Source organism: Paenibacillus sp. JQZ6Y-1 (assembly GCF_040719145.1).
GTDB classification, from domain to species: Bacteria; Bacillota; Bacilli; order Paenibacillales; family Paenibacillaceae; genus Saccharibacillus; species Saccharibacillus kandeliae.
This window is the reverse complement of sequence record NZ_JBFDUZ010000004.1, coordinates 57,672-115,342: the sequence shown is the minus strand read 5'-3', so window position 1 is coordinate 115,342 and position 57,671 is coordinate 57,672. Positions and strand designations below refer to the sequence as shown.

The 57,671-nt window shown below is 49.7% G+C and carries 49 protein-coding genes (1 of these 49 only partly in view); 16 read left to right on the top strand and 33 right to left on the bottom strand.

The features are described from left to right. Positions 1 to 45: 45 nt before the first annotated feature. The 3 genes from ABXR35_RS18915 to padC form a co-directional block, all read right to left on the bottom strand. Positions 46 to 1,998: an ABC transporter substrate-binding protein gene (locus ABXR35_RS18915; protein WP_367063601.1), complete on the bottom strand. Its 1,953-nt coding sequence runs from the start codon at positions 1,996 to 1,998 to the stop codon at positions 46 to 48. A gap of 232 nt (positions 1,999 to 2,230) precedes the next feature. Then, positions 2,231 to 3,430 carry a phosphotransferase gene (locus ABXR35_RS18910; protein ID WP_367063600.1) on the bottom strand — a complete coding sequence of 400 codons (1,200 nt, stop codon included), beginning with the start codon at positions 3,428 to 3,430 and terminating at the stop codon, positions 2,231 to 2,233. Positions 3,431 to 3,696: 266 nt separating this feature from the next. Beyond that, entirely contained in the window at positions 3,697 to 4,194 is a 498-nt protein-coding gene (gene padC / locus ABXR35_RS18905; protein WP_367063599.1) for a phenolic acid decarboxylase, read from the bottom strand. Between the two features lie 185 nt (positions 4,195 to 4,379). Between padC and ABXR35_RS18900 the strand changes: the two genes are divergently transcribed. Next, positions 4,380 to 4,943, top strand: a complete 564-nt coding sequence (locus tag ABXR35_RS18900) for a PadR family transcriptional regulator (protein ID WP_367063598.1) — start codon at positions 4,380 to 4,382, stop codon at positions 4,941 to 4,943. A gap of 198 nt (positions 4,944 to 5,141) precedes the next feature. On the opposite strand, the gene ABXR35_RS18895 is transcribed toward ABXR35_RS18900, so the two are convergent. Together ABXR35_RS18895 and ABXR35_RS18890 are read right to left on the bottom strand one after the other, a co-directional pair. Continuing rightward, entirely contained in the window at positions 5,142 to 5,990 is an 849-nt protein-coding gene (locus ABXR35_RS18895) for an aldo/keto reductase (RefSeq protein WP_367063597.1), read from the bottom strand. Between the two features lie 225 nt (positions 5,991 to 6,215). Beyond that, the gene (locus ABXR35_RS18890) at positions 6,216 to 6,731 is read right to left on the bottom strand and encodes a DUF2179 domain-containing protein (protein WP_367063596.1); all 516 of its coding nucleotides are present in this window, start codon (positions 6,729 to 6,731) and stop codon (positions 6,216 to 6,218) included. A gap of 220 nt (positions 6,732 to 6,951) precedes the next feature. Between ABXR35_RS18890 and ABXR35_RS18885 the strand changes: the two genes are divergently transcribed. Next, a complete protein-coding gene (locus tag ABXR35_RS18885; protein WP_367063595.1) occupies positions 6,952 to 7,293 on the top strand; it encodes a sigma-70 RNA polymerase sigma factor region 4 domain-containing protein in 342 nt (113 codons plus the stop codon). Further along, positions 7,245 to 7,478, top strand: coding sequence for a hypothetical protein (locus ABXR35_RS18880; protein WP_367063594.1), 234 nt, complete (start codon positions 7,245 to 7,247; stop codon positions 7,476 to 7,478). The genes ABXR35_RS18885 and ABXR35_RS18880 overlap by 49 nt, the downstream gene beginning before the upstream one ends. On the opposite strand, the gene ABXR35_RS18875 is transcribed toward ABXR35_RS18880, so the two are convergent. The 6 genes from ABXR35_RS18875 to ABXR35_RS18850 form a co-directional block, all read right to left on the bottom strand. Further along, positions 7,469 to 7,894 carry a MaoC family dehydratase gene (locus tag ABXR35_RS18875; RefSeq protein WP_367063593.1) on the bottom strand — a complete coding sequence of 142 codons (426 nt, stop codon included), beginning with the start codon at positions 7,892 to 7,894 and terminating at the stop codon, positions 7,469 to 7,471. The two genes, ABXR35_RS18880 and ABXR35_RS18875, sit on opposite strands and share 10 nt — an antisense overlap. A 179-nt stretch (positions 7,895 to 8,073) precedes the next feature. Further along, entirely contained in the window at positions 8,074 to 9,747 is a 1,674-nt protein-coding gene (locus ABXR35_RS18870) for an FAD-dependent oxidoreductase (protein ID WP_367063592.1), read from the bottom strand. A 37-nt stretch (positions 9,748 to 9,784) separates the two neighbouring features. Beyond that, positions 9,785 to 11,458, bottom strand: a complete 1,674-nt coding sequence (locus ABXR35_RS18865) for a DUF4127 family protein (RefSeq protein WP_367063591.1) — start codon at positions 11,456 to 11,458, stop codon at positions 9,785 to 9,787. A 495-nt stretch (positions 11,459 to 11,953) separates the two neighbouring features. After that, positions 11,954 to 12,781 carry a carbohydrate ABC transporter permease gene (locus ABXR35_RS18860; RefSeq protein WP_436669394.1) on the bottom strand — a complete coding sequence of 276 codons (828 nt, stop codon included), beginning with the start codon at positions 12,779 to 12,781 and terminating at the stop codon, positions 11,954 to 11,956. Between the two features lie 50 nt (positions 12,782 to 12,831). Further along, positions 12,832 to 13,716 carry a carbohydrate ABC transporter permease gene (locus ABXR35_RS18855; RefSeq protein WP_367063589.1) on the bottom strand — a complete coding sequence of 295 codons (885 nt, stop codon included), beginning with the start codon at positions 13,714 to 13,716 and terminating at the stop codon, positions 12,832 to 12,834. Positions 13,717 to 13,876: 160 nt separating this feature from the next. Beyond that, entirely contained in the window at positions 13,877 to 15,211 is a 1,335-nt protein-coding gene (locus ABXR35_RS18850; RefSeq protein WP_367063588.1) for an ABC transporter substrate-binding protein, read from the bottom strand. A 149-nt stretch (positions 15,212 to 15,360) separates the two neighbouring features. Here ABXR35_RS18850 and ABXR35_RS18845 point away from each other — a divergent pair, with 149 nt between their 5' ends. From ABXR35_RS18845 to ABXR35_RS18835, 3 genes are all read left to right on the top strand, one after another. Continuing rightward, entirely contained in the window at positions 15,361 to 15,849 is a 489-nt protein-coding gene (locus ABXR35_RS18845; RefSeq protein WP_367063587.1) for a hypothetical protein, read from the top strand. A gap of 64 nt (positions 15,850 to 15,913) precedes the next feature. Next, entirely contained in the window at positions 15,914 to 16,720 is an 807-nt protein-coding gene (locus ABXR35_RS18840) for an HNH endonuclease (protein WP_367063586.1), read from the top strand. Between the two features lie 102 nt (positions 16,721 to 16,822). Next, positions 16,823 to 17,050: a hypothetical protein gene (locus tag ABXR35_RS18835; protein WP_367063585.1), complete on the top strand. Its 228-nt coding sequence runs from the start codon at positions 16,823 to 16,825 to the stop codon at positions 17,048 to 17,050. Between the two features lie 114 nt (positions 17,051 to 17,164). Here ABXR35_RS18835 and ABXR35_RS18830 read toward each other — a convergent pair whose 3' ends face one another. Further along, a complete protein-coding gene (locus ABXR35_RS18830) occupies positions 17,165 to 19,093 on the bottom strand; it encodes a TPM domain-containing protein (RefSeq protein ID WP_367063584.1) in 1,929 nt (642 codons plus the stop codon). Positions 19,094 to 19,355: 262 nt separating this feature from the next. On the opposite strand from ABXR35_RS18830, the gene ABXR35_RS18825 reads away from it, so the two are divergent. After that, positions 19,356 to 20,024 (top strand): MOSC domain-containing protein, encoded by a 669-nt coding sequence (locus tag ABXR35_RS18825; RefSeq protein WP_367063583.1) that lies wholly within the window; start codon positions 19,356 to 19,358, stop codon positions 20,022 to 20,024. Positions 20,025 to 20,291: 267 nt separating this feature from the next. Here the strand turns inward: ABXR35_RS18825 and ABXR35_RS18820 are convergent, their stop codons facing one another. From ABXR35_RS18820 to ABXR35_RS18765, 12 genes are all read right to left on the bottom strand, one after another. Next, positions 20,292 to 22,085 carry a prenyltransferase/squalene oxidase repeat-containing protein gene (locus tag ABXR35_RS18820; RefSeq protein ID WP_367063582.1) on the bottom strand — a complete coding sequence of 598 codons (1,794 nt, stop codon included), beginning with the start codon at positions 22,083 to 22,085 and terminating at the stop codon, positions 20,292 to 20,294. A gap of 3 nt (positions 22,086 to 22,088) precedes the next feature. Further along, positions 22,089 to 23,060, bottom strand: coding sequence for a sugar phosphate isomerase/epimerase family protein (locus ABXR35_RS18815; protein WP_367063581.1), 972 nt, complete (start codon positions 23,058 to 23,060; stop codon positions 22,089 to 22,091). Positions 23,061 to 23,157: 97 nt separating this feature from the next. Further along, a complete protein-coding gene (locus tag ABXR35_RS18810; protein ID WP_367063580.1) occupies positions 23,158 to 24,078 on the bottom strand; it encodes a carbohydrate ABC transporter permease in 921 nt (306 codons plus the stop codon). Continuing rightward, the gene (locus ABXR35_RS18805) at positions 24,078 to 24,929 is read right to left on the bottom strand and encodes an ABC transporter permease (protein ID WP_436669393.1); all 852 of its coding nucleotides are present in this window, start codon (positions 24,927 to 24,929) and stop codon (positions 24,078 to 24,080) included. Before ABXR35_RS18805 ends, ABXR35_RS18810 begins: the two co-directional genes overlap by 1 nt. A 333-nt stretch (positions 24,930 to 25,262) precedes the next feature. Beyond that, positions 25,263 to 26,879, bottom strand: a complete 1,617-nt coding sequence (locus ABXR35_RS18800) for an extracellular solute-binding protein (RefSeq protein WP_367063578.1) — start codon at positions 26,877 to 26,879, stop codon at positions 25,263 to 25,265. A gap of 346 nt (positions 26,880 to 27,225) precedes the next feature. Further along, the gene (locus tag ABXR35_RS18795) at positions 27,226 to 28,803 is read right to left on the bottom strand and encodes an extracellular solute-binding protein (protein WP_367063577.1); all 1,578 of its coding nucleotides are present in this window, start codon (positions 28,801 to 28,803) and stop codon (positions 27,226 to 27,228) included. A gap of 360 nt (positions 28,804 to 29,163) precedes the next feature. Then, positions 29,164 to 31,449: a helix-turn-helix domain-containing protein gene (locus ABXR35_RS18790; protein ID WP_367063576.1), complete on the bottom strand. Its 2,286-nt coding sequence runs from the start codon at positions 31,447 to 31,449 to the stop codon at positions 29,164 to 29,166. A gap of 336 nt (positions 31,450 to 31,785) precedes the next feature. Next, complete coding sequence (locus ABXR35_RS18785) at positions 31,786 to 33,015, bottom strand: MFS transporter (protein WP_367063575.1); 1,230 nt, start codon at positions 33,013 to 33,015, stop codon at positions 31,786 to 31,788. A 329-nt stretch (positions 33,016 to 33,344) separates the two neighbouring features. Continuing rightward, positions 33,345 to 34,382 carry an ROK family protein gene (locus ABXR35_RS18780; protein WP_367063574.1) on the bottom strand — a complete coding sequence of 346 codons (1,038 nt, stop codon included), beginning with the start codon at positions 34,380 to 34,382 and terminating at the stop codon, positions 33,345 to 33,347. Positions 34,383 to 34,392: 10 nt separating this feature from the next. Further along, positions 34,393 to 35,619, bottom strand: coding sequence for an ROK family transcriptional regulator (locus ABXR35_RS18775; protein WP_367063573.1), 1,227 nt, complete (start codon positions 35,617 to 35,619; stop codon positions 34,393 to 34,395). Between the two features lie 297 nt (positions 35,620 to 35,916). Then, a complete protein-coding gene (locus ABXR35_RS18770) occupies positions 35,917 to 36,933 on the bottom strand; it encodes a PTS sugar transporter subunit IIC (protein WP_367063572.1) in 1,017 nt (338 codons plus the stop codon). A gap of 347 nt (positions 36,934 to 37,280) precedes the next feature. Continuing rightward, the gene (locus tag ABXR35_RS18765) at positions 37,281 to 37,730 is read right to left on the bottom strand and encodes a FlxA-like family protein (RefSeq protein WP_367063571.1); all 450 of its coding nucleotides are present in this window, start codon (positions 37,728 to 37,730) and stop codon (positions 37,281 to 37,283) included. A gap of 608 nt (positions 37,731 to 38,338) precedes the next feature. Here ABXR35_RS18765 and ABXR35_RS18760 point away from each other — a divergent pair. Then, positions 38,339 to 38,851 carry a cupin domain-containing protein gene (locus ABXR35_RS18760; RefSeq protein WP_367063570.1) on the top strand — a complete coding sequence of 171 codons (513 nt, stop codon included), beginning with the start codon at positions 38,339 to 38,341 and terminating at the stop codon, positions 38,849 to 38,851. A gap of 111 nt (positions 38,852 to 38,962) precedes the next feature. On the opposite strand, the gene ABXR35_RS18755 is transcribed toward ABXR35_RS18760, so the two are convergent. Continuing rightward, on the bottom strand, positions 38,963 to 41,023 hold the full coding sequence (locus tag ABXR35_RS18755; RefSeq protein ID WP_367063569.1) for a methyl-accepting chemotaxis protein: 2,061 nt from the start codon (positions 41,021 to 41,023) through the stop codon (positions 38,963 to 38,965). 391 nt (positions 41,024 to 41,414) lie between these two features. On the opposite strand from ABXR35_RS18755, the gene ABXR35_RS18750 reads away from it, so the two are divergent. After that, a complete protein-coding gene (locus ABXR35_RS18750; RefSeq protein ID WP_367063838.1) occupies positions 41,415 to 41,588 on the top strand; it encodes a hypothetical protein in 174 nt (57 codons plus the stop codon). A 204-nt stretch (positions 41,589 to 41,792) separates the two neighbouring features. Here the strand turns inward: ABXR35_RS18750 and ABXR35_RS18745 are convergent, their stop codons facing one another. The 3 genes from ABXR35_RS18745 to ABXR35_RS18735 all read right to left on the bottom strand — a co-directional run bounded on the left by ABXR35_RS18745 (position 41,793) and on the right by ABXR35_RS18735 (position 44,922). Continuing rightward, complete coding sequence (locus tag ABXR35_RS18745; RefSeq protein WP_367063568.1) at positions 41,793 to 42,707, bottom strand: serine/threonine protein kinase; 915 nt, start codon at positions 42,705 to 42,707, stop codon at positions 41,793 to 41,795. A 38-nt stretch (positions 42,708 to 42,745) separates the two neighbouring features. Then, complete coding sequence (locus ABXR35_RS18740; protein WP_436669389.1) at positions 42,746 to 43,792, bottom strand: GTPase; 1,047 nt, start codon at positions 43,790 to 43,792, stop codon at positions 42,746 to 42,748. A 101-nt stretch (positions 43,793 to 43,893) separates the two neighbouring features. Next, entirely contained in the window at positions 43,894 to 44,922 is a 1,029-nt protein-coding gene (locus tag ABXR35_RS18735; RefSeq protein WP_367063566.1) for a zinc-binding alcohol dehydrogenase family protein, read from the bottom strand. 336 nt (positions 44,923 to 45,258) lie between these two features. Between ABXR35_RS18735 and ABXR35_RS18730 the strand changes: the two genes are divergently transcribed. The 4 genes from ABXR35_RS18730 to ABXR35_RS18715 all read left to right on the top strand — a co-directional run bounded on the left by ABXR35_RS18730 (position 45,259) and on the right by ABXR35_RS18715 (position 49,500). Beyond that, the gene (locus ABXR35_RS18730; protein ID WP_367063565.1) at positions 45,259 to 46,122 is read left to right on the top strand and encodes a sugar phosphate isomerase/epimerase family protein; all 864 of its coding nucleotides are present in this window, start codon (positions 45,259 to 45,261) and stop codon (positions 46,120 to 46,122) included. After that, the gene (locus ABXR35_RS18725; protein ID WP_367063564.1) at positions 46,119 to 47,306 is read left to right on the top strand and encodes a Gfo/Idh/MocA family protein; all 1,188 of its coding nucleotides are present in this window, start codon (positions 46,119 to 46,121) and stop codon (positions 47,304 to 47,306) included. The genes ABXR35_RS18730 and ABXR35_RS18725 overlap by 4 nt, the downstream gene beginning before the upstream one ends. A 32-nt stretch (positions 47,307 to 47,338) precedes the next feature. After that, the gene (locus tag ABXR35_RS18720) at positions 47,339 to 48,487 is read left to right on the top strand and encodes a Gfo/Idh/MocA family protein (protein WP_367063563.1); all 1,149 of its coding nucleotides are present in this window, start codon (positions 47,339 to 47,341) and stop codon (positions 48,485 to 48,487) included. Between the two features lie 167 nt (positions 48,488 to 48,654). Beyond that, positions 48,655 to 49,500 carry a helix-turn-helix transcriptional regulator gene (locus ABXR35_RS18715; RefSeq protein ID WP_367063562.1) on the top strand — a complete coding sequence of 282 codons (846 nt, stop codon included), beginning with the start codon at positions 48,655 to 48,657 and terminating at the stop codon, positions 49,498 to 49,500. A gap of 312 nt (positions 49,501 to 49,812) precedes the next feature. Here the strand turns inward: ABXR35_RS18715 and ABXR35_RS18710 are convergent, their stop codons facing one another. Both ABXR35_RS18710 and ABXR35_RS18705 read right to left on the bottom strand, forming a co-directional pair. Continuing rightward, positions 49,813 to 51,747: an S-layer homology domain-containing protein gene (locus tag ABXR35_RS18710; RefSeq protein WP_367063561.1), complete on the bottom strand. Its 1,935-nt coding sequence runs from the start codon at positions 51,745 to 51,747 to the stop codon at positions 49,813 to 49,815. Positions 51,748 to 51,841: 94 nt separating this feature from the next. After that, positions 51,842 to 52,348: a hypothetical protein gene (locus tag ABXR35_RS18705; protein ID WP_367063560.1), complete on the bottom strand. Its 507-nt coding sequence runs from the start codon at positions 52,346 to 52,348 to the stop codon at positions 51,842 to 51,844. 303 nt (positions 52,349 to 52,651) lie between these two features. Between ABXR35_RS18705 and ABXR35_RS18700 the strand changes: the two genes are divergently transcribed. Continuing rightward, positions 52,652 to 53,602, top strand: coding sequence for an NADP-dependent oxidoreductase (locus ABXR35_RS18700; RefSeq protein WP_367063559.1), 951 nt, complete (start codon positions 52,652 to 52,654; stop codon positions 53,600 to 53,602). 210 nt (positions 53,603 to 53,812) lie between these two features. Beyond that, positions 53,813 to 54,166, top strand: coding sequence for a hypothetical protein (locus tag ABXR35_RS18695; RefSeq protein ID WP_367063558.1), 354 nt, complete (start codon positions 53,813 to 53,815; stop codon positions 54,164 to 54,166). A 176-nt stretch (positions 54,167 to 54,342) separates the two neighbouring features. Here ABXR35_RS18695 and ABXR35_RS18690 read toward each other — a convergent pair whose 3' ends face one another. The 3 genes from ABXR35_RS18690 to ABXR35_RS18680 form a co-directional block, all read right to left on the bottom strand. Next, on the bottom strand, positions 54,343 to 55,206 hold the full coding sequence (locus ABXR35_RS18690) for an SDR family oxidoreductase (RefSeq protein ID WP_367063557.1): 864 nt from the start codon (positions 55,204 to 55,206) through the stop codon (positions 54,343 to 54,345). 135 nt (positions 55,207 to 55,341) lie between these two features. After that, positions 55,342 to 55,764 (bottom strand): Rrf2 family transcriptional regulator, encoded by a 423-nt coding sequence (locus ABXR35_RS18685; protein ID WP_367063556.1) that lies wholly within the window; start codon positions 55,762 to 55,764, stop codon positions 55,342 to 55,344. 453 nt (positions 55,765 to 56,217) lie between these two features. Then, positions 56,218 to 56,886, bottom strand: a complete 669-nt coding sequence (locus ABXR35_RS18680) for a pyroglutamyl-peptidase I (protein ID WP_367063555.1) — start codon at positions 56,884 to 56,886, stop codon at positions 56,218 to 56,220. 331 nt (positions 56,887 to 57,217) lie between these two features. Between ABXR35_RS18680 and ABXR35_RS18675 the strand changes: the two genes are divergently transcribed. Beyond that, positions 57,218 to 57,671 carry the 5' portion of a glutathione peroxidase gene (locus tag ABXR35_RS18675; protein ID WP_367063554.1) on the top strand. Its footprint extends 41 nt past the window's final position, so the window shows 454 of its 495 coding nt (coding positions 1–454); it begins with the start codon at positions 57,218 to 57,220; the stop codon falls past the right edge of the window.

Below are 57,671 nucleotides of genomic sequence, written 5' to 3'. Positions count from 1 at the left end.
GAGAGAAAAAGGGCAAACCGATCATGCTAGTTTTCCGCTTTTATCCTATTCCCTTACGTTCAACGAGTCCTCTTCGCGAAACCATAGTTTGCTAAAATCAACCCAACCGCGTTCATTGATCTGGACACCGCGCAGCGAAGGGTGAAATACCATCGCCGCCGTCCGTTCTGTCAAAAAGACGCAGCTGTACGTTTGACGCAGCTCGGCATGTACATCATGCAGCCAATCGTCAGCGGAAAAAGAACAGGAATCGTCGCTCTGCATAGGCTGTACATCATAGGGCTGCTTTTGCTGCTGAACCGGTCGACCGTCATCCATTCGGATAGGGTCGTACTCCGACAACAAGCGGTCAGTCCATGTCCGTAGCCGTATGAGTGGCTCATCAGGCAGGAAACGGCGAATCAGACTGTTGCTGGATTGGAGATATTCCAGCTGACGATGCAGCCCACCGCTCACAACGGCTTCAAATAGCAGTATATCCGCCGTTTCCCATATCGACGCACTGTTCAGCTCCAACCACGGCACCACATGCACCGATATATGGATGCCGATAGCAGCATATGATTCGCGCAACCAGTGCGCTGCTATCTCATGCCGCTGGAAAGTGTAAAGATGTAGTTCTCTACCGTCATATGTAGATTGCTGTACCTGTTGAAGGGCACGCTGCAAATCGAAATCCACACTAACGGTGTCTGTATTGAAGAAATGCTCGTCTTCGTTTGTAATATCATTTTGCAGAGATGCCGAAGAATGGAAGATGTCACGCACCATTAGTCCCATTGCTGGCATCCCATACGTATCGCCAAGCGTCCTCATCATGTCCAGACGATCTACACCATAAAACAGTGCCTGCCGCAGCGCCTCATCCTCTGCCAATATGCCATGTCTTCGATTCAGCATCAGCATGGAGACACCAGTTGGCATCTCCTGACGCGGCAAATGCTCAAACACTTTCGTATCAAACTCTCCCGTCAACACCGTCAGCACACCCGGACGATAACCGGACGCTGCCGACATTTCCTGCTGCGGTACGATCAGAATCTCAATCTCGTCCAGCAAAGCACCTTGACCATAATACGAGGCAAAGCGTTCCAGCACACATTTGCCCGCTGTACGTTCCGTCATTCGATACGAGCCAGTTCCCATCGGTAGGGTGGCAATAGGATTCGTCGCCGCTGGCATAATGGACGCACCACTATGACTAAGCAGCAGCGGCAGCAATCCATTCGGCTGCATCAGCTCAATCACCACCTGATGTGAATGGATGGCATGCACCTCTTTTACCGTTTGCATCAACCAGTGATGCGCATACGTTCCGTTCATCAGCCGCTTCAAGCTGACAACCACATCATTCGCCGTCAACAGCCGTTCATCATGAAAACGTATATGCTTATACAGGTAAAAGGTCCATTTCATCCCGTCCGCACTACATTCCCAATCATATGCAATGCCCGGCTGCACCGAATCGGTCAGCACATCGTATTCCACCAGCCGACTGTAGAGCTGGTACACCAGCTGCGTATCAAAGGCAAATCCCGCATCCGCCGGGTCCAAACAGACAATGGGACGATAAATTGGCAATCGCAACGTTTCCCTACGCAACGCCGCCCCATCTTGACCGTTCCGATCACTCTGGTATCCAAAATAACTGCCTAGCCAGTCCATGAAAACAGGCTGTACCTCCACCGGAATTCCCGGCTGATGCAGCCAGTCAAAGGCTCCCGGCACATCCCCATGCTGTACCCGTTCCTTCGCTTCATCCAGCACCACCTGCGCTAGCGGACGGCAAAAGGTCAGCACCGACGTATGCCCACGCCCGCGACCGGATACAAATACAATCCAGCCTGCTTCCGTCAAACGAGAGGTGATCAGACGCGCATTGCGCGAAGTACAGCAAAGTGCCTCGGCAAGTTCTGCCATCGTGACATGAAACGCTTCATCCTGACCGCGCTCACGCCAGCACAGTCTCAAACGTACATACTCCTCAGCCAGCCGCATCCTCTTCCACCTCCGATTTTGTTGATCTAGGACAGATTGGCAGGAACGATCTACTGTCCAGACAGATGAATGAATACCCGTGAGCATGATGCAATTCCGTATCTGCTTCATCTACTGCTTGTGGATGGCAGGGCACGAGTGGATCATCGTTCTATCATCTACATCTGTATCTCACGGGTATGTTCTGCACATCCATCCATCGCACTTCGCTTTTCATGCAAAAGAAATCAGCCTACGATTCATCCACTGTATGCTTACGAACCGACAGCCATCTCTCCACACATTGCTTCAAATGCTGCTCTGTCTCTGTCTGCTGGGCAAGCAGCTGCGCTCGCGGCCAAATGGGTGGTTCGTGTAGCAGATCATTTTGGATCAAGAGCAGCATCCATAACGAATACACAATGGCATACACCAGATAATCGTGCTCAAATGACGCAAAGGACATATACTGCTGCGCCAGCCCCATACTATCCTGCTCTCGTTCAGAAGATTCGGACGATGCACGCAGCGCTCGTTCAGTCAGCCAATAACGTTCCAGCAATGAATGACGCAGCGCCGCATTCATCACACGCGGAAACAACGGATGCGACAGATCAATCAAATGATACAAATCCCAGAACCTCGAACCTAGATGACTATGTTCCCAATCCAGCAAAATCAGCTGACCCTGCGGATTAACGCCATAATTACCTGCATGCAGATCGCCGTGCAGCAGCACAGGTGACTGAGATGCTAGACACTGTACCATTTCCGCTATATCGTGCTGCAGGATCGGTAGCCATTGATCCGTTACCTGCTGGGAATCCGGTTCCGTTGCATGAGTATCGAAAAGATCAAATCCTTGCGACGAACGTATTGCTGGCAGTTGCAGCAATATCTGCTGTGCCTGCTGCCAGCGCGATAAGATGGATGCCGCAACATCGGACAACGGCGGCTTTTGCCCGACTTGTGGAAATGCTATCAAATGTCCAACATCTACTCTATGCCAGTACGCCATTTGCTCCACTATCTGTAGCAGCTGCTCATCGGCATGCACATGATTTAGCACACCGATGTCCTCCATTACAATCCAGCATGACGGATGAATGATATACTGTGGCATACCTGCTGTATCATTTTCTGCGTTGGTTGCCCATTGATGCAGCTTTGCCTGTTCCTCTGCTGGCGCGGCGCAGACAAGCAGCTGCGGATACTGAGGTGACGTAGATAACGTTTCTAGCAGTGGCATCACTTGCAGATATGCCCTGATTTCACGAAAGGTATGTTCGCCCTGCGGGAGCGGCTTGTAAATATAGCTGCTACCATCCTCTAGCCAAAAGCGCTGTACCGAATGTCCATGCAATCCGGTGTATACAATCTCTATATGTACTGCCAGCTGCGGATTCAATTGCCCATCGCGCCCGACAAGTGATGTCCAATCTACCATGTTCATAAAACCTCCTCCTACCCACCTGTCAAAACGCCCGTGTCCGTGTTAATTGTGCGTTCAGCAATACATCATCTAGCTATACTTCATGTTCAAAACATTGCCGTTCTAACGATATGTATTACTATATCACGCCCAAACAGCCCTGCACCAAATACAACCTCACACGTAGCACATACGTGTCACTATATACAAATAGGCGCTGCCGCTTCCTTTTTACAGGAAAGCAGGCAGCGCCTTAATTATTCAACTATACTAGATTAGATATAATATTAAGACTGTTTCAGCGGACGACCTGCGCGAATATCGTCGGTCATACCAGCATATGGAGCCAGTGCGATGACTTCTTCATTGTCCACGCCTGCATTTTCGATAAAGGTAATATCGGCAAATTCAGGAACGACGTATTTAGGATACGTTTCGTATTTCAAGCGGGATTGCTCCATCAGATCGATATGATCATTTTGGTAACAAACTGTGATTTCTGGATGTTCATGCACCCATTTCGGGAAGAAAATAATGCCGTGCATCCGTTTCTCGTCCGGCATAAAATTCAGCGATACATCTGTACCTGTCGGTTCAGTCCAAGATACTTTATACACGCCTTGCGTCAGTTTGACCAGATCGACTTCCTGATCACGTACCCAGCGTCCAGCTACCATACCAGAGTGAATCCGGTAATCGATCGTATGATCGTTTTTGATATAGATCTCATATTCCCAGCCGTTTTCATACGTATAAATCATATGACTGCCTACAAAATTGTCCATTGTACAGCACCTGCTTTCTGGAATTGGTGTTGCTTGAGGAAGGAGTAAACGAAATCTTTTGAAGGTCACTCGCTATTCCTCAACATGCAAACATGTAAATATCAACATGTTTATCTTAACACTTTAATATGATATGGTCAAATGTAACGAATGTACATGAAAATTCACTAAAGGAGCTACTATCCATGCGCGTATTAAAATATGCCATTCTCGGTCTGCTATATCGTCAGGAATATAGCGGCTACGATATAACTACACAATTCAAAAAGGAAATAGGGCAGTTTTGGAGTGCCAAGCACAGCCAGATTTACCCAGAGTTGCGCAAGCTGGTGGAGGAGGATCTAGTCCATTTCCGTACCCAAATTCAAGGCGAAAAGCTGGAAAAGAAAATGTACACCCTCACAGATAGCGGGCGGCAGGAGTTGCTGGCGTGGGCAGCGTCGCCGGAGCCTTTGCCGGAAACGGAAAAGGATGCGTTTATGCTGAAGATGTATTTTATCCATACGCTATCGCGAGAGGAAGCAGCAGCCTTGTTTGGCGATCAACTGCGGCAACGTCGGGAGAAGCTGACGAATTTGCAGCAGGAGTATGAACAGCTGTTGCCGATATTCGGTACAGGAGATACAAAGGAGCATACGATGACCTTTGACCACCCGTATCTGGGGCATTATCTGGTGCTGACCAAGGCAATGGCGCGTGAGCAGAGCTACGTACAATGGCTGGAGCGTCACATGCAGTTGTTTGCATAAAGGTACTGGATAACGAGCGAAATGAAACCAAGTCTGTTTCACAGCAACGGTGTGATGGCGTACTTGCGACAATGGTCTAGCTTTATCAGCAGGTTTTTTTCATAGCAGAAAAGGCACCCTCATTAGGATGCCTTTTCTGTGTGTTTATATAGCTATTACGGTATATTCAGCACCTATATTCTCGATGCTACATTCCGATCAAAACTCTTCATATTCCGCCGGGTCCTGATCCCATAGACGCTTGTTATCCTTGCTAAATGCCGAGATGGTTTGCATCTGCTCGTCAGTCAGCTCAAAGTCGAAGATGTCCAGATTCTCCTGCTGGTGCTCGCGCGATCCAGCTTTGGGAATCGGAACGGCGCCTAGCTGTGTATGCCAGCGCAGAATGACTTGCGTTGGCGTTTTGCCATGAGCGTCGGCGATTGCCTTCACTCCGGCATCCTCCAGCACACCCTCACCGCGTCCGCGACCAAGCGGGCTCCACGATTCGGTAATGATGCCATGCTTGTCGTTGGCAGCACGCTGCTGAGTCTGTTCAAAATACGGATGTAGCTCTACCTGATTGAGCACTGGCGCAACGCCCGTTTCCTTGATTATGCGCTCCAAATGCTCGGGTAGGAAGTTGCTGACACCGATGGAGCGTACATAGCCGCGTTTTTGCGCTTCGATCATCGCTTGCCATGCCTCCACGTATCGATCCTGCTTCGGATTGGGCCAATGAATGATATATAGGTCAAAATAGTCCAACCCCGTGCGCAGCAGCGATTCTTCAATCGTTACCAGTGCTTTGTCGTACGCATGATGCCGTCCGGGCAGCTTGGAGCAGATACGTAGCTGGTCGCGCGGCACTGAGCTTTCCCGTACAGCACGTCCGACTGCGCCTTCATTCTCATAGTTAAACGCCGAGTCAATCAGTCGATACCCGACTTCAATCCCCTGCTTGATAGATTCGACACCGTTATAACCGTTAAGCGAGTAAGTACCCAGCCCAATCGCTGGAATGTCCAGTCCGTCGTTCAATGTCTTGGTTGGAACCTGACTTGGCATATGATAAATCCTCCTTATTATAATGAATGACGATAGGTCCTACCCTAGCACTTTAAACATATAGGTATACGAAAGAAACCCATCTTTTTACATTCAAGATGGGTTTCGAGTATGGATCAATCACTATATAACTGTAATCAAACTAGCATAGCAGGCAATCCCGCAATGGAGCTACCTTGTTATACGACGATAATACAAGCCCGTATTCGCCGTCAGCACGTCCATTCAACGCTTGATCGCCTTCGTCCAAAATCCGCCGTGAAACTCGCGCGGCTCTACCATAATCACAAACGCCTTCGGATCAATCTCCAAAATGTTCTTGTACAGATTCTCACGGTTTTTGCGTTTGGCAAGAATCTCCATCATGATGCGTTCGCCATCGCGACCGTGACCGATCCAGGCGGTGACGCCGTAGCCTTTGTCGCGCAGTACTTCGGCGAGACGGTAGTTAGGCGCGTCGCTAATTACCTTGACGGTAATATAACCAAGGGCAATTTTCTCCTCAATCCACGAACCAAGCAGAATCCCCATACCATAACCAACCGCGTACACAACCAGACTCACAATCTGATCCAAGTAGCTGAGCACCATATTCAAGCCCAGTACATAAATGACGACCTCCACTGTGCCGATACTGGCAGCCACATACTTCTGACCTTTGAGCGTCAGAATGGTACGCAGCGTATACGCCGTTACATACACTATTTGAATCGCAAAAATAAACAGCAAAATCGTAAACATGTCACCAAAACACCTTTCCGGGCCATTCCCCTCAGCTTGCTTGCGTGCAGCAGCGCACGCTCGCACAAAACCACCGTCAGAGCAGCAAGATTCCGCCAAAAATCATCTCATTTTCAGCTATGGAACCGATGGACTGCCTGCGCCACAGTCCTCTTTTAATAGTAAAATAAGAACATAAGTTCCCTTATATGGAAATTATATCACAAAGGAGTTGAACATCATGTCCGTTACTCAACCGTTAAGTGAACAGTACAGGCAGCGGCTACGGCAGGCGTCCTGGCGGATGCAGTACCGCGCCAAAACCAGATTATATCATGAAACATTACATTTGAATGAGCAAATCCAACCATTTTCCACAAAAATGGATGAAATGGAGTCTATTATTGTGCAGGAATGGATTCATAGCCTGCCTTGGGATAACGCAAGACACATTATGATCGGTCTGTATATCGACGGTCAAAATGAGCAAGAACTGGCAGAACAGCTGCACATCAGTCAACAGGCGGTGAACCGATGGAAACGCAAAAGCTTGCAATTCCTCTCCCAGACGAACAATTTGTAACCCTGCTAGAACAGGCGCGCCGTCCAGATGGACAGCAAGCGATGTTGGAGCTACTCAACTATTATGAGCCAGAGATGCGCCAGCTCAGCCGTTATATGCACATGGCGCCGGAGGATGCGATGCAGTCGCTGCGGCTGGAACTGATTGAGCTGCTCAAGGAACAACCGCCGAATACTTACGCCTGAACCAGCGCGGATAATTCTGCGGCGAAAACCTGTTCTTCTCGTTCATTAGAGGTAGAGAGCAGCACCGTCACAATGCCGGTTTCTCTGCGTCTAGGCTGGACGTCGAGTACTTTGACAACTGTATGCAGTACATCGCCGGGAAAGACGGGACGAATGAATTTGATATTGTTCATGGCGGTTCCAGCGATTACATCTTCGCCGTAGCTGCCTGTTTCTACCCACAACTTAAACGATACCGCCAGCGTTTGGATGCCGGAGGCGATAATGCCACCGAATCGTCCGGCGCTGGCTTTTTCCTTGTCCAAGTGCATATATTGCGGATCGTATTCCGAAGCAAAAGCATGGATATTGTCATCCGTTATCGTTAATGTACCGGTCTCAAATGTCTGACCGATATAAAATTCGTTCAACTTCATCTCTCGCACCTCTTACGTATCATATAGCGGGCTATAGAAACCCGAACCCGGTTAAGTATGCGTGTTTTGTGCTGTTCTCGTCAACGCTTTGTTGCATACCACTGCCGTTTCATTTCTGTATAGCAAAGGCCCCCTGCATGCAGGAGGCTTATGCTTGTACTCTTTTGCAGCTATTCCGATTAGGATTGTGGCGGTTGAAGCACTTCTTCTTCTACTTCTTTTGGCCAATGCAGCTGTACGCCACGATCGGTTAGCAACTCTTGGTAACGGCTGACATGCTCGCTGGAAGCGTACACCTCCTGTGGTGTCAATTCATTAGCGATTGCATACGCCGCCAGATAACCTGCCGCTTCACCAATATTCCATTCGACCGGATGCAGGCGGTAGCAGCCCCCAGCAATCTGGGTCATGCTGATATTTTTGCAGGCAGGCAGTAGATTTTTGACGCGTACCGGAATCAGCGAGCCGAGTGGAATCTCGAATGGATAATTCGGAATGTAAAAGGTACGATGCGTCTTCACGGTCGGATGCAGGTCAAGCGAATAGCTGCCGATCCCGACGCTATCTTCATACCGCTTAATGCCCTGCTCTCCGCGTAACTCCTTGCTCACATCATGCTCTGTGATCGTATACATGCCCTTAATACGGCGCGATTCACGGATATATGGCGATTTGGCAAGCCCATCCGTTGTACCGAGAATATCGCCGCGCAAACGAATACCCGGATAGCCCTTGCCGCCGTCCAGACGGGGCGCTTCGGTTTGCAGCCAGTAGACAAGAGATAAGGTCAGTTGACGCGCGCTTTCCAGATTCGGTAGGCGCTCTTGCAGTGGTACACCCGTAACCGGACCCGCGTAATAGTCGTTCATCGCCCAGTTGAGCAGGCTGACCTCAGCGCTTAGCTTTTCCGTCCAGATCGCTGGGTCGACGATGCGGCGATAATCCCACAATGATGTCACGCCCTGCTCATTCGGGAACAAGGTGAATTCCTTGAGCTTGCTCGTATCGTTGGCATCTGTCGCGTACCAGCTCAGAATCGGATACTCGGAGAAGGATGGCTTGTACGCTTTCCAGTAGTCGTATTGCTCTGGCTTGTCGATCGTAAAGTCGCCACCTTCGATATAATCGACTGCCGCTACATGAGTGATCGACTGCATATCTAGAGGCTCAGCTTCATCCAGCGCATGCGGTTCATCCGTTTGTGACTTGGACTCGGCGCCACTCACATATTCAGTGCCGCTCAGTTCCAGCAAATCACCCTCATCTGTACCATCCAGATAGTAGGAGCCGATCAGTGTGGAATAGCGGGAATCACAATCTCCGGTATGACGCACCGTTACGGATACAATCTCATCATGCTGTGTGACAGCCTCTACTGGTTCGGTATGATATAACACTTCAATGCGTCCCGTATTGATATACACCGCTAGCATATCCTCTAGCACCTGTAGCGCAATCTTCGGTTCATGCGCCAATCGACTCACCCAGCCGTTGCCGGGGTTCAGGATCGGGTTCTCCAGCGCTTCTTCAGTCAGTGGATAGTTGAGACGATAATATTCGCGCACCCGTTCACGGAATTCGATAAACGTACCCGGTGCGCCGATGCCTTTTTCAATCCAGCGGTGTTCATCCGGTGGTACCGCCTGCGAGGTCAGCTGTCCGCCAATCCAGTCGGTCGGTTCGGTCAAAATAACCTTCAAGCCCTGACGTGCAGCTGCCAGTGCGCCTAGCGTACCGCCAAGACTCGCACCGATCACGATCACATCGGCTTGTAGAGTGCGATAGCCGGTTGGCGGCTGATTCGTCGTTTGTACAATTGGTTTTGGTGAATGGGAATGATGATGTTGGTTCATCGTATGGTGCTCCTTTCGGCTAATCATATAATAGTAGTTATTGAAGTCGGACAGATAGCCCAACTTCAAACATGCGGTTCCACGGCATATAGCAGTCCCGTATTTCGATCGTATGCCCTTCCTGAGTCAGATAACGGGCGATGAATTGCTCCAATCCGCTACGAACCATCTCAGAGACAAGTCCGCGCGGTCCATCTAGGCGGAATTTATCAAGCCCTAGCTCCTGAATTGGACCATTGCTTAATGCTTTGCGGACGACAGAATCATATCCAAAGTCCTCTACATACCGCAGCGCCAGAAAATGGTCATGACGACGACTGGCGCCATATTGCGCATACAGCATCGATTGCGCAATGACAGTTCCCAGTGTATTGGAGCTAGTATTCCAGCCTGCGTATCCGGCGAGACGGTACAGGATGGCTTTTTGCCGCAGTAGATCCAGCAATTCCAGATCACCGCCATTGGCATAGGCAATATCCGCAATGGCAACGACCGGACGGTGCGGTAATGCTCCATATTCCGCTTCATCTGCTGTTTCATTTCCTGTCTCATCTGTAAAAGAAGCTTCACTTCCCGTCTGCCTTGCGTCTTCAGCAGAACGATATTCAGACAGGACATCCGCTTCTGCATCATGCTCCTGTCGATTCAGCAAGTATGCTGCATATTCCACCAGTTCTACTACGGTACGCTCGGTATCATAGTTGGCGGATGGTGTACCCTGATTGACGGCTTCGCCCATCTTCTCGCCCGGTGTATTCACCAGCAGCACGATATCTGCTTCCGCCGAGCTGTCGGCAACCATCCCACCCGCAGCGATGATCTGGTATTTCAACGTTTCGTATAATCGCCGATCTTCATACGCAGGAATGATATGCGGACCTTCTACTGAACCAAAGCGTGGATACATAAGTGGCACGGCATTGTTCAGCGTATTCACCATCCGTGCAATTAGTGTACATCCGACCTCGTCTGCCCCCGGATACATATACACTCTCGTACCCAACTGACGCTCACGAATACCGGCACGCACCAGCTGCTGATCGCGCGCGGTATAACCATATGGCGCCGAATCGTCCTGTGGGAAAATGAGAAAATCAATCGTACCGTCCGCCACATATTCGAGCGCCAAGCGGTTCGCTTCCCGATTGATCGCACGGCGACCGAGATAGTCGTCCAGCACCTCCTGTGGCAAACGGCTGTTAATGTCATCCAACTCCACTTGTTCATCTGCCGTCAGCGTTTGTACCTCGGATAGATGCTCCAAATATCCTTTGCGGAAAATCTCGCGTCCCCAGTCGGCGTAATAATCCGGCTCCTCATCTGACGACGAATACTGCGGGCAACGCATAATCAGCTGAAAGGCGTAGATGATCAGCTTCGGGTTATTCTCTTTTAATGTGCGAAGATGACGCAGACGTTCGGCGATCTCTTCGCTGCTCCATTCGTGCAACCTCGAAGGAACGATGCCGCCATACAGCAGCGTATCCAGCGACAATACCGCTCCGCTAGCATGTCTCGTTTCCATTTCGGTCCATGTCCACAGTCGGGCCGTGTCGGCAGGCTGCTTTTTCTGACCCATCCATTCAATCGGTGGGCGCAGTGGCTCGTAATCTGTCGACCGAGCAAGCCGATACGGAAAGTTGAAATTGCACGGCCGCTCATCTAGCGGCATGATCACGATTTGTTCCTTGTTACCAATGGTTGTATTCATGATTACGCAGGCTCCTTTGGACGTATGTAATGTTCGCAAACAACAGGGTGTAAGGACATACACTCTACTGCCTGTAAACACACGTACAGGGATGGTAGACAACTTCGACATTCATACAAATTTACCCATAGTTAAAAACATCTGTATTTCCATCCAAACATATTACGAGACAAAAGTAAAATTCCGACCTGCTGCCTTCTACTTCCAACTATCTCATTTAGGAATGTCGGCAGCAGTTTTCACTTTGACATCCAGCACTTGATCGCCCCTCACTGTATATGTAAAAATAAATGGCATATTTACAACCACGATCTTAAAAATATCATCCTCACCCATATCCCCAATCTGTCATACCAATCGATTCCTACTTATCTAGTACTGCATCCAAGCAATGAATACATCCAGATCGCTGCCTATACGATAACTCCATGCTCGCTATAACCATGCAATAACTACTCTACAAACACGCAACAAAAAAAGGGACAGGCGAGTCGCCTATCCCTTTACTGCTCCTGCTAGACCCTCCATATAATATCGCTGGGTGAAAAGGAACACGACGATGATCGGAATAACCGAGATGATCGTGCCTGCCGCAATCCAGCCAAAATTATACGAAAACTGTCCGTTCAAATACGTCAGTGCTGCGGCGAGTGGATATTTCTCCGGGTCGTCCAGTACGACGATAGGCCAGAGGAAATTGTTCCAGAACGCCATCACTTCCAGCAGCATAATTACTGCGATCCCCGGCTTCACCAGCGGCAAGACCAGTTGCCACCAGATGCGCAGCTCAGACGCGCCGTCCATTTTACCGGAATCCCGAATCTCTGGTGGAATGCCGAGAAAGGTCTGTCTCATCAGGAAAATATTAAATACCGATACCGCCGCAGGCAGCACCACACCGAGATACGTATTCCCCAGATGCAGCCACTGAATGGTCAAATAATGCACAATCATCGCAGTTGCCGACGGAATAATCATCGTCGCAATCAGAATCGCAAACACCGTATCTCTGCCGCGAAAGCGGAACAGCGCCAGCGGATACGCCGTCATGCACGACAGTACAATATTACAGACAACCCCTATCACGGTAATGATCACGGTATTCATAATGTAACGCGGGAAATTCATATAGTTCCATACCTGCGCGTAATTAGCGAAATCGATAAACGTCGGCAAGATCGCTGGCGGATTGGAAAAGACATTGCGCCCCGGCATCAGCGATACGCTGAGCAGCCATAGAAACGGGCCTGTCATAAATAGCGCCAGTATGATCAGCAGCAGGTACGTAATCGTGTAATGTAGTGTCTTTTTCACCCGTCGCATCGTGGCAGCGGATGATACGGCATGGTCACGGGAATGCTCCATCGCATTATTCATGAGTACGTCTGCACACCGCCTCTCCGGTTCAGACGGAACACAAAGATGCTAAGTGCGCCAACAATGACGCTCACGATCAGCCCAAGGGCGGACGCATAACCAAAGTTAAACTGCTCCAGACCCTTTTGATAAATATACAGACTCGACGTCAGCGTTGCATTGCCCGGCCCGCCGCTCGTCAGTACGAACATCTCGTCAAAGACCCGAATCGCGCCCATGAGCGAGATCAGCGTACAGAACAGAATATGCGGACGCAGCAGCGGAATCGTAATCCGCAAAATACTTTGCCAGCGGCTCGCCCCGTCGATCATCGCTGCTTCATACAGCTCCGATGGGATGCCTTGTAGTCCGGCGAGGTACAGCACCATGTAGTAGCCAAGCCCTTTCCACATCGTAATGAACATGAGCGCATACAGCGCCGTGCTGCTAGTGGATAGCCAGCCAATTTGCTCCTGAATCACACCGAGCTGCATCAGAATATAGTTGATCACGCCGTTGCTGCTGAACAGCCAGCTCCACATCAGCGCGACCGCTACCATCGAGGTAACGACCGGAATATAGTAGGCGGCGCGAAACGCCTTGATCAGCGGCAAACGGGTATTCACCAGAATCGCCATCAGGATGGAAAGAATCTGGATACATGGCACGATCAGCACATACACAAGCGAATTCCAAAGGGACGTCAAAAAGCTTTTGTCATGTACAGCAGTGACATAATTCTTCACGCCGACATAGTGAGTTTCTCCAATGACCGAATAATCGGTCAGGGACAGCGGAATACCGTATAAAATCGGCCATAGCACAAATACGGCCACAATCAGCAGACCGGGAGCCATAAAAGCCCACGCGGCAAACGTCTCGGTTCTCATCCATCTCATCATGCTCGTTCACCGCCTTTAAAGGGTCAGGTACGTTCTCATTTATAGATGTGACTGTTGACTTGGGTATCGTTGCGACAGCAGGTGTACCATACAACATGGCGCCTGATTGGGCATAGCGCCCGATGCGCATCATACAGCTTCGCAATCGGGCGCTATGGAATTACTGCTTCAGAATTTGATTCACTTCCTGCTCGGCGGTTGCCAGCCCCTGCTGCGGGTCTTTGCCGTTCAGGAAAATTTCCTGCAATTGCACCGCAATTGCGGAGTTGATATCGCTAGCATTCGGCACGCCGACCATATAATCGACCGCCTTGTCCAGACTTTCGGCAGAAGCGACCTTCGCCTGCGACTCCAGCGTATTATCATTCTGGGTAAAATACGCGTCCTTGATCGATTCCTTCGTGCTTGGCAGCGTATTTGCCGCTTTGGAGAAGGAAGTTTGATTGTCCGCATCAGTCAGGAATTTGGCAAATTCCGCTGCCTGCTCCGGTGCGCCCGATTTGGCAGGCACTACCAGATTCATCGTATTGGACAATCGCACATCGGCTTTGCCTGTTGGCAGTGGCACAGCGATGGTATTTTTGTACACATCCGGCGCAGCCGTTTTAATAAAGTTGATAAAGGTTGGTCCTGCGATCTCAAACGCCGTCTGTTCACTGGAGAAGTACTGGATTTGCTTGTCAAAATTGGCATCCTCGCCAACCAGTACTCCCTCCTGAATCAACTGCTGCATATTGCGAATCATCGTCAATGCAGCCGGTGTATTGAAGGCAGCCGCCGTTTTGTCATCATTCAGAATGGAAATACCTTCTACCGGGAACAGCCGCGCAGCAAAAGTGAGTGCATAGCCGCTAGCACCGGTTTTGGCTTTGATCTGACGGGACCATTCGTTCAGCTCATCGCGCGTTTTCGGTGGATTAGCAGGATCAAGTCCCGCCTGCTTCACCAGACGCGTGTTCATATAGAGCACTTCCGTACCGGTATACCACGGCAGCGCATAGGGCTTGTTATCGAGCACCGTCGAATTGAAGATGCCGTCAAAATACGAAGACCGCTCGTCATCACTCAAATATGGTGTCAGATCAGCAAGCGCACCCTTGGACGCCATCTGATTGGCAAATTCGGTATTCAGATTAACCACATCCGGTACGTTGCCACTGGCAATTCCGGTTAATAACTTATTGGAGATCGCATCATATGGATAATCGCTCCATTCGACCGTGACGCCGGGGTGGTTTTTTTGGTATTCTGATATCAGGTTATTAAAATAATCGTTGAATGTCGGTTGCAGGGCAATCGTCCAGAATTTAATCGTTACCCGTCCATCTTCTTCTTTATTACTCCCGGCATCCGATCCACACGAACTGAGCACAGAAGATAATAATGCAGCCAGCAGACACAGTACCGTCAATCGTCTGACTTTTTTATTCACAGGCTTCATTCCTTTCTTGGTATCATCCGGCTTCTTCTGCTCCACCGTTTCCGTACTCTTCATCCTATGTAGCACGAAGTAAAACTTTTCGCCCTTGTCTCGCATTATATCAAATTCAAATGTAACAAAAAAGGGATGAGCAGGAATTAAAAGGGAATCCTGATACAGTACACAGCAACCTTGTTTAATTATCAGCAAAGAAGGTGAGTTAGATGCAAACTGCATGGATTTTGTTAGGAGTCGGGATTATTGCCGTTTTATTCGTACTGGTATGGATTATGCTGATGCTTGCTTCTGGGCAGCGCAGACCACCTAATAATAATACACCGCGTCCGCGTGTCGATCATGATACGAGCCAAGAGACACCTCAGGATGCACCCAATGTCGTTCATCTCGCCTCCTTCCGTCAGCGCCGCAACGGGAAGGGCAAGGAACTAAAGCGCAATAATTCCCAGCCAGAATCGATTTTGAAAAAAGAAAATGTGGCGGAACTGCACAAAAAAGCAGTGCCTGCTACCGTTCGACCATTGCCGCTGTCCAAATCCGGCGATATATCGAGCAAACCGCGTCTGCAAAAATGCTCATACTGCAAAAAGGAAGTGCATCGACTAACCTTTTATGCGACCGATGAAGGCGGATTGGTTGGCGTCTGTAAGGACTGCGAGCCAATTGCCAAGCGTCAGGATCTACTGCCGCTATAATAACGAGCCGAAGCGGACAATCATGATCCATCGTACGTATTTTACAATGAAACAGGTGAGAACGATGCAGCATATACACCAGGAATCACCAGCAGCGACTCACAGCGAGCTGCCGGTAACAGAGCCAGCACAGACTGCTGCACAGGAGACAGCAGATAGCAAAGCTTGTTCCCGCTGCGGCGTTGTGTATCCGCTCTCGCATTATTTAAAGCGAACCGGACGCAAATCAGGACGCTCCCGTCGGCGCGGAACATGCCGCGAATGCCGGAAACAAATCAAAGTCGCTGGGCAGTCTATGCCGAGCACCGCGCAATCAACAGCTGGGCAACGTCCACAGCATCCGTCTGCATCGGAAGTGACACTTCTGCATTCCACTGCCTCTGCGGTTGCGCATGAGACAGATGATCATAGCGCAGCACCGAGGACGGGCATTGTAACGGCGCGTCCCGTGCGCAGCTTACCGTCTATCGAGCATAAAGATATTCGCGGACACGGACTGGATCTTGCCATTCTGCGTCCGACGCGACGCGGCATTGTGCATATGCGCGGGCGGACAGATAAAGGACGTCGCTGGCATCAGGAAACCGATTTGGATACAGCTACTACGCTTGTACGCGAATATGCCGCTGTTGTCGTGAATCGACATACGATCCGTCGTTTGTACAGCAATCGTTCGTTCCGTAAATACATTCTGGAACGTGACCAGTATACCTGCTACTTCTGCGGCGGTCCGGGTGATACCATTGACCATCTGCTACCGCGCGCACGTGGCGGGCATACGACACCGCTGAATTGCGTATGCGCCTGCAATCTGTGCAACCAGACGAAGGCGGATCATGATCTGCACCATTTTATCCAGCCGATGGAATAAGAGGAACGTCTATAGAACTGGTAAATTCCGGTTTTTCCTATTGAAGCCGCTTTCTCCATGCTTTATGATAAGAGCATCATATGCAGAGCGTTGGAGGTTATGATGAACAAATATCAATTTATCTGGTGTGAAGGCGTGCTCGGCTACGGCGGTCTAACTTCACTGGGGGTAATGGCGATGCACTATATGGATCATACCTTTGTCTTGACGCTGCACGGAATCTGGAATGAAGTCTCTCGAACCGTGCCTTTGTTTATGCTGTGCGGATATTTGCTCGGTGAAATGATCTGGCGCTGGAAATCCGCCCGCTCTGAAACGGAAAAACAATAAGGCTCGTTCTGCGCATGGCATCTACGTGATGGTGCCATTGCACATCAAAAAGCAGTCTGTCCGCCATACATGTGGCGAGACCGACTGCTTTTTTTGACCTGTGCATGCCTATTCTTATTCGCGATGACGAGGGCGAGGAATCACAATAGATCCATCCGTCAATTCCGCTTGCGTACGACGCTGCTGCTGCAATTGCTGTAAAAATTCATCCAGTCGCTCCTCCGCCTGATGAAGCGCTTCCTCCGCAGCTGACAAATCCAGCGGTGTCTCCATCAGGTAACGATGTGCCTTCTCCAGCGCTTCAAAGCTGTCCTCTTGCACCGGACCCGTTAACCGAATCTCACTCTCCGTCTGTACATCCGTCAGTTGACGCACACCATCTCGATGCTGTGCGCTAATCGCTTCCCAGCGCTCCATATCAAGCTTTTTACGCAAATCGAGTTCATCAAGATACCCCGTCAATTCTAGACGCAGCGTATGTACCTGATCCACCGATTCGCGAATGTTCAGACTGTATTCGTAAGCTGCTCGGTATTGCGGCGGCTCCTCTTCCAGTGCGGCAGCAATGCTGGGAAGGAAGGAAGCGATTTGCTTCAGCAATTCCTGTATATGTTCATACCGCTGCTGCTGTCTCGCGATATGCCCATCTGCGTACACACCTTGCAAACGCTGCAATTCCCGCTCATGCCATTCCGGCAGCAATTCATACTCTTCTAGAATGCGCCCCGCTTCATCAACTGTATGAACGGCTTCATTCCGAAAACGAATACACTCATGTACCAGCTGGCGACTGTCCTTGATTAAACGCCCTACATTTTGTCGCAGAGCGAGTACCCGTGTATGGTCACCACGCGCTTGCAAATGCTGTAGCTGCCGCTCCTCCATCCGTGCCTGCTCTAGCAGTAGAAATGGATTTTCCGCGCGTACATTTAATTGCTCACGCTCCACCAGCTCATGCAGCTCCGCGGTCACTTGATCAATCGAATGCAGCGGTGTCGATTCCGGCAATGTCGGAGCAGTCGAAGCGTGCAGTGGTCTTGTGACACCAGCGATCATCTCGTACCGTTCTTGCAGCTGCTCTGTCTCACTGCTCCAAGCGGAAGACTCATTTTCCAGCCGATTCAATTCGCGCCCCGCGCTAGTTAGCGACCAGATCGAGATGGACAACGATTGAACCGTTTGACGCCACTGCTGCACCTGTTGCAGCTGCTGTTCGCCGTCGCGCTGAATTTGCTCTAGCAATACCGTCTGATCGCGGCTAACTCTTTCGCGTTCCAGCAAGGTAAATAGTTCGGAATCAAGCAGCTCATGCAGTTTTTTGTCTAGCTTATTCAGTCGCTGACGTAGCATGCTGCGGCGTCTGCGCAGCTTGCGAGTACGCAGTAGGAACAAAACCCATACAATGGCTGCCGCCAGCAGCAAGACAGTGATTGTACCCAGCACCAGCTGCTTTAACATCTTGCCTGTCGTCTGATGATCCGCTGAGTTATCCATTGCCGCTGCGCCTGTAATGTCAGCGGGATCGGTCGTGGCACTCTCTTCATTAGAAATATCCTGTAAGCCGTTCAAGTATTGACTGACAGCGATAACGCCACCAGCAATATCGCCATTTTTGGCATAAGGAACAAATTGCGTATCGGTCACGCCTTCGACGGTGCGTGCATTGCTGGCAGCGATACGTTCTGCCAATTCTTCATTTTGAAAGACCAGATGCACATAGTTCGGGTTGCGAGTGATCAGCAATAATAGCTGATTGCCGCCCATGCCTTCTTCATCGTACACCTCATTGGCAAATCGGCTTCCCTCCGTCTGGGTATAGCCGTTTACGGTCATCACCTGCAATGTATAATGATGACCGCTCAGTGCCTTGTTGATTCGTTCTGTATCTTTCTCAGTAAACATATCCGTATAATCGGTCACATGTCCGTTTCGGTAATTATGACTTTCAGAAGCATGCGTCATGATGGGTAGCAGGCTGTTGCCTAGCATCAGCAGCCAGACAATCAACAGCAGTTGCCACCGCCATATGAATTTCGTTTTCATCCTGTTCCCCTTTAATCCAAGGTGCAGTGCTACAATCCTTTACAGTATGCCGTAATGTCATCATCTGTACAACGTATTATGATACAATTATCGGCAGGAAAGAAAGCAGAAATTAACAATAACAGGCAGCAATTTGTAGAATATTGTGCAAAATAGATTGGATATGCTGGTTTTTCTAGGTACAATGGCTCCAACATACAGGCGTGATGGTCAGAGGACGTCAGACCATCTGCCGCATCTTTTACAGAAAAGAGGGATCACGATGAGTACATCTACGACGACAACCGCAGCAAGATTACTATCACTGAACACCGGTATGCCGGTACATATCGAATGGAACGGCAAGTCCGTGTACACGGGTTATATCAAAACACCGGTGCAAAAGCCGCTTGCTATTAGCGAGAATGGGATTGAAGAGGACGGTCAAGGCGATCTGAAAAATCACGGCGGACCGGATAAAGCGGCTTGTGTTTACTCTGCCCAGCATTACCCGTGGTGGAGCAAAGAAATGGATCGTCCATTTGAAGCGGGAGCGTTTGGAGAGAATTTTACGGTGAGCGGATTGCTGGAACAGGATGTGTGTATCGGCGACGTATATACCATCGGTACCGCCACCGTACAGGTGAGTCAGCCACGGCAGCCTTGCTTCAAGCTAGCCGCGCATCTGGAACGGCAGCAGATGATCGTTCGCGTACGGGAAACGGGTTATTCCGGCTTTTATTTCCGCGTACTGGAGGCGGGCGAAGTGACCGCTGGAGATGAAATGACATGGGTACGCCGTGAGGGCAATGGCACCACCATCGCCGAATGCAATCGGCTGTTGTATCACGAGAAGGGCGATACGCCTGCATTGCGCAAAGCGCTAGAGGAGCCTGCATTGGCAGCTTCCTTGCGCAAACATTGGAGCAAACGACTCCAATCCGAAGCATAACGCTGGTACGCTAACATAGGTCTGTATGGGCTGGTAGCGGTTGTATGCCCTAGCATATTCGCCTGCATTTCTAATAAAAAAAGCTTGTGGTGCTGGTTACACCACAAGCTGGACTTAATGACGATCAGCGGACATCACCGCTACCGCTTCACGTATAGGCTATCGCCTACTGTATAGCTGCAAGCCAACCGCGGGATAAGGTAAGATTGTTACCTTATCCCGCGGTTTTTCTTGTTTTGGCGATGGTTGTTTTGGATCGGCTCCGTCTTATTTACCAAACTGCTGCAGCACCTGCTGCTCTCGCTCCGCCTGTGCACAAGGCGACAACCGCAAACTGATCTTATGCTCAAATGGCGTCATCAGATTCACCAGCAATGTACGACAGTTCGATGGATAGCTCGCTTCGCGTACTGAGGATGCCCAGTGCTCATACGCGCCGCCAGTTAGCACCATCCAGTCATTTCCCTGCTGAACACGAATCAAGCCACTTTTCCACAGTTCTACGCCGTCTGACACCTTGCTTAGCTCGCCATCCTCTGCTAGCAGCTGCGATTCACTGTCAAAAATCAACGATAGCTGCGTCATCACTTCCTCCGGTTCGCTGCACCGAATATACAAATCCATACCATTGACCTGCTCCACCATCTCTACTTCCACACGATACGCTTGCGTATGCGTGCTTTCACGTTGTCCGTGAGGTAACAAATACCAAGGGCTTGCTTCGCCGTCCACATCTGTATGATCCGGCACATGCTGCGCCGCAATTGGTCCTCGGTAGCCTTTGTGATACAGCGCCGTCATCATATATCCACGTTCCGTTTCGACCAGCGTCTGCATCGGCACAAACCCCGGACCAAAATACGATGCTAGCTGCACGCCTAGCAAGCGTACACTCCCATGCCGCAGCGCCAGCAGTGACGACGTTTCGGTCATCATCGTCAGGCTCGTATTGCCATGACGCATCCGCAGCACAGGCGCGCCAAAATCCAGATGTGGACGACTGTATTGAATCGCTCGATATTCGTCGGCATCGGCACGATCAATATACTGCTGTCGTTCAAAGGTTCCATTGATCATCCGCCGATAATGCTGCGGCAGCTCACCCGGCTTCACCCGCTGCTCATTCCCCGCATATAACTGCATGCCGATCAATGGATTATTTGCACAACTGGACGGTTCATGAAACGCCGCTGCTGCCAATTGCGCCATTGCCGCGAACTGTGCATTGTTATCCAGATTCGCCATCAGCACATATGACAGCAAATAACTGTCCATCGTAAACGTCTGTCCAAAATCCTGCCTTCCCGAATAATCGGTCACTACCTCGCCGGATGGATGAATCAGATACATCATCATATCCAGATTGCGACGTACTGATTCTAGCAATTCTGGCATATGCAGCAGCCGCGACGCATGAATGAGCATCACATCGCTGACCGCGTTATAAATGCCATTGCTGCGCTCTGTCCATTCGCCGTCTGGTGTCATATCCAGCCCTTCCGACAGCCACATCTGCGCCCGCTGCACCAATCGTTCATCCCCAAAGATTTCATACAAAAATCCAAGCGCCGCGCAGAGCACCCAGCGATGATTCGGCGTATGACAGCCGCCGGTAAGCATCACTGGCATAGAGCGCTCTAGAAACTGACGCATGCTGACCAGCACTCGCTCAGCATCTGTCCAGTTCTCGCGTGATAACAGCAAATACAGCTGCGCATACCCGACAATAACAAACGCCGTATCCGGTGGCGAATGGAAATTCGTCCACCCCGGCGAGATCGAGCCATCCTCATGCTGGAAACGCAGCATATATTCCGCCGCTAATCCCAACCGCTCCAATACCAATGGATCGCGATAATAGACTGATTCTGGCTGCACAAGCGCCGCTGTCCAAACCGACATCCAAACGGGCGTACCAGCATGGTGATTAGGCCAAGCAATGCCGTTCGCCGGATCGATCACACCGCCGTAATACCGACTTTGCTCATCCAGTACCTGACCATGCAGTCCACGCTCTACCCACGACTCGTTGAGATTGATCAGCTTTTGCAGGATATCCATAGGTTAGACTCCTTTCGCAAGACTTGCCTGACGCTGCTGGATTTTGTCGGTCAGCAGACGATGGCTGGCATGTATCTCGTCCGGCTGACAGGCTGCCTTCAGCTCATATACCTTGATCGGTGCCTGCTGAATAATATCCAGAAAGCGGTCAAAGTACTCCATATCCTTGCTATGCACATACGGGCACCAATGATCCGATAAACCCAGCGTTTCGTGGATATGTACACCAATAATATCGTCCTTCATCGCATTCGCTTCCTCGGCATTGTGATACAATCCCATTCGATCCATCATCATGCCGTGCCCAATATCGTACCAGAGATAGACGGGTGCGCCCTTCATACGCGCACGGACTTTTTTCGCTTCGTTCAGTGTGGGCATTTGATAACAGCGCGACCTCGTTTCGATCCCGAAGGCAATATCATACCCCCGCGATACTGTAATGTCGCACACCTCTTCCAGACTGTGCTGAATACGCTGCAAATAATGCTCTGACAGCTGTTCTCGCCGCTCTAGCATCTCATTCCACAGCTTCTGATAAGCTGGTGAATCCTTGCCCTGCTCATGATAGATGCCTTTCAGTTCCTCGTCGATATTATAGGAAAAAGGAACCTCGCCCGGATGCACCACCACCGCTTTGGCACCATAGCGATGCGCATATTCTGCCGAACCGACCAGCAGTTCCACTGCACGCTTGCGCTTATCTTCATCATCGAATCCGAGCAGCACCGAATCCGTGCCGTAATCCGGGTCAGGGGTATGTGGAAACGTATTATGCACGCTGGATACGCCTATCTCCCCTTTCTCGATCAATGGCTCAATCGTCTTCAGCATCTCCGTCGTCACATTATAATTCAGTTCGACATAGCGGAAGCCCAGCTCACTAATCTCGCGGATCATGCCTGCTCCGTCATTTGGATAACGCTTGATGTTCCAGCAGGTAGAAAAGGAATACTCGCCTTTGGATGAATACATGCGTCACGCCTTCTTTCTCTCTGTAGTTTGAATGCTGCTTCACCACTAAAGCAGCAAATGCGGCCTCCGCAGGGAAAGCCGCACCGTTTGCTCATCGTTATCCTTTGACTGCGCCGAGCATCACGCCGCTAACGAAGAAGCGTTGCAGCCACGGATACACAATCAGAATCGGCACCGTTGCAAAGATTACGCTCGCCGCTTTCAGACTTTCCGGCATCATCTGCGCCGCACCGACTACCTCATTACGCATCAGTTCGGTCGCCATATTGTTCTGAATGAGCTGATACAGCTTCAATTGCAGCGGATACAGCTCAGGGCTGTTAATATACATCAACGTATCCATGAATCCGTTCCAGCGACCAACCGCATAGAACAGACTCAACGTTGCCAGTACTGGCAGTGACAGTGGCAGAATGATACGCACCAGCGTCAGGAAATGGCTGCTGCCATCAATCTCTGCTGCTTCTTCCAAACTGTCGGGAATGCCTTTAAAAAAGGAAATCATAATAATCAGATAAAACGGGCTGATCAATCCCGGTAAAATCAGCGCCCACATCGTATCCAGCAAATGCAGATTGCGCACCAGAATATATTCTGGGATAATACCGCCGCTAAAGAACATCGTAATGATGATCACGACCATAAAGAAGCCGCGACCTTTCAGATTCGATTTGGCTAATGGGAAGGCTGCTGCAATCGTCATTGCCATACACATCACTGTGAACACAACGGTCAGCAGAACGGTAAAGCCGAGCGAGCGGATCATCGACGGATCACTGAACACCTTCGTGTAGGCTTCAATCGTGAACTCTCTTGGAAATAGGGTAACCTCTCCCGACATGATCGGACGCGCCGAGCTGAATGAGATCGCCAATACGTGGATAAACGGGAAAATACAAATCAAGACCGATACCGCCAGCAGCGTAATATTCACAATATCAAACGCACGGTCGCTACGGCTGATTGCTGGCTTGATCTTGATACGATCGGTTTCGTTCACGCGAGCTGCTTCTGCCATTACAAAATCCCCTCCCCGGTCGTTTTCTTAGCTGCGAGGTTGGCACCCAGTACGAAGATCAGTCCAACTACCGCTTGGAACAGACCAACAACGGTTGCCAGCGTGTACTGCCCGGATTCCAAACCGATCCGGTACACAAAGGTACTGAGTACATCCGAATATTCCTGCACGGCTACGTTACCGATAACGAATGGACGTTCAAATCCAATCGTGACCATATTGCCCAGATTGATGATCAACAGGGTGATGATCGTCGGACGCAGACCCGGCAGTGTAATGTGCCAAATGCGCTTCATCCGTCCTGCACCATCCACCTCAGCAGCTTCGTACAGCTCCTTGTTGATGCCCGTCAATGCTGCCAGATACAGAATCGTTCCCCAGCCAGCACTTTGCCATACGCCGGTCAGTAAGTACGTGATCAGCCAGTAATTCGGATCGGTCAAAAACGGAATCGGCTGAAATCCGAATGATACCCACAGATTGTTAATAAATCCCGATTGCGTACCAAACACCTGATACACAATGCCCCCGATAATAACCCAAGAGATAAAATGCGGAATATAGAGAATGGTCTGCGACAGTTTCTTGAACCACACCGCCTTCACTTCATACAGCATAATCGCTAGAATGAGCGGTGCCGGAAACGAAACGATCAGGTCCAGAATGTTCAACATCAAGGTATTGCGAAGGGTACGGTAAAAGTCCTGATTTTGAAATACTTCGCGGAAGGCATCCCAGCCAATCCATTCACTGCCGTTAATTCCTTGGAAAAAGTTGAAATCCTTAAACGCAATCTGTACGCCGTACATCGGTCCGTATTTGAAGATAGCAAAGTAAGCCAGCGGCAGCATGAGCAGGAAATACAGCTGCCAATATCTGCGGAGGTAAGTGGACGTTTTCACTGTCGTACTCCCCTTTCGGTTGGTGTAATCGCAAAACCATATCAAGTGGCACAGCATCCCTATACAGAGATTGGAGTACAGCTGATGCTGCCGACTTCAGAAGTACGCCTACACGTATCTGTTCACGAAGTCGGCAGTACAGCCGCCAATACACTGATTGTCATTCATGACTGGGACTAAGAATTGCCTTCTGTCGGAGATTCGGAATAGTGGCTTGGTATCCATCATTCCCGTGAACACCACAAGGGCAATTGTTGAGAAATGATAGATCCCTGCGCCGTCTTACTTGGTTGCGCCGCCTTCTTGGAACACTTTGGTACGCTCATCTAGAATCGCTTGACCACCGCTGCTCATGTAATCTTTCATCAGCGAGTCATACGTGCTGTCAAACTGCGCTTCCGGTGCCATCGTCGCTTTGACGATCAGCTGGGCGTATTTGTCCTGCAAGGCGCTACCGTATTTTGCTTCCGCCTCAATAGGCTTGTTGAAGTTCACCGGTGGAATCGTATCGGTATTGGAGATTTCGACCGATTTGCGCATATCCGCTTGATATTCTTCTGGCACCTGCATAATGTAGGCATCGTTGTTTTGCTCTTCTGTACCGACGATTTTGCCGTTCGCGATAATCGCCATATCACCATAGTTGTACAGACGATTCAGCGCTTCCTCGGACGCATCTTCCTTCGCTACCGGAATACCGTCTTTGAGCGTGTAGTTTTCGCCTTCTACGCCATTTTGCATATCGAACAGGTTTTTGTCAGATGCCATCCAGTCGAGATATTTGATCGCCTCCACCGCTTTGCTGCTTGATTTTGGGATCATAATATACAGACCGTTGGATGCGTATTCTGGTTTAGCACGCTTGCCTTCGTTGTTCGTAAACACATCCGTTGGCGTGAGCTTGGCATCCTTCACGTTGGTTTGCAGGTTTTTGTACGTACCGTTATAGCTGAAATACAGCTCGCCCGCATCCTCGGTGTAGAAGCCGACTTTGCCGTTTTGTACATCCTGCCACAATTGCTTTTTGTCTTCATCCAGACCGAAGTCTTTGCTAATAAGCCCTTCGTTATACAGCTTATTCATATACTTCAGACCGTCCTTGAAGCCGGGCAGCAAGGTTGGATAATCGCTGGAACCGAGCTTTTGGGTCAGGGTATATTTTTGCTCGTCAGTAAGCGGCTGTTGCACAAAGGACCAGAGCAGCGGCTCATATTGCGCTGGTGCAATCGTCATACCGAATGGAATCAGACTGTTGCCGACTTTGCCAGGGTCTTTATCCTTGAATGCTTTCAGTGTGGTGTATAGCTCGTCTGTCGTTTGTGGAACTGGCAGCTTCAATGCGTCCAGCCAGTCCTGACGAATATAGGAAGCGTATTTGCCAAGCACAGAGCGTTTGCCCGGAATGGCATATTGTTTGCCTTCAATTTGACCGTAGGAGAGTGTATCATCGCCAAGGAACTTTTTCAGATTGGGACCGTATTGGTTCAGCAAATCGGTCAGGTCAGTCAATCCGCCTTGTTCGGCGTAACGGTTAAATGTGCCTTGATCATACGTAAATACGATATCCGGTACATCGCCGCCGCTTGCCATCAGTACATTCAGCTTTTGTAACTCTTCCGAACGCGGGACAGGGACGTATTGCACTTCAATATTGTTTTTGCCGCCGAAACGTTCGTTAACAAGCTTGGTCATATAGTTGTTACTGATCGTAGAGCCTGCTGGCGAGTTGCCGCGGTCGAACACTTCCACTTTCAATACAGATTTACCGTCTGCGGTCGTCGCACCCGCTTCGCTGCTTGAACTGGAACAGCCCGCTAATATTGCTGTACCTGCCAATACCGTCGCCATCATCGTACCGGATAATGCTTTAACCCAACGTTTGTGTGAATACCATTTCATTTCCCCAACCCCTTTGTTCGCTTTTCTCCCTGTCGTATTGGTATGAGCAGGTCATTATTATTTTTGTTAACTTTCCTGCCATTTATCATTTTCGGGATGCCCCAATTATGGCATTAGATCACGAAATCACTCAATAAACTTGTTTCAGAAGATAAACAGATAGGCTAAAACCCTTACCCATCAAGGTTTTCAAGCTATGAAAATATAATCACTCTTCATGTTATATTCGAGTAATGTTTATTGTCTATCTGCTATTTTACGCTTCATGATGGATCAGTTTAACGACAGAAATGACATCAGAAATGGAAGAAATGAAATGGTGATAGGTTACAGCTAGATTGCTTTGTTATTTGGCGACTTTGCCTTCTTGGAATACTTTGGTGCGCTCATCCAGAATCGCTTGACCACCGCTGCTCATGTAATCCTTCACGAGCGAATCATAGGTCGCATCAAACTGATCTGGTGCTACCATCGTCGCTTTGACGACCAACTGATCGAATTTATCCTGCAATGCGCTGCCATATTTGGCTTCTGCTTCAATCGGTACGCTAAAATTCACTGGCGGGAAGGTATCGGTATTGGAGATGTCAACCGACTTCGCCATGTCCTTCTGGTATTTCTCTGGCATTTGCATAATATACGCTTCGTTGTTTTGTTCTTCGGTGCCGACGATTTTGCCGTTGGCGATAATTGCCATATCGCCGTAATTGTAGATGCGGTTCATCACATCTTCAGACGCATCCGGCTTCACGACTGGAATGCCGTCCTTGAGCGTATAGTTTTCGCCTTCTACGCCGTTTTGCATATCGAACAGGTTTTTGTCGGACGCCATCCAATTCAAGTATTTAATTGCTTCTACCGCTTTGGTGCTGGATTTTGGAATCATAATATACAAACCGTTGGACGCATATTCTGGCTTGATATGTTTGCCTTCGTTATTCGTAAATACATCAGTTGGTGTCAGCACGGCATTTTTATCATTCGCTTGCAGGTTTTCGTAAGTGCCACCTGCATAATACGGGTTTCCTGCATCCTCAGTGTAGAAGCCGACTTTGCCATTTTGTATATCCTGTCCTAGCTGCTTTTTGTCCTCATCCAGACTGAAATCCTTGCTGATCAGCCCTTCGTTATACAGCTTGTTCATGAATTGCAGACCTTCCTTGAAGCCGGGAAGCAGTACTGGATAATCACGGGAGCCAAGCTTTTGCAGCAGGGTATATTTTTGCTCGTCAGTTAGTGGCTGCTGGATAAACGACCAGATCAGCGGCTCATATTGCGCCGGAGCGATCGTCATGCCAAATGGAATCACACTGGCTCCGACACCGCCGGGGTCTTTGTCCTTGAACGCCTTCAGTGTAGTGTACAGCTCATCTGTTGTCTGCGGCATAGGCATCTTCAGCTTGTCTAGCCAATCCTGACGAATATAGGAAGCATATTTGCCTAGGACGGAGCGCTTACCCGGAATGGCAAACTGCTTGCCTTCCAGTTGTCCGTAAGCGAGTGTATCTTCACCTAGGAACTTTTTCAGTTCGGGACCATATTGGTTGAGCAGATCAGTCACATCGGTCAGTCCGCCTTGTTCGGCATACCGGTTAAAGGTTCCTTGATCGTAAGTAAACACGATATCCGGCACATCGCCGCCGCTCGCCATCAATACATTCAGCTTTTGCAGCTCTTCAGAACGGGGAATCGGGACATACTGTACATCGATATTGTTTTTGGCACCAAAGCGTTCATTGACAAGCTTGGTCAAATAGTTGCTGTTAATCGTAGAACCGGCAGGCGAATTACCGCGGTCAAACACTTCCACCTTCAATACAGATTTGCCATCTGCCGTTGTTGCACCTGCATCACTGCTGGAGCTGGAACAGCCCGCCAGTAATGTTGTACCTGTCAGTGCCACAGCCATCATGAACCCGGACATACGCTTGAACAACCTTTTCTTTGAATACGCTTTCAATTTACTCAACCCCTTTGTCAGCTTGTGTCCCTTGTGCCGTGTATGTACCGCATATAATCCTTGCGGGTAGAAATGGTTCCAATTAGGGATGCCCCAATTATGGCATTTCACTTTTAAAATGCTCAATAAACTTGATTCCATCCATAAACCTTTTAGTAAACGCTTACATTGGAATGTAAGAACGGAGTGAGATCATGATTTGTACTATATTCGCGACATAAACGATTTTCCGATTGCCTGTCATCCCTTGCTATGACTGACTTTAGAAGCGATTACCTTTGACTTTTCGGCAAAAAGAAAACAAGCAGCCCGACATGGGGCTGCTCATTTTCGCTGTTCTCCTGATGGCAGTAGCGAGCTGCCGGGCTTCATTTTCAGCTTACGATAATCTCCCGGCGTAACGCCGATAATCCGCTTAAATACCCTGCCAAACGTAATCGAATTCGCATAACCGACCTGAATCGCGATATTCTGGATCGTATCGTCGGTTGATGATAACAGCTCCTCTGCCCGCTGCAAACGTAGCTGAACAAGCAGATCAATAAATTTAATATCCAGCTCTGCCTTGAACAGATGGCTCACATACTTGGGCGTAACGTCAAAGCGCTCGCTCAGATGATTGAGCGACAGATCTGGATTAGCAAAATTCTCTTCCATGTACACCTTCATCTCACCGATCAAGGCGCGATGATTGGTAGAATCGCCTGCCTGCTGATACATCTCTGCCACTTGATCCAAATATTGCAGCAACGACGCTTGAATCTCCTCCACCGTCTCTGCTTCGGCGATTGCCTCCATCACCCCGTCTGCTTCCTCACCGGATAACAGCACATCGAGTGGCTCAGACATGCCTTCCAGCTCACGACCGAGCATTTGCAGCAGCGATAGCACAAGGGAACGAATGCTATCGTCTTTTAAAATATCCTCTTCCAACCGACCCAGTAGCTGCTTGAGCCGTTCACGCCATTCAGGCTGACGCAGCCGATACTCCTTGATCCAATCCGAGATCGCCTGCAAATACCGATAGCTGTCCGGCTCCCCGCCTTCCGGTAGATCACTGTACATGACGACTCCATCGCGTCCCAGCGTCATCGAATATTTCATCGATTCTACTGCTGTCTCATAGGCGAGATACAGATCGGCAGCACAGCGCACGGTAATCCCTGTGCCAAAGCTCATCGTCAGATGCAGATTATGCTCGACCCATTCGCGACTGCCCGCCGCTAGCGAGAACAATAGCCGCATCCAGCGCCGCTCATCGCCCGTACCCGCGATGATAATGCCCGCTCGGCGTACGCTAATCCATTCGCACCAGCCAGACACCCCGTCCTGCTGCGCCAGTTCCTGAAACACATTCGTCAGCGCTAGCTTGAGCGTATTGTGCTCTTGGGTATTGCCCTTTTCACGAAACGCATCGTAATCCTGAATCTCGGCGACGATAAAGGCATACTTCAATTCGCCCTCCTGCTCTGGTCGTCCGTGCAGATCAGGGAAAATCCGCAGCTGCTCCAGCTCCTGCTGCAATTGCTCTGGCGGCTCGCCCTCAATCCAGTTCATAAACAACCGCCGGCGGCGAATCAACAGATTCTCATGATGCTGACGCTCGTAATCGACCGTTTGCTTCATCAGACTTTCCAATGCTTCGTCGATCAGCGCCATCTCATCCTTGCGCGCTGTTTCGTTGCCGGATAATTGCAGCGATTCAATCCGCTTCATCATCACCTGAATCGGCTTGTAATTTTTGCGCGTAATATAAATGATATAGGCAATGGATACCGCCACGACCAGCACGCCGATCAGCACCCAGATATAGGAGATGACCGATACCCAAGCAAACAATTGCCCAGCACGCAGCCCACTATCCAAATTCCAATTCAAGCGATCCGAATGCAACTGCGTCAGCGGCTCGTCATGCTCCGCTTCATCCTGCTCGGTTAACGCTGGTGGATACACCTGCTGTCCAGCAGCATCCGTAATCGTTAAAAACGATACCTGCGGATTGACCATCGACGCCGCGAGCTGCTGCATGCCATATACACTCACATTGATCACGATCATACCTTGATCGCCAAATGGCAGCGGCAATCGCTTGTGCATGCTGATCACCTGCCGACTGGGATCACTGCCCATCTCGGCAAACGAACGCATCGCCGACCAGCTCTGCTGCTCCGGCTCGGTCAGCGCCTGTTTGACGAATGGCTCATCCCGAAATCCACTCAGCGGCTGCAACCCTTGCACCGTTAGCACGCTCTGATCCGAATCGCGGTAAATGTAGATCGACTCCAGCAGATCGTTATTGTCCATCAATTGACGCAAACGCTCAACCGTCTGGTACGTCACTGCTGTACCACCCGAATCGCGATCAGACAGAAATTCATCATACACCGCCGATGTTTCCACATCGCGTAGCACATCCATCTCTATTCCTTGCACCGACCGATCCATCGTATCCATCATATAGCTGGTAGAGATACGATCTGCCCGCGCTGTTTCTTGTCGGGAAATCTCATTGATTACGATAAACGACAGAAAAATCAGCATCGAAATCGTCAATAGAAAAATCGGAAAATACGATAAAAGAAGACGACGATACCAGTTTTTTGACAGCAATGGGCTTCCCCCTCCCGTACGCATGATCTGTCCCGCTGCATATGCCCGTCGTATGCTTTGCCGTGCTTGTTATAACATGCCAGACTGACATCTCATATCATCATTCATCCACTTGATCCTTATACAAGCATAATCCCACCGAATGATGTAAGAATTCCTCTGTTTTTATCCTTTTATCATCCCGAATGTAGGATTACCTAACTTCGGTAAACTGCTTACACTAACTTTTATTTTACACTTTTCTGCGTAAACTGTAGAGGGGATAAAGGGATTATCTTTTTAAATCGACAAATTTTTTCATGATAGAGAGAGGGAAAGTTCCAGATCATGACTGTTTTACGTGGAAATAGGTTGCCGACTGCGAAGCGCTACATAGCCGAGCAATACAGCTCCAAGGAACGCACTAATCACACATGATAGATTCATTGCCGCTGCGCCGCCTGATTCCAACAGGTAACCATTTAGCAAATTACCAGCGATACCAGCCAAACCGACAAACACCATATTAAAAATACTTTGTCCTGTCGCCTGCATATGCTTGGCAGTAATGCGTGATACATACTCAACCGCCGAAATGTAGAAAAAGCCGAATGACAAGCCATTCAGAAGCTGCACAGCAATCATTACCCATGGTATAGGGAACAAATACTGAATACCCCAGCGCAAAATATAGGCAAATGCCGCTACTAGCAGCATGCGCTCATGCCCGAAACGCCGAATGACACGCGCCGCAATCAGCATCGCTGGAATATTCGCTGCTGAGGCAATGAACAGTCCCACCCCCGCCATTTCCAGCGTACCGCCTGCTTCTTGAAAGGACAGCACAAAATACGAGTTAAACGCCGTCAGCGTCTGATTCACCAGCAAACAACCGCCGAGAAAGCATAAAAACATCTTATTTCCCAGCAGCGTCCGAATGCCCGCCGACAGGGATTGCGATAGCACCCGACTCTCATCTGAACGGCGTGGCAGCCAGAACGTTAACGCCGCCGCCAGCAGATTGAACACCAGAAACGGAATCCAGATCAGCGACACATCCAGCCGACTGATATACAACCCACCTAGATAACTACCTGCCGCTGTACCCAAACTACCAAGAAAGCGAATCGCTCCATACGTCGTATGCGCCTTTTGCGCCGCTACCAACGCATACGAATCCGACATCGGTGCCTGCGTCGCCGCAAATACCATAGATAAGGTGTAGATAACCGTCAGCACCAGAAAATACGGACTCTGGTAAAAGATCGACAATACCGCTGGCACTGCCACACTGAGCATCAGCACCAAGCGCATCTGCTGAAATCGGTCAACTAGCATGCCCCATATCGGCTGAATCAGAATCGAGATCAGTGTTCCAATCGACATCAGCAATCCTACCTGCGCACTGCCCATTCCACCATGCACCAGCATGGACGACAAATACGGGTTGAACATGCCACCCGCTAAGCCCGCCAGCAAATAAAACCCACGAATACGCAGCAATGTCTGCCGCGCCTCGGTATCTACCACCGGACGCTCCGCAGCCTGCTTGCGCACGCCCGCCTTCTCACCAAACAACGAACCCATTCACATTTGCTCCTTTATCCAATGGAGTGCCTGCTTCAATCGGCAGGCTTTTTTGTCTGTTTGTTTGTCTATTTTTCCTTTATTTTCAGCTATTCCACTGTTTTAGCTGTTTTAGCTGTTTTAGCTGTTTTAGCTGTTTTTCAGCTATGGTATTCTCTCTGATTCGGATACGCATTGTATTTTTGTACACAGTAGGTTTCTTATCCGATGCAAAGGGGGTTACAGAAGTTCAATTGACGTTTACCAAATCAAATAGCTCCCAGCAAGGAATCTTATTTAGCATCTACAGCTTGGCTGCGAGATTTACTTAAAATCCACTTTGGTGTCAATCAGATGTTTTCTAACGCTCTAGCTGTCATCACGCCGTACACCGCACCAAGCGCTCCGGCTTCGTTGCCAAGCTGTGCCGGGACGATCGGACAATCAATCGGTACTAGACTCTGCGTCCGTCGCTGTAATTCCGCCATATAATAGGCAGATTCCGACACACCGCCGCCGACAACAATACATTGCGGATTCAGCAGGGAAATAATATTCGCTAGCCCCGCTGCCATATAATCCAGTGGCAGATTCATGATCGCCGCCGCTTCCGCATCACCCGCAGCAGCCAGTTCCAGTACATGTACTGCTTGTACCTGCTCTACTTGTCCGTTCGCCGCCTGCAAGATAGCATCGTTTTTTTGTAAAGATAATCCATCTTCTCTCAACCAACGCCGTGCGTGTTCACCGATGCCCGTGCCTGACGCCAGCGATTCAAAGCGCCCAAATTCGGTGCTGCTTGCCTGCTGTACATCTATTCCTCCCGCTTGGTGATCGACAACAAAGTATGAAATCTCCCCCGCTGTATAATCCGCTCCATGATACAGCTGACCATTGATAATAACGGCGCCGCCAATGCCCGTACCAACCGTTACCATGACAAGATGACGACGCCCCGCACCAGCACCAAGCCAGCGTTCACCAAGTGCAGCCACATTCACATCATTGTCGAGATACAGCGCACCGTCATAATGCAGAGCGATCAACTGCTTGAGGTTGACGCCATCCAGCGGCAGGGCAGGTACATGACGAATCGTGCCTTCTTCTGGGTTCACTGCACCCGGCAATCCGATACCGATGCCACCTAGCTGTTGTCGAGTCAATCCCTGCTCTTGCAATACTTCATCCAGCACGGCAAATAGCCATGCTACAAAATCCGCAGGCTCCGCCGTTTGCACCGTCGGTCGTTTGCTCCTTGCAGCAATCTGCCCGTCGCGGCGGGCAAGTACGATTAATGTCTTGGTTCCACCAATATCAATGCCTGCATACCAATCAGAGGAAAGAGGTGATGCTGGTGGGATCGTGATTCCATTCTGCTGTTGCTGCATAATTTGCCTCCTAGTTGTGTAGGGATACGGGTGTGCCGACAGCCAGCACATCCTCTCGAATATGGACAAATGCACGCTGTACACCCGCCCGTGCTGCTCCGCGCATAACCGCGCTGTCGCTAAGAGCGGAAGACTTCAGCTGCGGCATTGCTGGTACAAGGGGTTGCAGCGATTGTTGTAGCTGCGGAAGGAACAACTCCGCTTGACTGCCAATCGGTCCGCCGAACACAATCATCTCCGGTGATAACAACGCCGTCATTTGGCTAAGCGGCAGTACCAACCGTTCCACATATTGCTGCATAATCGACTGCGCGCCGGGCTGCCCCTGTGCCGCTGCATCCAGCAAATGCTGTACATGCCAGCCGTCCATTTCAGAATCTGGATGCTGTGCTGTATAATCTGACATCAGCTCGCGTAGCCCTTCACTGCCAATCTGCTGCTCCAGCCTGCGAGGCTGTGCAGGTGCTTCAGCCGACAGCGATGTCGCCGATTGTCCGATTTCGCCCGCGGCTCCATGAAGCCCACGGTACAGCTTGTCGTCGATCATCAGCCCCGCCCCGACGCCTTCACCGAGATACAAATAGGCAAAATGGGCAGCTGTTCTCGCCACGCCATATTGCTTTTCCGCAGCAGCAGCCAGATTCACATCATTGTCGAGCAGCACCTCCATGCCGAGTTGTTGGGACAAGGATGCGGACGATAGCAAAGACATATACCGATTCAGCTGAGGTAATAACGTCTGAATCTTACCTGTTACCGGATCGACAACCGCTGGAATACCCGCACTGGCAAAACGAATCTGCTCCGGCAAGATGCCCAACTCCTTTGCCCCTTGATGTAAACGGGACAATAGCATTGCCGCCAACTGCTGCTCATCTGGCTGGTCGCTACACTCCGACCAGTACACTGGCTCGCCCGCTACCACATGACCAGACAGATCAGCGATGCCTGTCGCAATACCTTCTGGTCCAATATCCAGCACAAATAGATAAAATACCGTTGCATTAAATTCCAGCACCTGCCCTTTGCGCCCCTGCTGGTTGCTGTCCAGCCCCGTTTCCCGTACTAGCTGCCGATCCAGCAAATGCTGTACTGCTGCCGATACAGTGGGCTTGCTAATTCCGGTACGGCGACTAATCTCCGCTCGCGATAGACCCGGATATTGTACGATCAGCTCCAAGATCAGATACTCATTAAAATGACGAATCATCTGCGGATTACCGATAGATGTTGGCATAGGTCCTCCTTTTCGTTTTCGTTTTCGTTTTCGTTTTCGTTTTCGTTTTCGTTTTCGTTTTCGTTTTCGTTTTCGTTTTCAATCGAATCAATCGCCAAAAACAGCACCAAAACCAATGGTTGTTTGCTGCATAGAAAGTGTAGGATGATTGTATGTTTTATATTAGTAAACTTTGTTTACTAATTGGGTTGGATTTAGTATACGCCCGCTCTTAGGCGCTGTCTATGGTTATTTCTCATCAATAACCTATAAAAATGACAAAAAAAGCAGGCTTTCGATGGAAAGCCTGCTTTCTCTTTAACGTACTTCCATATGCAGATCGCCCGGCTTCGTCCAGCCGATCTTTTTCAGTACGCCATACAGCGCCAGTGTAATAACCGCTGGCAATACCATCCCGGTCAGCACATATACTGTAAACGCGCCTGCACCTTGAATCGCCAAAATATTCAGCGGGGCAATCAGCGAGTTCAGACCAAGCCCCGCCAATTCGTACGATGCCTGAAAATGGAACAGCAGCGTCGCAATCGGTGCGCAGATGATCGCAGAGATAAAGGTCGGAATGACCAGCCGTGGATTTTTGACCAGATTCGGGAACTGCACTTTCGGCGTGACCAAAAACTGAGCGATAAAGCCGCCCGCGTCATTTTGCCGTACCGACATCAGGGTAAATCCGACAAACTGCACCGTACAGCCGATCAACGCCGCCGCACTGGATACCGGATCTAGCTTGAGTGCAATCGCGATGGCTGCCGACGATGCCGGAGACATAAGCAAAATACTCCATACCAGTGAAATCGCCATCGGTGCCAGCAGCGGATGCCCTTGTACCGAGGTCGTAATCGCTGCACTGATCGTCGTCAGCATCGGAGTGACCACTGCCGCCAAACCAGCACCAACCAGTCCACCAACCAAGACAGCACCGAGCGGAATCGCCATCATGTCCAGCTTGGTGCGTCCGGTAATTCGTTTACCGACGTATGTAGCTGCCGCAGCTGCTAGCACGGCGCTGATCGGCTGACCCGTTACAAGCGTCATGCCACCATCCGAATTTATATGTAGAGCTGCGCCGCCGATTGTACTTGCCGCCATGGCGCTAAACAAGACGAGCGAGTTGCCGCCCAGCTGGTACGCAATCCCCGCGCCCAATGCCGGTGCCAATAACAGCTTGGTCACTGTGCCGATCGACACTAGCGTATCCCAGCCCAAAAACTTGCCAAACGTTTCAAATAACAACCCGATCCCCAGCGTGACGAGAACCGCGTTTGCCATGCCTGCTGATGCTTTGTACATGCGACTGATGAAATACTCCTTCATTGTACCGTTTCCCCTTTATGCCAGATCTACATGATGCCATTCCTTCTATTCCGTTCCAACGATGAAATCAAGGAAAAACATTTGCGTTCTGTAATCCTACATCAGCGATTTAACGCTGTAAACTATTGTTTTTCAGAAATTGCAGCAAATACACAGAATTTTCGCAATTTTATGGTCATTCACAATTCCGACCAGAAAACCAGAACAAACAAAAAAGCCGTCCCCAAGGCGAGACGGCTGGTGCGGCTTATCAATCAAGCCTGCTTCATGCTGCATATTCCATTGGCATGCCGGTTGCAGATGATCAAGTGCTTCCTCTTCATTCGGCTAGTCAGACGGATGTGCGATTAGACGCTTGCGTTAAACAGGCTTCCGATGCCCATTTTGGCAAAGCTGCGTTCTCTGGCTTCTTGCTGTTCTTGCTCTTTCGACCTTTTGGCTTCACTGTTTTGCATTTTTTTCATCGCATCCAGTGTTGCTTCTTCGGTCGACTTCGGCTCATCCGTTGCGCTGGTTTGCTCGGTGGATGTGCTGTCTGTTGTGCCGTCGGACGAGCTGTTGCTAGAACCGGAACTTGCTTTTGCCTGTGCGATCTGGCGTTCAATCTGTTGAATCTGCTGCTGAATTTGCTTGATTTGCTGCTCTGTATCCGAACTTGTTTTGTCTGTGCCGGATTGAAGCTTGGTCAATTGAGTCTGCAGCGTTGCTTTTTGTTTTTCCAGCGCGGCCGTGTTGCTGGAAGATTGAGTCGACGTATACGCCGACGCTGTTGTTGACGAGGTGGATGAAATGTTCATGGGAAAACTCCTCTGCTCCGTAGATTAACCCTCGTCCTGTTCCAGAATTCCCACTGTCTTTATCGGCAGAATATGTTGGTTTGTGTATATGGGTGGAGTGGGAAAAGCGGAGTTTGGTGCAGCAGGCGCTACGGGAAGGAATAAGGGAACGTCCTCGGGTGGAGCCGCGGGAATCTTTGAATCGAGGAGGAAATGAAGATTCCCGCCCCTCCAAAGCAGTAAGATATTTTGCTTTGCAAAAATCATGTTTCATTGAACCCCTTGTTTGTAGAACGTAAACACTATAAGTCGTCCTTTCCCCTTATTTCCTTCCCTCCGCTTCGTGCTGAAGCAAACATTCGCTTTTTGCAGGGTAATGGGTAGAGGGAAAAGAAGGGTGAAGGATTTCATCTATCTGGGTATGTAGGGATGTGAGGAATGTGGGGATTTTTATTTTTTCGCAGAGATGGGTTTGGATACAGATTTGATGAGTGTGGAAAATGGGTTAGGGGTGGTAGGGCTTCTTGGATTTAGGTGTGGGTTCGATTTAGGTGTGGGTTCGATTTAGGGGTGAGTTGGATTTGGTGGGGAAATTGGTGACATTGAAATGGATGAGGAGGATGTTGGAGATGAGTGAATTTGTGAAGGGTGTGCGGGAGGTTTATTTTGAGGATGATGGGGTGATTCCGAATTCGAGGTTGGCGGTGTTGATATATGAAGGGGTGTTGAAGGATCGGTTGGGAGATGTGGAAGATGTATTTAATGAGAATGGGTGGTTGAATAGCTGGGTGAATGGGGTGTTTGGGTATCATCATTATCACAGCAATTCGCATGAGGTGTTGGGGGTTGTGAGTGGAGACGTGACGGTGCAGTTAGGTGGGGCGCATGGGCAGGCGTTTACGTTGGTGGCTGGGGATGTTGTCGTGCTACCAGCGGGGACAGGACATAAGCGGTTGAAGGCTAGTGAGGATTTTCGGATCGTTGGGGCTTATCCGGGCGGGATGTCGTATAATACGCGTACGGGCGAGTCGGGGGAATATGAGCAGGCTTTGCAGGAGATTCCACGTGTGCCTGTGCCGGATTCTGATCCGGTGTTTGGAGCGGATGGACCGTTGGTTCGGCTTTGGCGTGAAGGGCGTTGATGAAAAAGACCCGATCGAGGTTGAACTCGGTCGGGTCTTTCTGGTGAGACGATTGCGTTGGATATGGTATAGCTTGATGCGATTGCTGTAGAAAATAGGGATCACTCTGAATCAAAACTTGAACTTGTCGACCATACCGCTGAGGCGTTCGGCGCTTTCGTTCGTTTTCTCAACTTCAGCGGATACGTTGCTCGCTTTTTCGAGAATCGCTTGTGCGGCTTCGGCGATTTCTTCGGTAGCATCGGCGGATTCGTTGTTGGACAGGGCGATTTCGTGGATCGCTTGTGCCAAGTTTTGTACGGACGCGCTCAGTTGTTCACTGGTAGCGCTGAATTCGCTCACCATGCGGTCAATATCGCTGGCATCTTGCATATAGTAGTCGCTTGTCTGCTGCATCATTTGATAATCGGCGGCAATTTCGTTGGTCAACAGACCGATCAGACGACCGGTATATTGTTGCAAGTTACTCACGGAATCGACCACTTCTTCGGTAATGTCTTGAATTTGACCAACGGTATCGCGTGATGCGTCTGCAAGCAGGCGGATTTCGTTAGCAACAACGGAGAAGCCTCTTCCTGCTTCACCTGCACGCGCCGCTTCGATGGAAGCGTTCAATGCAAGCAGGTTGGTCTGTTTGGTAATTTGCAAAATAGATTCGCTCAACGTTTTGATCATTTCGACCGATTTGGATTGCTCCATGGCTTCGTCCAGCCCAGCCTTGATCTCATTGTAAATGGCACTAGTACCCGCAATGGATGAGGTCAGTTTTTGCTTCAATTCTGTGGCGCGCACATTGATGGCATTAGCATTCTCTGCCCCCTCCTGTGCACCACGAGCAATCGTATCAATCGCCGTTTCAAACTCACGAGTCGACGCGCTGATCTCCTGCGTCGATGCAGCGGTTTCTTCCATACCTGCGGACATATTTTGCGTGGTTGCAGATACATCCTGAATGCTGACAGACATATTTTGAAATACGCTATGGGTATGCGCATTGACGGCGCGCAGTTGCTCCACTTCACTGGTTACAGCGGTAATCATCGCACGAGTCGATTGCTGCATATTATCCATGGCGCGCAGCAATTGACCCGTCTCGCCATTGAGCTGTTTGTATTTGCCAGGAATGTCGGTGGAATAATCGCCACGGGACATACTCTCCAGACCGGAAGATGCCAGTTGTACAGGACGGATAATGCTGCGAACGAGCAGGAACATGATCATCAGTGCCACGATCAGGCTGATCACAGTCACCAGAATCATCAGCACGATCATACCATTCACGCGCTCCATGTATACGCTAACTGGCTGCATTGTCACTACCGTCAGACCAAGAGAGCCGTCCTTTTGGAATACAGCCATATAGCGCATGCCGTTGATTGTAACAAAGCCATTGCCACTAGTGTTAGATTGAATCTTAGCGTACATGCCTTCTGTATCGACTTTACTCATGTTCAGCTTCATAACCTGCGATTTGTCCGGCGATGCTACGACATCGCCATTCGCGTTCAATACGATGGTGTCTAGCGTGTCACCTTCACTTTTCCGTACAACATCTTGCAACAGTGAATTCACATTAAGCGGTGCTGCGAAAATCGTCGGTTCATTGTTTGTCGCACCATTTGCTGCTGCAATGACATTTCCGATTACGATTACGGAAGAACCAGATACTGGAGACGTCATAATGTCACTAATAAATGGACCCGGATTTTGCTGAACCTTCGGATACCATGGGTCTTTCTCAGCTGACGGTTTGTAGCCAACTGAGCTACCGCCGATGCCGTCTACATACAGCGCACCCTTATACATGAAAAAGACATTCTCATACAGTCCGTCAGAATCTTGCAGCTTCTTCGTGATGTTCTCGCGGATACGGCTCAATTCTTCTGTATTTGGTGTACCTGTACGATCCAGATTGTTGAAGAAATCGACATTGTACGGATCATTAACGACCGCTTCTGCCGCACTTTGTTGAGATTTGATGATGATGTTCAGTTCTTTTACCTTTTCATTGGCTACACTGGACAGGGATTGTGTATTGGATTGCTCATACGATTCGGTCATCCGGTAACCGACGATCAGCATAACTGCGATCATCGGAATAATGATACAGAGCGCCGAAATCCCCAATATCCTTACGAAAAGACTACCTGACCATTGTTTCAATTTACTCATAATAATAATGTTCTCCTTTGTACCTTCTGTCTAAAATGTGCTTTATACTTACCGCCTATGCGTCATCCGTCATACAAAACAATGAATATAGTCACTGGTATATGTTCAAGTATATAACCTTGGTAGTGGTTCTTTAAGACTACATAATTGATTATATCCCAAATATGTTGTGCTGAATCACTATTTATGTTTTAAATAATTAAATTTTATAAAATATATTAAAAGTCATACAAAGTAAGTCTATGTATACATATAAAATACGTTGTCAGACGAAGTCTACCTTAAAATTAGCTAAAATTATTTCTTTTTCGTGTTTTTTTGTGTCTGAACAGAAACCCGTGGGGAAACCAATCGTATACACACGATAAGATTACCAAAGGAGGTTATTCATATGGGTCTTATTAAGAGCATTATTAAACAGGTCATGAATTCCAAATCTTCCTCAAAACGCAGCCATCGTTCCTATAGCAGCAGCGACCGTTACCGTCGTGGTGGTCATCATAATCAGTACAATCATCACCATTACAAGCGTCGCGGCAAGGGAAGCTCGTACAGCAGCAGCTGATCAATGTCAGCCTACACGAATCTGTTGAGCGCAACGCCATACAAGCAAACGCATTGTCACACAAAAAGCAGCTTCTTCCTTTTCTAAAGGAGAAGCTGCTTTTTTCATGCGACTTGGTGTTATCACACTCATCACAAAATATTTCGATGCACAGTGCATCAGGTGTACTCATCGTGCATCCTGTGCATTCATCCATAAAAGAATTTACTTGCCGTTATCCAGCACTAGCAGCGCCTGTCGTATATCCCGCTGCACCTCGTCCAGCACATCATAAGGCGTATCCACTTGAAGCAATCGCCGAATCAACTGACGCGTGTGCGGATGAATATCCAATTCGTCTTCCCAGCTGGCATCCGGTGATAGCGGATTCGATTTCTCATTTCCATTGCCATTCACAGCATCCCGATCCTGCGACGAGGGTACGCTCCGCTGATCATCGAAGCTGCTGTACAGCAAATACAGCAGCAGATGCCCCATCCCGTAAAAGTCGCTGCGTACATGCAAGGAACGGCGAATGATCTTCTCCTGCTCATCCCCACTGACCAGTTCATCTAGCTGCTGCACCAGTGCAGGCGGCTCATCCTGATGCCATGTCAATCCAAAGTCGATCAATTGAATACGTCCTTCATCCCACAGCACATTGGACAAGCTAATGTCGCGGTGTACCATCCGCCGCTGATGCATCCGCTGCACCAATTCGCACAGCTCTAGCATGAATTGCAGCGACTGCTTTTCTGTAAACGAATGATGCTGTTCAAACAGCAGTTCGCCGATGTTGTACCCATTCATAAACGACATCACCAGACAGCGCTGCTTATGATACACAAAATGATCCAGCAAACGCGGCATATGCGGATGATCCAGCGCCTGCATCGCACGCAGCTCGCGATCATAGATCAGCTGTGCGCGCGGATCGCCGCCGCGTAGCGGTTGGATCGTTTTCAGTACAACGACCTCTCCATGTGCTGACCTGTCGCGGCAGCGATACGTTACGCCGTAGCTGCCTGTACCAAGTCGCCCTTCCACTTCATAACGTCCATGAATGACCGTACCCGGCGTAAAATGCCGTTCCTGCCACCAGCGAGACAGATGCCCGCCCATTCGCTGTAATGCTCTCAATCTTCAACCAGCCTTTCCCCTGTACATCGTATGGTCGTTTATTGCGGCAATTTGCCCTTGTCGGTCTTCGTACGGAATTTGCGATATAGCTTGCTAATGCTCTCTGGAGTTACGTCGATTTCGCGCTCATACGCGTATTTGACCGAATAGCCCAGCGCCAGCGTAACCGATCCAGCGATACCCGCCGCAGCAACCGAACCTGCCCCGGGAAACAGCTTCACCACCTGCGCGAACAAGGTACGTCCCAGATTGCCGACGATGGAGGCGATCACGATTTCCTTTGCCGCTTCCCGGCTGAGCGGACGCTCATATAGCGTTGCCAGTCGCGTAAGCAGCCCAATCTGAATCGCAGTTAGCGGAATAATGTCCGCTCCCGGCAATGGAGCTGCACCGATGGCGCCTGCCGATGTCGCTGCGCCGATAATCCACTTGTTGGCGATAGAGGATTTTTCCTTGATTGTGCGGGCGAAGACAATGTCCTTACTTTTTTTTTTGAGCAAATCGAGAATGGCGTAGCGCAGCTTCTCAATATTCTCACCCGTGCGAGACGATACCGGAATGACCTCGTAACGGTCGCCAGTCTCTTGCCGAATCCGTCCAACCAGTCGGTCGATCTCTTCCGCAGCGTCGATTTTGTTCAAGACGATCAGAATATCAGTGTTGATCTTCTCCAACGCTTCCAACGACTTCTTCTCCGCTTCGGAAAAAACCGTGCCTGCTGCATTCAGGAAAAATAACACCACATCCGTTTTGCGATAATAATCGCGCGTGCGTTCGGAATTGGCGGTGTTCACATCGTTCAAGCCGGGGGTATCGATCAAGATAATTTTGTCGCGGTACGGATATTCGCGAATTTGAGTCGTCTCGCCCGGCTCCGCGCCTACACCTGCCACGTCATCACCGATAATACGATTAATGGTAGACGACTTCCCCGCATTCACATCACCGACCAGCGCGATCATTACTTGCTGCTCCATCTGGCGGTTAATCTCGTCCATTTCCTGATCAAATGCCTGATCTGCCCGTCGTCCAATATCCGCCTTGAGCTGCTTGTCCTTGAGATTCACGATGACTCCTCCGTCCATAAAATAACTGAATTGGATATGAATAATGTAGAGCCTAGCTGATGTATTCTAGCTAATGTATGAATGATATGTTGGATTAGAGAATGCTTTGCTGTTGCACTTTATTCCCAGTTTTCCAATACCAGCTTGCCAATGGTACTGCCGGATTCCAGCTGTGCATGAGCCTCGCGCAGATTGGCGGCGTTGATTGGCTCCAGACGCTCCGATTCAGTACTGTGGAACACGCCTTCATCGATCAGAGCAGCTATCTTTTGCAAAATCTGCTGCTGTTGCTGCATATCCGCCGTTTCATATTTGGCACGAGTAAACATAAACTCCCATGCAAATGAAGCACTTTTATCCTTGAGCAGTTCTAGATCCACCGGCTCTGCCGTCTCTACAATCGAGCAAATATGCCCCTGTGGCGCGATAGCGTCCGCCATGCCTTTCCAATGCTGATCGGTATGATTCAGACAGAAAATATAATCCACCTCGCCAATACCAAGCTCCTTCAGCTGTGGCAGTAGTTCCTCGCGGTGGCTGATCACATGATCTGCACCATGCGCCAGCGCCCATTCTTCCGTTTCTGAGCGTGAGGCAGTGCCGATCACCGTCAAGCCCGCCTGACGCGCGATCTGGGTGGCGATAGAGCCAACTCCACCAGCAGCATTGATGATCAGGATGCTTTTCCCTTTATTATGTGCTGGATCTTCCGATACACCCAGTCGATCATGAATACCTTCCCATGCAGTAATCGCCGTTAAAGGCAGTGCGGCAGCAGCGGCAAAATCAAGCTGCTTGGGCTTGTGTGCCGCAATTCGGTAGTCCACCAGATGATACTGGCTGTTGCCGCCCGGACGCGTGACACTGCCCGCATAATATACTTCATCTCCCGGCTGAAAGCCCTGCACGCTATCACCGACTTGCTCCACGATACCGGCAACGTCCCAGCCGAGAATGCGCGGTTGCTCTTCCACTTTATCTTTGGGAGCACGCAGCTTGGTATCGACCGGATTGACCGAGATCGCCTTCACCTGCACCAGCAGATCGTTATGACCAGCAACCGGCTTCGGTATCTGTACATCCTGTAAGCTATCTTCGTTTTCAATCGGTAAATATCGGGTCAATCCTACGGCTTTCATATGCGTCATCACTATATCCTCCTCTAGTTTCCGTTCTATATTGATGCAATGACATCATCGTCACGGCATAACATCTGTTCTTATTGTAAAAGAATGGCTGGCAGCCAAACAATACAGTACGTTGTATAATACCCTTTTTTGTCGCAGATGATGCCAATGTTTGCAAACCAGTGATGTCCAGAGAGCTATGAATGTTCTGATATTGTTCATTTGGGGATGTGGCTTATCTGTGATTCCACTGTTGCTCTACAGGTCTGTGTTCCGCTTGCTGTGCATGCTACAATGCCAGTGTTTACAGGCGATCTGATCACGACAACAGTCCAAGGGACAGGAGTGGAAACAGACATGATGAAGTTATCCGTATTTACGGTATGTACGCCAGAGTTAACCCCAGAGCAGCTAATCCAAGCGGCGGCGTCAACTGGCATTCAAGGCATCGAATGGCGATATGCAGCCATTCCACCAGAAGCTGCGGATGAAACGCCTTCCTTTTGGCGGCACAACCGCTGCTCCCTCGATCCTCACGGTGATGTTGCCGTTATGGATACCATCCGCCAGCAGACAAAGCAGCATAATGTGGATTCTATCGCACTGGTTCCCTATTTGAAATGCGGTGATCTGGATGCGGCAGCGCAGGCATTTGGCACCGCTCAGCAACTGAATGTACAGATGATGCGAGTCGGCGTGCCATCCTATACTGGCGAGCGGCATGTGGAGGATTTGCAGGAGGAAGCCGTTCGCTATCTGGATGCGATTCAGGATATGGCGCAGCAATATGGTGTGAAGGCATTGGTCGAGACGCATCATGGCACCATCGCCCCAAGCGCTTCGCTGGCGCTGCGATTGGTGGAACGCTTCAATCCAGCGTATATCGGTGTGCTATACGATCCGGGCAATATGGTACACGAAGGATTTGAACATTACCGTATGGGTTTGGAAATGCTTGGTCCCTATCTGGCACATGTTCATGTCAAAAACGCTGCTTGGCAGCAGCAGGACGGGCAATGGCAAAGTGGCTGGGCACCGCTGCATGAAGGCATCGTGCCATGGGCACAAATCGTACGACATTTGCAGCAGCTTGGATATGACGGGTATCTCGGTGTGGAAGATTTCAGCGGTCAATGGAATGGTGAGCAGATGCTACAGCATTTTGCCGATACCTTTCAGGCGCTGCTGCGGCAGGATTATGAACAGGAGGCGTTATCATGACCCCATCATCTATAAAAGTCGGCGTAATCGGCATTGGCAATATGGGCAGTGCCCATGCGCGTACCTTACTTTCCGGTGCGATTCCGGGCGCAGAGCTGGCAGCCGTATGCGATATTCGCGAAAGCATGCGCGCATGGACACAAGAGCATTTATCCGAAAAGGTGACATTCTGGAACGATTCTATTCAGATGATGGAGTCTGGCACGGTGGACGCTGTTATTCTCGCTACGCCGCATGACGATCATGCACGGCAGGCAGTCATTGCTTTTCAACATGGATTGCATGTGCTTGTTGAGAAGCCTGCTGGTGTAAGCGCAGCACAGGTTCGGGAAATGAATGAAGCTGCTGCTGCTCACCCGCAGAGCGTATTCGCCATTATGTACAATCAGCGCACCAATCCGGTCTATACCAAGCTGCGCGAACTGATCCAAGCGGGCGAGCTGGGGGAACTACGACGTATGAATTGGATCATTACGAATTGGTATCGTCCGCAAAGCTACTATGATTCTGGCGGCTGGCGTGCCACATGGGGCGGCGAAGGCGGTGGTGTACTGATCAACCAATGCCCGCATCAGTTAGATCTGCTGCAATGGACGACTGGGATGATGCCGGAGCGCATCCGTGCCTTTTGCCGATTCGGACATTATCGTGACATTGAGGTCGAGGATGATGTAACCGCCTATCTGGAATATGCGAATGGTGCGAGTGCGGTATTCATCACAACTACTGGCGAAGCACCGGGGACGAACCGATTTGAAGTCACCGGAGATCGCGGCAAAATCGTGATCGAACATGACAAACTGACCTTCTGGCGGCTACGCGAGTCGGAACCGGAATTCAATGCTCGCTATACCGGCAAATTTGGCAGCCCGGAATGCTGGCAATGTGATATTCCGATCAGTGAACAGGAAAGCGGTCATACCGGCATTATTCGCAATTGGATCGAAGCGATTGTAACAGGAACTCCTCTGCTATCACCGGGTGTGGAAGGCATTCGCGGATTAACACTGTCCAATGCGATGCTGCTGTCCACTTGGACGGATGATTGGGTGCAATTGCCGCTGGATGAACAGGCATTTGACCAACAGCTACAGCAGCGACGGCAACAATCGGTGTACCAGCCCGGACAGACGGCAGAGGAAGATACTACCGCCCCTGCCGATCTGAGCGCAACCTACAAATAAAAGCAATCTAATTAGGAAGGGAACGATGATGAATGAGCAAGGATGGCATGTTTTACGCACCAACTACGGACTATCACAATGAACCTGTATGCGCGCCCGGCGAATTTGTATTTGCGGCGGTAGCGCTAGATCACGGACATATTTATGGCATGTGCGCCGAGCTGATCAACGCTGGCGGAACGCTGCGATGGATCTACGACTCCGATCCACACCGCGCTGAGTCGCTGCAAAGCAAGCACCCCGAAGCACGCATTGCTCCTTCATTGGAAACGGTGCTGCATGACGATGAGGTGCTGCTGGTCGCAGCGGCAGCGGTAACTTCCGAACGCGGTCCGCTCGGTATTCGCGTCATGCAGGCGGGCAAAGATTACTTTACCGATAAAGCCCCTTTCACTACGTTAGAACAGTTAGTGGAAGCACGTATCGAAACTGCGCGTACTGGACGCAAATATATGGTCTATTACAGTGAACGACTGCACCAAGAGAGCACAATCTACGCGCATCAACTCATCCAGCAGCAAGCGATTGGCGACGTGGTGCAGGTCATAGGCACTGGACCGCATCTGCTGGCAGCACAGCGGCGACCCGAATGGTTCTTTCAACGCGAGAAATATGGCGGTATTCTGTGCGACATTGGCAGTCACCAGATTGAGCAATTTCTGACGTTCAGCTCATCATCGGATGCACATATCAATTTCAGTCGAGTGGCTAATTTCAATCATCCGCAGTATCCCGAGCTGGAAGACTTCGGTGAAATCTCGCTGACCGGTAGCAGCGGCGCATCGGGATATATGCGCGTAGACTGGTTTACACCGAATGGGCTTGGCACATGGGGCGACGGACGCACGACCATTCTCGGCACGGACGGCTATATCGAACTGCGCAAATATATCGATGTAGGACGCGAGCCGGGCGGCAACCACGTGTATCTGGTGAATCATGAGGGCGAATATCATTTTGACGTCTCTGGTAAAGTTGGATATCCATTCTTTGGGCAGCTAATCCGCGATGTACTGGATCGTACCGAACATGCGATGACCCAAGAGCATGCGTTCAAAGCAGCCGAAATCTGCCTACTCGCCCAGCAGCGCGCATGGAATCGTCCAAATGCAATGGAAGGCTTTGCAAGTCAACCAGCTGAGGAGACAGCAAGCTCAGCAGCTACGGATGCAAGCCAATAATTCGCCACAGACCCTAAATGACCATTTCCAGACTATAACTGATTATGAATACCGATATAATCGTGCAAACTTCATCCCCCCAAATCCAGCAAAAGGTCTGTTCCTCCCTTGATGACATGCTACAATAGAAGCAAATGTAATCGTTATCATCGGGAGGTGCAGCATTCATGCCGGATGCACTGCGGATGGAGCAAGCCGTCAACCTCGGCTATCGGGAAACGCGTGCGTTTGCACCAGTGGCGGCGGACGGATTTCATTCTCATCTGCATTACGAAATTTACTATTTTCACGAAGGTCTGTGCACCTATATTGTCGGGGAAAGCATCTACCAGCTGCATCCGGGCGATGTGCTACTGATGCACGGTCGTACTCTGCATCGTCCACATCCACAGCCGGGGCATCCGTACGTGCGCTCTACGCTGCATTTTGACCCTGCGCTGTTGAGTGAATATGTGCAGACGAGCTATGCTGACAAGCTGCTGCTGCCGTTTGAGCAATCCGGCGGGATTCGGTTACAGCTGACGCTTCAGGAGCGCAGCGATCTGGAAGTGCTGCTGGAGCAGTTAAGCCGACTGTCGCATGAGCCGCAGCAGGGTCAGATTCCGCTGCCTTTTATGATGAAGCTGTGTGATCTACTGGCATTGCTCGCTGAATGCTGTCAGCGGCAGGAACGCCCGGTCGTGCGTGAAGGCAAAGAGATGTATGCCCATCATATCGTCGACTATATTGAGCAGCATTATATGCACGATGTGACGCTGGAGCAAATCGCCGACCACCTGCATCTATCGCGCTCGTATGCGTCGTCGCTATTCAAGGAATGGACAGGCATGACCATTTTCAAATATTTGTATCATCGCCGAATCAATCAGGCAAAGCTACTGCTGCAATATCAGCACGATCTGCCAATCAGCGAAATCAGCCGCCGCTCCGGCTTCAAGCAGCCTGCCCATTTCAGCCGCATGTTCCGTGAAGAAGTCGGTTGTTCGCCAGAAAGCTATCGTTTGCGGGAATAGCGGGATACCGTGTCATTGTGCGTCAGTCGATGCGCAGTGTAATGGATTATGTATTGATGATAGTTAATTGTTAAAAGATGAATTGGAATGCGTGCCGCTTATATATTTTGACGATACAGTCAAAGTGGTTGTAGCATCCTATCGAATACAAAGAAAAAGCCGCATGCAGACGTTATCTTACGTCCATGCGGCTTTTTTATACATATAAAACGTGCGCCTTCGTGCCTTCGTGCCTTCGTGCCTTCGTGCCTTCGTGCCTTCGTGCCTTCGTGCCTTCGTGCCTTCGTGCCTTCGTATTAATTGTAACACCTGCTATCCCGCATTGATCCAGCCTGCTTTTTGCAACAAACGCCGGATCATACTGGCTGCCTGCGCGCGAGTCACATGACTTTGTGGCTCAAAATGTCCCTGATTCCCTTGTACGATGGCACTCTGCGCAGTAGCAGCCACCGCCTTTTTCGCCCAATTGGATACCTCTTTGCGGTCAGAGAAATGATTCAGCTGCTGCTCCACCTGACTGTCCGATAGCGCAGTCGATTGACCCGTGTAGTCCATCGCATGACTCATAATCATTGCTGCTTCCTCGCGCGTAATATACTGATTCGGGCGGAAATTGCCATCATTATATCCTTCAATCAGCCCATGATTGATCGCTGTTCCCACCACACCAGCATACCAATCCGAACTGTGCACATCTTTGGGCAAATGACTGCTCTGTTCATCCGCCAGTCCCAACGCGCGTACTAGCATCGCCGCAAACTCCGCACGTGTCACTTCACGATCCGGTACAAAATTGCCATTCTCTCCATTCACCACCAGCCGTGATGCCATATCGTTGACATCATTCTTGCTCCAACTGGAAGCTACATCGGCAAATGTCTTGCTGCTCTGTACCAGCGCATAAATGCCATCTGGTGCAGAACCATGAATCACTGCGCTGCCCGCTGTACCTGCACCTGCTGTATTTGTAGCAGAAGGAGCATCAGCTTCCGTATGGCTTGTCGTAGCGGAATTATTCGTACCACTAGATGGCTGGGCAGCGGGATCAGTCACTACGGTAGGCACCGGAATCATGCTGTTCTGAACAGGGTTCCAGCGAACGGCAGTTGTCGCATGAACATTACTGTTCGACGGATGCAAAGTGAGCTGCCGCCCCTTTATGGGAACTGAAGCAACTGCATTCGCCGCATTCCCATTGCCCTCTGTACCTGCGAACAACACTATCGGATCGATGGCAACCGGAGATGCAGAGCCACCCGTACCCGTCAATGAAAATTGCACTGGTGTACCGATCATCTCTACGCCTGCCTGTTGACCCGCCCGCTGTACCGCAGTCGCAATATCCGTACGAACCGGAGCAATACCGATATGAAGCGTCACATTCTGCAAAGAAGCCGGGCTGCCCGGTAACGCCAGCAAAGCAGCGCGGTTCATGCCCGACACGGGCAACTCATAATCGCCCAGCGGCGATTCCACACGAATGCCACCTTGCCCGTCATATAGCGCCTGCAATATATCTCCATTTAACAAGCAATCTACCGTGGTATAACCCGACGGAATCACAATCGGCACGATCCGGTCAGCGGCGGATACCAATTGCTGCACAATGCTGTCTTTGCGCAGCGTCACCGTTAATTGACCGGGTGCAGAGGATTGAGCGGTATACAGACCATTTCCATTCGGCAATACGGCTGTGCTGGAAGGCGTGGTGTTACTGGAATTGGAAGAACTGTCACCCCCAGTCGTCGAATCTGGATTAGAAGTTGTCGAATCTGTACCTGTCGCCGGATCTGTACCGATGGTCGTTCCTGACTGCCCTGTACTGCTACCATTGATGCTGATCGACGCCAATCGAAATGCTGTCGAAGGATCATCATGTAGACGTAAGGTCAGCCATCCCTGTGCAGGCGTAAACGGCGTCTCCCCGTCTGCTGCATCGTTCCAGACCCCATTGCTGCCGTCTGTGGAATCAAGGCTATACTGCATGGATGTCGTTGTATGCTCCAAAGCTGGAATCGAAGGATCAAGCACGACAGCTGCCAACGATGCCTCTGTATCCGCTGTTGGCGGATATACGGTGTATTGTACCTGATACGATCGCGCAGATGCCGAAGGCATCATTAATGAAAACAGCATACCTGTCGCCAGCAACATCACTAATATACGTAAGCCCATAAGGAATGTCTGCAAACGGCTATACCTGCCTGCGCTGGACATAGACAACGTTGCTATCGATTCATTGTTCATATGATTTCGCTCCTGTTTGCTATTGCTTATTCTACTTCTATATAACGGGTGCTGAACGCAGAATCATAATGCCTGCTGGCGACTTTTATGCCCATTAGTCAATGCTAACGATGTCCCATACTCCATCCGATCCTTTTTCCAAGTAAAAAGTGTACACATACGCTGTTGTTTCTTGCTCTATCTGTAAGGTCGCTTGCACAGGCACAAGCACGCGTCCTCTCTCCATATGCGCAGCGTCGATATGGGTAAATACAGTTGGACGATCCAACAGATCATCCAATCCACTGCCCATCTCTGGACTAATCGCATGGTGAAACGCCTTGCTGTCCTGCGCCACAATGGCATCTATCGCCTGTCGCAGCTTGTCTTTTATGGCGTTATTCAATAGAGGGTCTTGAACTTGATCCCACTCTATCTCGTCAGCGCTTGGTATGCGATGACTTGTCTCCGAATCGGTTGGCGATGCTGGCGCCGAAGAGGAAGAAGCTTCGCTGGGCGCCTGTGTAGTCGATGGTTCCGATACTTGTGTGTCCGTATGACTACAGCCAGACGATACGCTTAACGCTATAGTGCAAATCGCTGTGACGATCTTCTTGTACATAATCTACCCCTCCTTTTCTTATTCCGATTGTCAAATGATTGGTGCTCATCGCATTCATGTCTAGATGGTCTTCTATTTGTATCTATGGACTATCATGGCAAAACAAAAGCAAACGGTCAAAGTCTACTTTCCCCATAATCTACACCTGCTGTATGATTTCATGCTTGTGTCCTTCATCTGCTACTGTATTTCCGTGTGTTTGCACATGCAGGAATGGGTATGTACATAACAGTACGCTTATTTCATTAAAAGTATCTGCAATTCTAGGTGACATACACATCACGCAATCAAGGAGGAATAGACATGAAAGCAGTAGTGATTGAACAATACGGTGACGAGAATCAACTCAAACTGGCAGAGGTGCCCGATCCGAAGCCGGGTCCCAAGCAGGTTGTCATCAAGCTAAAAGCAACCTCCATCAACCCGATTGATTGGAAGCTACGCGAAGGTCATTTGAAGCAGATGATGGATTGGGAATTCCCGATCATTCTCGGCTGGGATGCCGCTGGTGTCATTACTGAGGTCGGTGATGACGTAACCGAATGGAAAATCGGCGATCAGGTCTTTGCCCGTCCAGATACAACGCGTTTTGGCACATATGCCGAATATACCGCAATCGATGACCACCTGCTCGCTCCATTGCCACCGGGTATCAGCTTTGCTGAAGCTGCTTCGATTCCACTGGCTGGATTGACCGCTTGGCAGGCGCTGTTTGATCACGGTCAGCTCAAGGAAGGCGAAAAGGTACTCATTCACGCCGGAGCAGGTGGTGTCGGTACACTCGCCATTCAACTCGCCAAGCATGCAGGGGCGCATGTCATCACAACTGCCAGCGCCAACAATGCTGAATTTTTGAAATCCCTTGGCGCAGATGAAGTGATTGACTACAAATCTACTAATTTTGCCGACGTGTTATCCGATATTGATCTCGTCTTCGATACGATGGGTGGTCAGATTCAAAAGGATAGCTTCAAGGTACTCAAAGAAGGCAGTGGTCGCCTGATCTCCATTTTGGATCAGCCCGATGAAGAACTTGCCAAGCAGCATAACGTAACGGCGAAGGCAATCTGGTTACAACCGGATGGCAAGCAGCTGCAAGAATTCGGTCAATTGCTGGAGCAACGAAAAGTGAATGCAATCGTCGGCACGGAGCTGCCGTTTTCGGAGGAAGGTCTGCGCGAAGCGCATCGTCTTAGCGCAACACACCATGCCAAAGGTAAAATTGTTATCACTTTTGAAGATGACGCGCAATAAGAGCATGTGCCTGTACTAATCACCGTAGTCTATGGTCCGTATCAATGTATAGAGAGATACAAACGCAGGATGGGACGTTCCGGGACGATGAAAAACATTGCAAAACAGTAATCTGCATACCGCCTGCGTTTACAAACTTGACGATTTTGCATACAGCCCATACGGTATAATGGCTGTAACAAATCCATGTTTTATTAAGGAAGGTGCAGTATGATGTGGCTTATTAATCCGGCAACAGCATTTCCTGATCCGCTGTTTCGTATCGTCTGGCTGCTGGAACTCGCCGTGCTGCTGGTGTTGATCATTGCCGCCATGCGGCTGACGCGCCGAGCATGGATCAGCGCTGCTATATTATTTGTGATTGGATTAGGCTCTACCTTACCGGGCTGGATTTATCAAATGGTTCACCCCGATTATATTGGAGCATTGATTGATATTCCGTTATTGTTGATGTTCCCGCTGATGGCGGTTAGTCTCGTATGGGCGGTTACCGCTTGGGTGCTGCGCTGGTGGAGTAACCGACAAGATGGCGAGCATAAGGTCAAGCCTGCTTCTCAATCCTGATCGACGACAATACGAATAGATACAAAACCGCCCCGGCGCAGGTCTATCATCACCTGCTGCCGGGGCGGTTTGTCGTTTATACAGAGCTTTGATACATACCAAGTATCCCGCATCGTCATGACCTCATCGCTGTTGTGCAATGGGATAACAGAATACTCGTCATATCTTCGTCTTCGTTATGCTTGCTCGCTCAACAGTTGACGGATTGCCTCTACGGTTGGAGTCAATGGACGACCAATCAATGTTTCAAAATCACTTGGCTCTACTGCCAGTTCACCTGCGCGAATATCGTGTTGGATGCTCACCAGCATCGGGATCAAGAAGTCCGGCAGACCAGCACCTTTCATGATCTCGGCATATGTGGCATCATCCACATGCTGTACAGGAATCTCTTTGCCCAGTGCTTCACCAGCCGCAGCAGCCAGCTCATCCTGTGTCAGCAAGGGACCCGACAATTCGTAAATGGTATTGTCGTGACCTTCACCAGTCAGCACACTTGCTGCCGCAGCAGCGTAATCGTCGCGTGTTGCCCAGCCTACTTTACCGGAGCCTGCGGACGTTACCCACGGCGCGCCAGCAGCAGAAGCTTGAATACTAGACAGTTCATTTTCCAAATACCAGTTGTTGCGCAGGAACGAATATGGAATACCTGTCGCCAGAATCGCTTCTTCGGTTGCTTTGTGTACGGGTGCAAGGAACAGTTGGCTATTTGCTGCATTGCCCACGCTCGTATAGGCGATAAAGCCAACATTGGCACGTGCAGCCGCTGCTATCGCATCGTTATGCTGACGGATGCGCGTCTCGTTATCACCGTCCGCCGAGATGATCAGCAAGCGATCCACATTGGCGAATGCCGCTTCCAGTGTTTCTGGCTTATCAAAATCACCGTAACGCACATCAATGCCCTGCTCACGCAGATGCTCTGCCTTCTCCGGGTTGCGTACGCTGACTGCCAGCTCGCTGGCTGGTACAGTTTTGAGTAATTCGTTTACGACTTTGGAGCCTAAGTGTCCTGTTGCACCTGTAATTAAAATTGTCATCTTCATATCCTCCTATAATGTGAAAATTAGGTATACGTATTGCGCGTCATAACCAAAATGGTTACAACGAATGTATAAAATAAAAGCCTTGGATAGAGGCTCTCATTTCTGTCTGTGGCTACTTGTGACTGTTTTTTATGCGTTGACGAATTGGCTGCTCAGCTGTGCCAGTGTCGTGCGGGCAAGACGCTGTTCCATTGCCGTTTGCGCTTCGCGCAGTTCTTGCTGAAGCACCTGCTCAATATTGCGTCCTACTGGACAAGCAATACTGGAATGATCATGAATGCCGAATAGTTGATTCTCCTCGGTCACATGCACGGCACGGTAAATGTCGAGCAAGGTAATCTGCTCCGGCTGTTGCAGCAGATAGGCTCCGCCGATGCCAGCGCGCACCTCGATCAGCCCTGCCTTTTTCAGCATGCCCATAATCCGGCGAATCACAACCGGGTTCGTATTCACACTTGCGGCGATAAAGTCGCCCGTGCATTCCAATGGACACAGATGAATCAGCGACAGCGTGTGTACCGCCATAGAGAAGCGTGTACTAATTTGTTTCATTTTGTATCACCACCGTTGTAACCAGTATAGTTACATCATAGACAAAAGTCAATCGTTTTACGCATCCTACTTTTGCGTGTACTCTTACGCCTTCGTTTCACTACATTTCATTGTCTGTACTTTCATCACTTTACTCCACTATCTGCGCTCTATTGCCTATCTATTCATGCCTTTGCTCCACTATTTGCGTTCCATTCCTTCCCTTCGACGCCTTCACTCTACGATCTCTGATACATTCCCCGCACTTTACTTCTTGCTCTGCATAGCTGTCATCTACAACAATTCCTACCAAAAAATGCAATCAACAGAAAAACAGTTTGCTGTCCATCGTCAGCAAACTGTTCCTTATCATCAATCGATTATTCGTCATTGCATGATCTATCTGGAATAGGTAGTTCCGTTTTCTGTAGTTCCCATGTTCCTGTCCGTCGCTCCACGCTACAAACTCATCTCTCACAGCGATGCCGCAGAGTCCAGTTCTTGCGCGTCATGCTGCAATTTCTCCGCCGTTGTACGGATGATCAGCATCAGCGCACGAGTCATCAGATCCATCGGCAGCGACGGCATCGTTGGCTTGTGCAGCGCCATTTGGGTAGAAGCTGGGAAATGAACGAATCCGGCACGCACGCCTGGATGATGCTGTTGCAGATAATCCAGCACGCCATACATCGTATTGTTGCAAATAAAGGTTCCTGCCGTATTGGATACCATCGCCGGAATGCCATTTTCGAGCAGACGACAAGTCATCTCGCGAATTGGCAAGGTGGAGAAAATACCATCCGGTCCATTTTCGCGAATCGGCACATCCTGCGGCCTCGCATTCAGATTATCGGCATACTCAGCGCCCGGCTCGACATTCTTCACATTGACAGCGATTCGTTCCAAACTGACCGCCGTTCGTCCAGCCGCCAATCCGCACATAATAATAGCATCCGGCTGAAACTCCTCCGCTGCACGAATCATCAATTCCACGCATTCATCATAATGTACCGGTAACAGCAGCGTCCGCAGTTCTACCTGAATATCCGCAAAGGAATGATCCTCGACCGCCTCAAGCAAGTACTCCGTCGGGTTGATAGGAAGTCCACCAAACGGCTCAAATCCGGATATCAGTATTCTCATTGTCTCTACCTCCCAGTTGGATGAATACAACGTTTGAAACCACATTCCCCATTTTGAATCAACAATACGTAAATAAAAAAAGCGAATACGATAAAGCAATATATTCTACCTTTATAAATATATTACCTCTGCTTTACAATTCGGGACAATGGGCATATATTCCTGTCAAGGAATAACAAATTTTTCAAATGCCGTTTGGAGATGGGGCGGTACGGTTTATGAAGATTGGATGGAGGTCAAAGATTGATTTGACATTCCGCAGTGGAACAGTATAATTAAATTATGTTTTATCAAATATAATTTTACAAAATGAAAGTGAGGAGATTATATAATGTCTGTGCATGATTATTCTGCCCTGACAATCGACAAACAGGAACAATCGTTATCCGATTACAAAGGAAAAACACTGTTGATTGTGAATACCGCGAGTGGCTGCGGCCTGACTCCTCAGTATGAAGGATTGCAAAAACTTTACGATACGTATAAAGATTCCGACTTTGAAATACTGGGCTTCCCTTGCAACCAGTTCAAAGGACAGGAACCCGGCAGCGAAGCCGAAATTAAGGACTTCTGCCAAGTGAACTACAATGTAAGCTTCCCGCTATTTGCCAAAGTTGATGTCAAAGGCGACGATGCTCACCCGCTGTACCGCTATCTGGTAGATGCAGCACCTGAGCCATCCCGCACGGGCGATATTGAATGGAACTTTGCGAAGTTTCTGGTGGATCGCGACGGCAAGGTTGTGAAGCAATACCCTTCCCGCCTCGAACCTTCGGAAATCGAAG

Excerpts from the sequence above, each read along its gene's own strand:
- ABXR35_RS18915 (WP_367063601.1), bottom strand. The coding sequence starts at position 1,998 with ATGCGGCTGGCTGAGGAGTATGTACGTTTGAGACTGTGCTGGCGTGAG.
- ABXR35_RS18910 (WP_367063600.1), bottom strand. The coding sequence starts at position 3,430 with ATGAACATGGTAGATTGGACATCACTTGTCGGGCGCGATGGGCAATTG.
- padC (WP_367063599.1), bottom strand. The coding sequence starts at position 4,194 with ATGGACAATTTTGTAGGCAGTCATATGATTTATACGTATGAAAACGGC.
- ABXR35_RS18900 (WP_367063598.1), top strand. The coding sequence starts at position 4,380 with ATGCGCGTATTAAAATATGCCATTCTCGGTCTGCTATATCGTCAGGAA.
- ABXR35_RS18895 (WP_367063597.1), bottom strand. The coding sequence starts at position 5,990 with ATGCCAAGTCAGGTTCCAACCAAGACATTGAACGACGGACTGGACATT.
- ABXR35_RS18890 (WP_367063596.1), bottom strand. The coding sequence starts at position 6,731 with ATGTTTACGATTTTGCTGTTTATTTTTGCGATTCAAATAGTGTATGTA.
- ABXR35_RS18885 (WP_367063595.1), top strand. The coding sequence starts at position 6,952 with ATGTCCGTTACTCAACCGTTAAGTGAACAGTACAGGCAGCGGCTACGG.
- ABXR35_RS18880 (WP_367063594.1), top strand. The coding sequence starts at position 7,245 with ATGGAAACGCAAAAGCTTGCAATTCCTCTCCCAGACGAACAATTTGTA.
- ABXR35_RS18875 (WP_367063593.1), bottom strand. The coding sequence starts at position 7,894 with ATGAAGTTGAACGAATTTTATATCGGTCAGACATTTGAGACCGGTACA.
- ABXR35_RS18870 (WP_367063592.1), bottom strand. The coding sequence starts at position 9,747 with ATGAACCAACATCATCATTCCCATTCACCAAAACCAATTGTACAAACG.
- ABXR35_RS18865 (WP_367063591.1), bottom strand. The coding sequence starts at position 11,458 with ATGAATACAACCATTGGTAACAAGGAACAAATCGTGATCATGCCGCTA.
- ABXR35_RS18860 (WP_436669394.1), bottom strand. The coding sequence starts at position 12,781 with ATGCGACGGGTGAAAAAGACACTACATTACACGATTACGTACCTGCTG.
- ABXR35_RS18855 (WP_367063589.1), bottom strand. The coding sequence starts at position 13,716 with ATGATGAGATGGATGAGAACCGAGACGTTTGCCGCGTGGGCTTTTATG.
- ABXR35_RS18850 (WP_367063588.1), bottom strand. The coding sequence starts at position 15,211 with ATGAAGAGTACGGAAACGGTGGAGCAGAAGAAGCCGGATGATACCAAG.
- ABXR35_RS18845 (WP_367063587.1), top strand. The coding sequence starts at position 15,361 with ATGCAAACTGCATGGATTTTGTTAGGAGTCGGGATTATTGCCGTTTTA.
- ABXR35_RS18840 (WP_367063586.1), top strand. The coding sequence starts at position 15,914 with ATGCAGCATATACACCAGGAATCACCAGCAGCGACTCACAGCGAGCTG.
- ABXR35_RS18835 (WP_367063585.1), top strand. The coding sequence starts at position 16,823 with ATGAACAAATATCAATTTATCTGGTGTGAAGGCGTGCTCGGCTACGGC.
- ABXR35_RS18830 (WP_367063584.1), bottom strand. The coding sequence starts at position 19,093 with ATGAAAACGAAATTCATATGGCGGTGGCAACTGCTGTTGATTGTCTGG.
- ABXR35_RS18825 (WP_367063583.1), top strand. The coding sequence starts at position 19,356 with ATGAGTACATCTACGACGACAACCGCAGCAAGATTACTATCACTGAAC.
- ABXR35_RS18820 (WP_367063582.1), bottom strand. The coding sequence starts at position 22,085 with ATGGATATCCTGCAAAAGCTGATCAATCTCAACGAGTCGTGGGTAGAG.
- ABXR35_RS18815 (WP_367063581.1), bottom strand. The coding sequence starts at position 23,060 with ATGTATTCATCCAAAGGCGAGTATTCCTTTTCTACCTGCTGGAACATC.
- ABXR35_RS18810 (WP_367063580.1), bottom strand. The coding sequence starts at position 24,078 with ATGGCAGAAGCAGCTCGCGTGAACGAAACCGATCGTATCAAGATCAAG.
- ABXR35_RS18805 (WP_436669393.1), bottom strand. The coding sequence starts at position 24,929 with ATGCTGCCGCTGGCTTACTTTGCTATCTTCAAATACGGACCGATGTAC.
- ABXR35_RS18800 (WP_367063578.1), bottom strand. The coding sequence starts at position 26,879 with ATGAAATGGTATTCACACAAACGTTGGGTTAAAGCATTATCCGGTACG.
- ABXR35_RS18795 (WP_367063577.1), bottom strand. The coding sequence starts at position 28,803 with ATGTCCGGGTTCATGATGGCTGTGGCACTGACAGGTACAACATTACTG.
- ABXR35_RS18785 (WP_367063575.1), bottom strand. The coding sequence starts at position 33,015 with ATGGGTTCGTTGTTTGGTGAGAAGGCGGGCGTGCGCAAGCAGGCTGCG.
- ABXR35_RS18780 (WP_367063574.1), bottom strand. The coding sequence starts at position 34,382 with ATGCAGCAACAGCAGAATGGAATCACGATCCCACCAGCATCACCTCTT.
- ABXR35_RS18775 (WP_367063573.1), bottom strand. The coding sequence starts at position 35,619 with ATGCCAACATCTATCGGTAATCCGCAGATGATTCGTCATTTTAATGAG.
- ABXR35_RS18770 (WP_367063572.1), bottom strand. The coding sequence starts at position 36,933 with ATGAAGGAGTATTTCATCAGTCGCATGTACAAAGCATCAGCAGGCATG.
- ABXR35_RS18765 (WP_367063571.1), bottom strand. The coding sequence starts at position 37,730 with ATGAACATTTCATCCACCTCGTCAACAACAGCGTCGGCGTATACGTCG.
- ABXR35_RS18760 (WP_367063570.1), top strand. The coding sequence starts at position 38,339 with ATGAGTGAATTTGTGAAGGGTGTGCGGGAGGTTTATTTTGAGGATGAT.
- ABXR35_RS18755 (WP_367063569.1), bottom strand. The coding sequence starts at position 41,023 with ATGAGTAAATTGAAACAATGGTCAGGTAGTCTTTTCGTAAGGATATTG.
- ABXR35_RS18750 (WP_367063838.1), top strand. The coding sequence starts at position 41,415 with ATGGGTCTTATTAAGAGCATTATTAAACAGGTCATGAATTCCAAATCT.
- ABXR35_RS18740 (WP_436669389.1), bottom strand. The coding sequence starts at position 43,792 with ATGGACGGAGGAGTCATCGTGAATCTCAAGGACAAGCAGCTCAAGGCG.
- ABXR35_RS18735 (WP_367063566.1), bottom strand. The coding sequence starts at position 44,922 with ATGACGCATATGAAAGCCGTAGGATTGACCCGATATTTACCGATTGAA.
- ABXR35_RS18730 (WP_367063565.1), top strand. The coding sequence starts at position 45,259 with ATGATGAAGTTATCCGTATTTACGGTATGTACGCCAGAGTTAACCCCA.
- ABXR35_RS18725 (WP_367063564.1), top strand. The coding sequence starts at position 46,119 with ATGACCCCATCATCTATAAAAGTCGGCGTAATCGGCATTGGCAATATG.
- ABXR35_RS18720 (WP_367063563.1), top strand. The coding sequence starts at position 47,339 with ATGAGCAAGGATGGCATGTTTTACGCACCAACTACGGACTATCACAAT.
- ABXR35_RS18715 (WP_367063562.1), top strand. The coding sequence starts at position 48,655 with ATGCCGGATGCACTGCGGATGGAGCAAGCCGTCAACCTCGGCTATCGG.
- ABXR35_RS18710 (WP_367063561.1), bottom strand. The coding sequence starts at position 51,747 with ATGAACAATGAATCGATAGCAACGTTGTCTATGTCCAGCGCAGGCAGG.
- ABXR35_RS18705 (WP_367063560.1), bottom strand. The coding sequence starts at position 52,348 with ATGTACAAGAAGATCGTCACAGCGATTTGCACTATAGCGTTAAGCGTA.
- ABXR35_RS18700 (WP_367063559.1), top strand. The coding sequence starts at position 52,652 with ATGAAAGCAGTAGTGATTGAACAATACGGTGACGAGAATCAACTCAAA.
- ABXR35_RS18695 (WP_367063558.1), top strand. The coding sequence starts at position 53,813 with ATGATGTGGCTTATTAATCCGGCAACAGCATTTCCTGATCCGCTGTTT.
- ABXR35_RS18690 (WP_367063557.1), bottom strand. The coding sequence starts at position 55,206 with ATGACAATTTTAATTACAGGTGCAACAGGACACTTAGGCTCCAAAGTC.
- ABXR35_RS18685 (WP_367063556.1), bottom strand. The coding sequence starts at position 55,764 with ATGAAACAAATTAGTACACGCTTCTCTATGGCGGTACACACGCTGTCG.
- ABXR35_RS18680 (WP_367063555.1), bottom strand. The coding sequence starts at position 56,886 with ATGAGAATACTGATATCCGGATTTGAGCCGTTTGGTGGACTTCCTATC.